The 57457-nt window shown below is 70.0% G+C and carries 52 protein-coding genes and 1 tRNA gene (2 of these 53 running past the window's edge); 28 read left to right on the top strand and 25 right to left on the bottom strand.

Annotated elements, in window-relative coordinates; genetic code table 11:
- Positions 1 to 88, top strand: the 3' end of a protein-coding gene (locus AB0I51_RS03235; RefSeq protein ID WP_362970829.1) for a GNAT family N-acetyltransferase. Its footprint begins 413 nt before the window's first position; 88 of the gene's 501 nt are visible here — the last part of the coding sequence; its start codon lies off the left edge, out of view; its stop codon occupies positions 86 to 88.
- A 308-nt stretch (positions 89 to 396) separates the two neighbouring features.
- On the opposite strand, the gene AB0I51_RS03230 is transcribed toward AB0I51_RS03235, so the two are convergent.
- Entirely contained in the window at positions 397 to 2478 is a 2082-nt protein-coding gene (locus AB0I51_RS03230; protein WP_362970827.1) for an MFS transporter, read from the bottom strand.
- Between the two features lie 157 nt (positions 2479 to 2635).
- Here AB0I51_RS03230 and AB0I51_RS03225 point away from each other — a divergent pair, with 157 nt between their 5' ends.
- Positions 2636 to 3619, top strand: a complete 984-nt coding sequence (locus tag AB0I51_RS03225; protein ID WP_362970825.1) for a peptidoglycan-binding domain-containing protein — start codon at positions 2636 to 2638, stop codon at positions 3617 to 3619.
- A 39-nt stretch (positions 3620 to 3658) separates the two neighbouring features.
- On the opposite strand, the gene AB0I51_RS03220 is transcribed toward AB0I51_RS03225, so the two are convergent.
- Entirely contained in the window at positions 3659 to 4315 is a 657-nt protein-coding gene (locus AB0I51_RS03220) for an HAD-IA family hydrolase (RefSeq protein WP_362970823.1), read from the bottom strand.
- A gap of 186 nt (positions 4316 to 4501) precedes the next feature.
- A complete protein-coding gene (locus AB0I51_RS03215) occupies positions 4502 to 5083 on the bottom strand; it encodes a TMEM165/GDT1 family protein (RefSeq protein WP_362970821.1) in 582 nt (193 codons plus the stop codon).
- A 358-nt stretch (positions 5084 to 5441) separates the two neighbouring features.
- Here AB0I51_RS03215 and AB0I51_RS03210 point away from each other — a divergent pair, with 358 nt between their 5' ends.
- From AB0I51_RS03210 to AB0I51_RS03200, 3 genes are all read left to right on the top strand, one after another.
- Complete coding sequence (locus AB0I51_RS03210; protein ID WP_362970819.1) at positions 5442 to 6086, top strand: HNH endonuclease family protein; 645 nt, start codon at positions 5442 to 5444, stop codon at positions 6084 to 6086.
- Between the two features lie 72 nt (positions 6087 to 6158).
- A complete protein-coding gene (locus AB0I51_RS03205; protein ID WP_362970817.1) occupies positions 6159 to 7799 on the top strand; it encodes an alkaline phosphatase D family protein in 1641 nt (546 codons plus the stop codon).
- Between the two features lie 87 nt (positions 7800 to 7886).
- Complete coding sequence (locus AB0I51_RS03200) at positions 7887 to 9824, top strand: FAD/NAD(P)-binding protein (protein ID WP_362970815.1); 1938 nt, start codon at positions 7887 to 7889, stop codon at positions 9822 to 9824.
- Here the strand turns inward: AB0I51_RS03200 and AB0I51_RS03195 are convergent.
- A complete protein-coding gene (locus tag AB0I51_RS03195; protein WP_362970813.1) occupies positions 9796 to 10332 on the bottom strand; it encodes a superoxide dismutase family protein in 537 nt (178 codons plus the stop codon). The two genes, AB0I51_RS03200 and AB0I51_RS03195, sit on opposite strands and share 29 nt — an antisense overlap.
- Before the next feature lie 219 nt (positions 10333 to 10551).
- Here AB0I51_RS03195 and AB0I51_RS03190 point away from each other — a divergent pair, with 219 nt between their 5' ends.
- A complete protein-coding gene (locus AB0I51_RS03190; protein WP_362970811.1) occupies positions 10552 to 11196 on the top strand; it encodes a VTT domain-containing protein in 645 nt (214 codons plus the stop codon).
- Between the two features lie 46 nt (positions 11197 to 11242).
- On the opposite strand, the gene AB0I51_RS03185 is transcribed toward AB0I51_RS03190, so the two are convergent.
- A complete protein-coding gene (locus AB0I51_RS03185; protein ID WP_093626182.1) occupies positions 11243 to 11461 on the bottom strand; it encodes a DUF2277 domain-containing protein in 219 nt (72 codons plus the stop codon).
- A gap of 119 nt (positions 11462 to 11580) precedes the next feature.
- Between AB0I51_RS03185 and AB0I51_RS03180 the strand changes: the two genes are divergently transcribed.
- On the top strand, positions 11581 to 12486 hold the full coding sequence (locus tag AB0I51_RS03180; protein ID WP_362970808.1) for a 2-dehydropantoate 2-reductase: 906 nt from the start codon (positions 11581 to 11583) through the stop codon (positions 12484 to 12486).
- 8 nt (positions 12487 to 12494) lie between these two features.
- Here AB0I51_RS03180 and AB0I51_RS03175 read toward each other — a convergent pair whose 3' ends face one another.
- Positions 12495 to 12998, bottom strand: a complete 504-nt coding sequence (locus tag AB0I51_RS03175) for a GNAT family N-acetyltransferase (protein WP_362970806.1) — start codon at positions 12996 to 12998, stop codon at positions 12495 to 12497.
- A 128-nt stretch (positions 12999 to 13126) separates the two neighbouring features.
- On the opposite strand from AB0I51_RS03175, the gene AB0I51_RS03170 reads away from it, so the two are divergent.
- On the top strand, positions 13127 to 13483 hold the full coding sequence (locus AB0I51_RS03170; RefSeq protein ID WP_362970804.1) for a hypothetical protein: 357 nt from the start codon (positions 13127 to 13129) through the stop codon (positions 13481 to 13483).
- 45 nt (positions 13484 to 13528) lie between these two features.
- Complete coding sequence (locus tag AB0I51_RS03165; RefSeq protein ID WP_362970802.1) at positions 13529 to 13924, top strand: nuclear transport factor 2 family protein; 396 nt, start codon at positions 13529 to 13531, stop codon at positions 13922 to 13924.
- Positions 13925 to 13946: 22 nt separating this feature from the next.
- Here the strand turns inward: AB0I51_RS03165 and AB0I51_RS03160 are convergent, their stop codons facing one another.
- Positions 13947 to 14348: a hypothetical protein gene (locus AB0I51_RS03160; RefSeq protein WP_362970800.1), complete on the bottom strand. Its 402-nt coding sequence runs from the start codon at positions 14346 to 14348 to the stop codon at positions 13947 to 13949.
- Between the two features lie 69 nt (positions 14349 to 14417).
- On the opposite strand from AB0I51_RS03160, the gene AB0I51_RS03155 reads away from it, so the two are divergent.
- Both AB0I51_RS03155 and AB0I51_RS03150 read left to right on the top strand, forming a co-directional pair.
- Positions 14418 to 14894 (top strand): hypothetical protein, encoded by a 477-nt coding sequence (locus AB0I51_RS03155; RefSeq protein ID WP_362970798.1) that lies wholly within the window; start codon positions 14418 to 14420, stop codon positions 14892 to 14894.
- The gene (locus AB0I51_RS03150) at positions 14876 to 15133 is read left to right on the top strand and encodes an HAD-IA family hydrolase (RefSeq protein ID WP_362971141.1); all 258 of its coding nucleotides are present in this window, start codon (positions 14876 to 14878) and stop codon (positions 15131 to 15133) included. Before AB0I51_RS03155 ends, AB0I51_RS03150 begins: the two co-directional genes overlap by 19 nt.
- Positions 15134 to 15180: 47 nt before the next feature.
- Here AB0I51_RS03150 and AB0I51_RS03145 read toward each other — a convergent pair.
- A tRNA-Val gene (locus AB0I51_RS03145) sits at positions 15181 to 15255 on the bottom strand.
- A gap of 204 nt (positions 15256 to 15459) precedes the next feature.
- Between AB0I51_RS03145 and AB0I51_RS03140 the strand changes: the two genes are divergently transcribed.
- From AB0I51_RS03140 to AB0I51_RS03105, 8 genes are all read left to right on the top strand, one after another.
- Positions 15460 to 16242: a DUF4097 family beta strand repeat-containing protein gene (locus tag AB0I51_RS03140; protein ID WP_362970796.1), complete on the top strand. Its 783-nt coding sequence runs from the start codon at positions 15460 to 15462 to the stop codon at positions 16240 to 16242.
- Positions 16243 to 16313: 71 nt separating this feature from the next.
- Positions 16314 to 17702 carry a hypothetical protein gene (locus AB0I51_RS03135; RefSeq protein ID WP_362970794.1) on the top strand — a complete coding sequence of 463 codons (1389 nt, stop codon included), beginning with the start codon at positions 16314 to 16316 and terminating at the stop codon, positions 17700 to 17702.
- Positions 17703 to 18068: 366 nt separating this feature from the next.
- On the top strand, positions 18069 to 19415 hold the full coding sequence (locus AB0I51_RS03130; protein ID WP_362970792.1) for a hydrolase: 1347 nt from the start codon (positions 18069 to 18071) through the stop codon (positions 19413 to 19415).
- Between the two features lie 284 nt (positions 19416 to 19699).
- A complete protein-coding gene (locus AB0I51_RS03125) occupies positions 19700 to 21964 on the top strand; it encodes a HAMP domain-containing protein (RefSeq protein ID WP_362970790.1) in 2265 nt (754 codons plus the stop codon).
- Between the two features lie 15 nt (positions 21965 to 21979).
- Positions 21980 to 23440 carry a poly-gamma-glutamate synthase PgsB gene (pgsB, locus tag AB0I51_RS03120; protein ID WP_362970788.1) on the top strand — a complete coding sequence of 487 codons (1461 nt, stop codon included), beginning with the start codon at positions 21980 to 21982 and terminating at the stop codon, positions 23438 to 23440.
- Positions 23437 to 23919 carry a poly-gamma-glutamate biosynthesis protein PgsC/CapC gene (locus tag AB0I51_RS03115; RefSeq protein ID WP_093626201.1) on the top strand — a complete coding sequence of 161 codons (483 nt, stop codon included), beginning with the start codon at positions 23437 to 23439 and terminating at the stop codon, positions 23917 to 23919. Before pgsB ends, AB0I51_RS03115 begins: the two co-directional genes overlap by 4 nt.
- 44 nt (positions 23920 to 23963) lie before the next feature.
- Positions 23964 to 25040: an NlpC/P60 family protein gene (locus tag AB0I51_RS03110; RefSeq protein WP_362970786.1), complete on the top strand. Its 1077-nt coding sequence runs from the start codon at positions 23964 to 23966 to the stop codon at positions 25038 to 25040.
- A gap of 56 nt (positions 25041 to 25096) precedes the next feature.
- Positions 25097 to 27193: a glycosyltransferase family 39 protein gene (locus AB0I51_RS03105; RefSeq protein ID WP_362970784.1), complete on the top strand. Its 2097-nt coding sequence runs from the start codon at positions 25097 to 25099 to the stop codon at positions 27191 to 27193.
- 70 nt (positions 27194 to 27263) lie between these two features.
- Here the strand turns inward: AB0I51_RS03105 and AB0I51_RS03100 are convergent, their stop codons facing one another.
- Both AB0I51_RS03100 and AB0I51_RS03095 read right to left on the bottom strand, forming a co-directional pair.
- Positions 27264 to 27446, bottom strand: a complete 183-nt coding sequence (locus AB0I51_RS03100; protein ID WP_362970782.1) for a hypothetical protein — start codon at positions 27444 to 27446, stop codon at positions 27264 to 27266.
- A 1-nt stretch (position 27447) separates the two neighbouring features.
- On the bottom strand, positions 27448 to 33159 hold the full coding sequence (locus AB0I51_RS03095; protein WP_362970780.1) for an RHS repeat-associated core domain-containing protein: 5712 nt from the start codon (positions 33157 to 33159) through the stop codon (positions 27448 to 27450).
- Positions 33160 to 34057: 898 nt separating this feature from the next.
- Here AB0I51_RS03095 and AB0I51_RS03090 point away from each other — a divergent pair.
- Positions 34058 to 34270, top strand: coding sequence for a zinc ribbon domain-containing protein (locus tag AB0I51_RS03090; RefSeq protein WP_362970778.1), 213 nt, complete (start codon positions 34058 to 34060; stop codon positions 34268 to 34270).
- A gap of 88 nt (positions 34271 to 34358) precedes the next feature.
- Here the strand turns inward: AB0I51_RS03090 and AB0I51_RS03085 are convergent, their stop codons facing one another.
- The 3 genes from AB0I51_RS03085 to AB0I51_RS03075 are packed head-to-tail and all read right to left on the bottom strand — an operon-like array spanning position 34359 to position 38898.
- Positions 34359 to 35174: an HAD family hydrolase gene (locus AB0I51_RS03085; protein ID WP_362970776.1), complete on the bottom strand. Its 816-nt coding sequence runs from the start codon at positions 35172 to 35174 to the stop codon at positions 34359 to 34361.
- Positions 35174 to 37717, bottom strand: a complete 2544-nt coding sequence (locus AB0I51_RS03080) for a phosphoribosyltransferase (RefSeq protein ID WP_362970774.1) — start codon at positions 37715 to 37717, stop codon at positions 35174 to 35176. Before AB0I51_RS03080 ends, AB0I51_RS03085 begins: the two co-directional genes overlap by 1 nt.
- Positions 37718 to 37731: 14 nt before the next feature.
- Positions 37732 to 38898, bottom strand: coding sequence for an HpcH/HpaI aldolase/citrate lyase family protein (locus AB0I51_RS03075; RefSeq protein ID WP_362970772.1), 1167 nt, complete (start codon positions 38896 to 38898; stop codon positions 37732 to 37734).
- A gap of 175 nt (positions 38899 to 39073) precedes the next feature.
- Between AB0I51_RS03075 and AB0I51_RS03070 the strand changes: the two genes are divergently transcribed.
- Positions 39074 to 39865 (top strand): TerD family protein, encoded by a 792-nt coding sequence (locus AB0I51_RS03070; RefSeq protein ID WP_362970770.1) that lies wholly within the window; start codon positions 39074 to 39076, stop codon positions 39863 to 39865.
- Positions 39866 to 39936: 71 nt separating this feature from the next.
- Here the strand turns inward: AB0I51_RS03070 and AB0I51_RS03065 are convergent, their stop codons facing one another.
- The 7 genes from AB0I51_RS03065 to AB0I51_RS03035 all read right to left on the bottom strand — a co-directional run bounded on the left by AB0I51_RS03065 (position 39937) and on the right by AB0I51_RS03035 (position 44799).
- Positions 39937 to 40671: a Tellurium resistance gene (locus AB0I51_RS03065; protein ID WP_362971139.1), complete on the bottom strand. Its 735-nt coding sequence runs from the start codon at positions 40669 to 40671 to the stop codon at positions 39937 to 39939.
- 109 nt (positions 40672 to 40780) lie between these two features.
- Positions 40781 to 41926, bottom strand: a complete 1146-nt coding sequence (locus AB0I51_RS03060) for a DUF475 domain-containing protein (RefSeq protein ID WP_362970768.1) — start codon at positions 41924 to 41926, stop codon at positions 40781 to 40783.
- Between the two features lie 149 nt (positions 41927 to 42075).
- Positions 42076 to 42264, bottom strand: coding sequence for a hypothetical protein (locus tag AB0I51_RS03055; RefSeq protein WP_362970766.1), 189 nt, complete (start codon positions 42262 to 42264; stop codon positions 42076 to 42078).
- A gap of 120 nt (positions 42265 to 42384) precedes the next feature.
- Complete coding sequence (locus AB0I51_RS03050; RefSeq protein WP_019067108.1) at positions 42385 to 42960, bottom strand: TerD family protein; 576 nt, start codon at positions 42958 to 42960, stop codon at positions 42385 to 42387.
- A gap of 112 nt (positions 42961 to 43072) precedes the next feature.
- Positions 43073 to 43648: a TerD family protein gene (locus AB0I51_RS03045; protein ID WP_019060360.1), complete on the bottom strand. Its 576-nt coding sequence runs from the start codon at positions 43646 to 43648 to the stop codon at positions 43073 to 43075.
- Between the two features lie 113 nt (positions 43649 to 43761).
- Entirely contained in the window at positions 43762 to 44220 is a 459-nt protein-coding gene (locus AB0I51_RS03040) for a peroxiredoxin (RefSeq protein ID WP_200713458.1), read from the bottom strand.
- Positions 44221 to 44361: 141 nt separating this feature from the next.
- Positions 44362 to 44799, bottom strand: coding sequence for a DUF3052 domain-containing protein (locus AB0I51_RS03035; RefSeq protein ID WP_019067106.1), 438 nt, complete (start codon positions 44797 to 44799; stop codon positions 44362 to 44364).
- 362 nt (positions 44800 to 45161) lie between these two features.
- Between AB0I51_RS03035 and aceE the strand changes: the two genes are divergently transcribed.
- Entirely contained in the window at positions 45162 to 47909 is a 2748-nt protein-coding gene (gene aceE / locus AB0I51_RS03030; protein ID WP_362970763.1) for a pyruvate dehydrogenase (acetyl-transferring), homodimeric type, read from the top strand.
- Between the two features lie 109 nt (positions 47910 to 48018).
- Positions 48019 to 48780 (top strand): potassium channel family protein, encoded by a 762-nt coding sequence (locus AB0I51_RS03025; protein ID WP_362970761.1) that lies wholly within the window; start codon positions 48019 to 48021, stop codon positions 48778 to 48780.
- Between the two features lie 25 nt (positions 48781 to 48805).
- Here the strand turns inward: AB0I51_RS03025 and AB0I51_RS03020 are convergent, their stop codons facing one another.
- The gene (locus AB0I51_RS03020; protein WP_362970759.1) at positions 48806 to 49090 is read right to left on the bottom strand and encodes a DUF4190 domain-containing protein; all 285 of its coding nucleotides are present in this window, start codon (positions 49088 to 49090) and stop codon (positions 48806 to 48808) included.
- A 234-nt stretch (positions 49091 to 49324) separates the two neighbouring features.
- Positions 49325 to 50944, bottom strand: a complete 1620-nt coding sequence (locus AB0I51_RS03015) for an MFS transporter (RefSeq protein ID WP_362970757.1) — start codon at positions 50942 to 50944, stop codon at positions 49325 to 49327.
- 83 nt (positions 50945 to 51027) lie between these two features.
- On the opposite strand from AB0I51_RS03015, the gene AB0I51_RS03010 reads away from it, so the two are divergent.
- The 3 genes from AB0I51_RS03010 to AB0I51_RS03000 all read left to right on the top strand — a co-directional run bounded on the left by AB0I51_RS03010 (position 51028) and on the right by AB0I51_RS03000 (position 53883).
- Complete coding sequence (locus tag AB0I51_RS03010) at positions 51028 to 51663, top strand: TetR family transcriptional regulator (protein ID WP_362970755.1); 636 nt, start codon at positions 51028 to 51030, stop codon at positions 51661 to 51663.
- Positions 51664 to 51746: 83 nt separating this feature from the next.
- Positions 51747 to 52976 (top strand): alpha/beta hydrolase, encoded by a 1230-nt coding sequence (locus AB0I51_RS03005; RefSeq protein WP_362970753.1) that lies wholly within the window; start codon positions 51747 to 51749, stop codon positions 52974 to 52976.
- A 58-nt stretch (positions 52977 to 53034) separates the two neighbouring features.
- Positions 53035 to 53883, top strand: coding sequence for a DUF4429 domain-containing protein (locus tag AB0I51_RS03000; protein WP_362970751.1), 849 nt, complete (start codon positions 53035 to 53037; stop codon positions 53881 to 53883).
- Between the two features lie 6 nt (positions 53884 to 53889).
- Here the strand turns inward: AB0I51_RS03000 and AB0I51_RS02995 are convergent, their stop codons facing one another.
- Positions 53890 to 54906, bottom strand: coding sequence for an aldo/keto reductase (locus AB0I51_RS02995; protein ID WP_362970749.1), 1017 nt, complete (start codon positions 54904 to 54906; stop codon positions 53890 to 53892).
- Complete coding sequence (locus tag AB0I51_RS02990; RefSeq protein WP_019067097.1) at positions 54903 to 55364, bottom strand: MerR family transcriptional regulator; 462 nt, start codon at positions 55362 to 55364, stop codon at positions 54903 to 54905. Before AB0I51_RS02990 ends, AB0I51_RS02995 begins: the two co-directional genes overlap by 4 nt.
- Positions 55365 to 55459: 95 nt before the next feature.
- Here AB0I51_RS02990 and AB0I51_RS02985 point away from each other — a divergent pair, with 95 nt between their 5' ends.
- Complete coding sequence (locus AB0I51_RS02985; RefSeq protein WP_362970746.1) at positions 55460 to 56284, top strand: serine hydrolase domain-containing protein; 825 nt, start codon at positions 55460 to 55462, stop codon at positions 56282 to 56284.
- Here AB0I51_RS02985 and AB0I51_RS02980 read toward each other — a convergent pair.
- On the bottom strand, positions 56281 to 56931 hold the full coding sequence (locus tag AB0I51_RS02980; protein WP_362971137.1) for a pirin family protein: 651 nt from the start codon (positions 56929 to 56931) through the stop codon (positions 56281 to 56283). The two genes, AB0I51_RS02985 and AB0I51_RS02980, sit on opposite strands and share 4 nt — an antisense overlap.
- 73 nt (positions 56932 to 57004) lie before the next feature.
- Between AB0I51_RS02980 and fasR the strand changes: the two genes are divergently transcribed.
- Positions 57005 to 57457, top strand: the 5' portion of a protein-coding gene (gene fasR / locus AB0I51_RS02975) for a fatty acid biosynthesis transcriptional regulator FasR (protein WP_362970744.1). The gene runs 753 nt beyond the window's last position; only the first 453 of its 1206 coding nucleotides appear in the window; the start codon lies at positions 57005 to 57007; its stop codon lies off the right edge, out of view.

Here is a 57457-nt window from a genome sequence, read left to right as displayed (position 1 = left end):
CCGCCTCGGCTACAAGGAGACCGACCGCCACAACAACGACCCGTACGCAGAACACTGGTTCCGCAAAGCCCTCCTCAACCGACGGTGAGGGCCCACCAACTCCCGCTGTCCCCACGCGCCGGCCGAGAGGGAGCCGTAGGGGCGGGCCGGTGTCGAGAGGCCGTGGGGCCCCTCCCGCTCGGGCGAAGCCGAGAGTGGGGGATCGCGGAGGCGCGCAGCGCCGAGCACGGTGGGCCTCTCGACACCGGCTTCAGGCGCCCCGAAGGCGACCGAACCAAAAAAAATGCGCGCACGGCGCCGGCCCAACACCGGCCCGCCCAACCGGTGCCTGTCCAGCACCGGCCCACCCAACCGGCGCCTGTCCAACACCGCCCCAGCCGCCCGCCCGCAAACCCCTCAACCGACCTTGGTCACCGACCCGTTGCGCGGCTGCTCCCGATCCGACCCGCACAACTCCCCGTTGAGCTCCTTCACCAGCTGGATCAGATCAGTGGGCCGGTCCGGCCCCCACCAGTCCCCCAGCGCCTCCGCAAGAGACTCCTCACGGGCCTGAGCCAGCCGTTCGGCCATCTCCCGCCCCTGGTCGGTCAGTTGCAGGTCCAGTCCCTCCCGCACCGCCAGCCGCCGCCCCTCGATCTGCCGGACGGCGGCGAGGATGACGGGCAGTGGCACGGAGCTGCGTTCCGCGAGCACACCGGGTTCCGCCCAGCCGTCCCGCTTGATGCGCAGCAGCAGCCAACTCGCCGCCGGCTGAAGGTCGTAGCCCGCTTTCGCGGTGATCGTCCTGTAGATCTCGCGGCGGCCCTCCCTCGTGCCCAGCACGGACAGCGCGCGGCACACCTCGTCGTACGAAGACCGCTGAACGGGATTGCTGGCAAGCGTTTCCGTGAGGTCGGGTGCCGTGACCGAGCCGCGGAGCTTGTCCTCCTTGAGGAACCACGCCAGGACGAAGCCGGCGAGGGCGACGGGGGCGGCGTAGAGGAAGACGTCGGTGATCGAGGACGCATACGCGTGCAGGGCCTCCGGCCGTACCGCGACCGGCAGTTGGGAGATGCCGCGCGGATCGGACTCGAGGCCGTCAGCCGTGACGCCACCCGGCAGCGAGGCACCCCGAAGAGCGTCCGTGAGCTTGTCGTCCAGCCGGCTCGCGAAGATCGTGCCGAAGATGGCGACACCGAACGAGGCGCCGATGGACCGGAAGAAGGTCGCACCGGAGGTGGCGACGCCAAGGTCCTGATACGACACGGAGTTCTGCACAATCAGCACCAACACCTGCATGACCAGCCCGAGTCCGAGCCCGAAGACGAAGAAGTAGGCACTCATCTCGCCGGTGGAACTGTTCTCGTCGAGCTGATGGAGAAGAAGCAGACCGAGCGCGGTGACACCGGTGCCCGCGATCGGGAACACCTTCCACCGGCCGGTGCGGCTGACGATCTGGCCGGAGGTGGTGGACGAGATCAGCATGCCGAACACCATCGGCAGCATGTGCACGCCGGACATGGTCGGCGAGATGCCCTGCACGACCTGGAGGAAGGTCGGCAGATAGGTCATCGCGCCGAACATGGCGAAGCCGACGATGAAGCTGATGACGGCGGCGAGCGAGAAGGTGCGCACACGAAACAGCTTGAGCGGAAGCACAGGCTCGGCGGCCCGCCGCTCCACCGCCACGAACGCCCCGATGAGAACCGCACCGAGCACCGCCAGCCCGATGATCTGCGGCGAAGCCCAGCCCCAGGTCGTACCACCCAGCGAGGCGACAAGCACCAGGCAGGTCGCGACGGCGGCGATGAGGAAGGTGCCGAGGTAGTCGATGACGTGGTGGGTGGACCTGCGCGGGATGTGCAGCGCGGTCGCGATGACGGCGAGGGCGACGACACCGACCGGGAGGTTGATGTAGAAGACCCAGCGCCAGCTCAGGTGCTCGGTGAACAGGCCGCCGAGCAGCGGCCCGAGGACACTCGACGCGCCGAAGACAGCGCCGAACAGGCCCTGGTAGCGCCCGCGTTCGCGCGGCGAGACGACATCCCCGACGATGGCCATCGACAACACGATCAGCCCGCCGCCGCCCAGACCCTGAAGCGCCCGGAACCCGATCAGCTGAGGCATGTTCTGTGCCGCACCGCACAGCGCGGACCCGACGAGGAAGATCACGATCGCGATCTGGAACAGCCTCTTGCGCCCGTACTGGTCGCCCAGCTTTCCCCACAGCGGGGTCGCGGCGGTCGAGGCCAGCAGATACGCCGTGACCACCCACGACAGATGCTCCAGCCCGCCGAGATCGCTGACGATCGTCGGCAGCGCGGTCGACACGATGGTCTGGTCGAGGGCGGCGAGCAGCAGTCCGAGAAGCAGCGCCCCGATGGAGACGAGGACGTTGCCCGACACGTGTTCCTGGGCGGCGCTGCCCCGCCGCGGGGGTTTCTGCGGTGGCCGCGCGTCGTGCACATTCCCTGTCATACCGTGCGCACCGCCGGCCATGAAGACCTCCCGAGGCTCTCGTTACACATCCATGGTGATCGGTGTGTCCCGTTACGGCCTGTCGAGTCCGAATGGAAGCGGTCATTCCGGGGGTCGGAGGAGACGGCGTGAAGGAGATCCGCATAACCTCGGGAGTCCGATGGGGAGGGACGAACACGTGAACGAGGCGAAGGGCCACATATGCCCGCAGTGCGGGGCACCCCGGGCAGCCGACGGCTCCCCGTCCTGCACCTGCACCCAACGGGCGTCCGACGCGCTGCGCGACGCGCGCACGGCGGAGGCGGCAGCGGCGGAGGACTTCGACCCGCTGCGGATCAGACCGTATGTGGAACTGGACGGCAACGCACAGGAGCAGACGCCCCTGTCCGCACCGCCGGGACCCGAGGGCGAGACGCAACAGCTGCCGGCGGTCGAGCAGACGATGCCACTGCGCGCGGTACCGCCGACGGCCTCGCGCATGAACGACCTGAACCTGTTCGAGGGCGACGGGTATCCAACGGAACCGTCCATGGACGCCGAGGCCGCCGCCGACGCCGACCGCCCGCGCCGCCGCCGTACCGTGCTCCTCGCCGCCACGGGAGCCGTCGTGGCGGTGGTGGCGGCGGCCGGTTTCGCGAGCGGCGTGTTCTCGTACGAGACGCCGTCGCGGGACGAGGCGGCCCCGAAGGACGTCCGCGCGAGTGTCCCCACCGTGTCGAAGAGCGCGGCACCGGCGACACCGTCCACGAGCGCTTCCACGTCCGCGCGGCCGACGTCGGCGTCTCCGTCCCCGACGCTCAGTGCGAGCCCGTCACCGTCGACGTCGAGCAGCCCGTCCGTCACACCGTCACGGTCCCCGGACTCCAGCCCGACCCCGACGACCAGCGCCGCGGCGTCCGGCGCGTCCGCCACCGACCGCCGGGGCGGCAGCAGCACCGCCCCGGTACTGCAACGCGGCGACGAGGGCCCCGAGGTCACCGAACTCCAGCTCCGCCTGGCCCAGTTGAACCTCTACACCGGCCCCGACAACGGCGTCTTCGACGAGCAGGTGCAGGCCTCGGTACACACCTACCAACTGGCTCGCGGCATCCAGTCCGACCCGCCCGGGGTGTACGGGGCGGCGACCCGGGCACAGCTGGAGTCGGAGACGACCGAGCCGTAACACCGACCCCTCACTCGCAGACGCCCGGGCGGCCCGCACCTAGCCCACGTACAACCGAATCTCCCCGCCCACAGTCTCGACCCGCACCTCACGCAGGTCCCGCACCAGCACATGCGGCCGGTGATACGCGGCCTGCGGGCCGACTCCCACCACGCGCATCCCGGCAGCGCGCCCCGCCGCGATCCCCGCACCGGAGTCCTCGAAGACGACACAGTCCGTGGGCGCGATGCCCAGTTCGGCGGCGCCCTTCAGGAAGCCCTCGGGGTCGGGCTTGCTGGCGCCGACCGACTCCGCGGTGATCCGGACGTCCGGCAGTTCCAGCCCGGCCGCACCCATCCGCGCCGCGGAGAGCGCGACGTCCGCGGATGTCACCAGCGCGTGCGGCAGCCCCCGCAGCGAGGCCAGGAACTCCGGCGCGCCCGGGATCGGGACGACGCCCTCGACGTCGGCGGTCTCCTCGGCGAGCATGCGGGCGTTCTCGGCGTGGTTCTGCTCCATGGGCCGGTTGGGCAGCAGCAGCGCCATGGAGGCGTAGCCCTGCCGGCCGTGCACGACCTTCATGACCTCGTCCGCGTTCAGCCCGTGCCGCTCGGACCAGCGCCGCCAGATCCGCTCGACGACGGCGTGCGAGTCGACGAGGGTGCCGTCCATGTCCAGCAGGAGGGCGCGGGCGGTGAGCACGGTGGTGGCCGTCATCGGCAGGCTCCAAGGAACGGAACGGAGAGGGGGTGCGGGGTGGCCCCCGGAGGGACAAGGCGGCCCCGTCCGCCGGTCAGGGAAAACGGACGGGAGCCACTTTGTTCCTCCACGGTACAAAACCGGACCGGCATCGCGCCACCGTCTCCGGAAACAGTTCACTCACCGTTCAGCTCGCGCGCCCGCTCAGCCCGCCACGGCCTCCCACAGACTCCAGGCCCCCAGCGCCAGCATCAGCACCGCCGCGACCTGTGTGATCAGCTTCAGCGGCACCCGCTTCATCAGGGCCTTTCCGCCGACGATACCGAGCCCGGCGACCGCCCACAGCGCCAGCACCGCGCCGAGACCGACGGAGAACGGGTCGTCGTAGCGGGCCGCGAGGTTGGCCGTCATGATCTGGGTCAGATCACCGAACTCGGCGACCAGGATGAGCATGAAACCGGCGCCGGAGACCTTCCAGAAGGACTGGTCCCTGGGCGTCCGGACCTCCTCCTCGCCGTCGCCCTTCTTGAAGAGGAGCACCGCGGCCCCGCCCAGGAAGAGCACACCGGTGACGGCGGCCACGAGTTGCTGCGGGAGCAGGGTCAGCACACTGCCGGCCGCCACCGCCAGCACCACATGCAGCAGGAACGCGGCGGCCACGCCCGCGAAGACGTACGAGGCGCGGTAGCGGGTGCCGAGGACGAGTCCGGCGAGCGCGGTCTTGTCGGGGAGTTCGGCGAGAAAGACGACGCCGAAGACTAGCGCCGTCACGCTGATGCTGATCAAGGTTCCTCAATCGGTCGGGTGCCGCCCCACCGAGAGTGCGATTTCCGTCTGCGGACACCTCGGCACGGCAGCACACACGGATGGTGCGCTGCGTTGCCGAAGGTCTCGCTGGCCGGTCCATCCGCTTGAGCGCGACGGACCTGCCTCCGGGCGCCGGCTCAGACGAGCTGAGCAGTGTGTCGACGGTCCGGCGAAGAGCTACTCCCCTTCTGCGCCATTCATGGTACGCGACCGCCAAGGCATTGCCTTGTCATGCTCGCGTCACTAGTTTCTTACCAAACGCACACCCGGCCGCAACACGGCACCGCAAGCATTCCTTCGCTCGACTCCAACACCCCCACACCACAAGGGAGTTCGTATGCCGAAGTTCTACGCGCGTCGACGGCTGAGCATACTCGCGGCTCTTACCGGATTCATAGCCTCCGTCGCGCTTTTCAACGGCCCGACCGCCTCCGCCGCCCTCCCCACCCCCGTCAGCGCCGCCACCGCCCGCACCTACCTCGCCTCGCTCACCGTGGCCACCGAGGTCCGGACCGGCTACGACCGTGACCTGTTCCCCACCTGGATCACGATCAGCGGCACCTGCAACACCCGTGAGTACATCCTCAAGCGGGACGGTACGAACGTCGTCACCAACTCCGCCTGCACCGCGACCAGCGGCAGCTGGTACTCGGTCTACGACGGCGCCACCTGGACCGCCGCCTCGGACGTCGACATCGACCACCTCGTCCCGCTGGCCGAGGCCTGGGACTCCGGCGCCCGCAACTGGACCACCGCACAGCGCCAGGCCTTCGCCAACGACGTGACCCGTCCGCAGCTCCTGGCCGTGACGGACAACGTCAACCAGTCCAAGAGCGACCAGGACCCGGCCGAGTGGATGCCCCCGCTCACCTCGTACGCCTGCACGTACGTCCGGGCCTGGGTGCAGGTGAAGTACTACTACGACCTCTCGGTCGACACCGCCGAGAAGGCCAAGCTGACCTCGGTCCTCAGCGGCTGCTGATCCTTCTCGAAACCTAGTCGCTGACCTCCGTCGTTCCGTACCGTACGGGGCGACGGAGGAAGGTGATCAACCGTGGCCGGACTGCGCCTGGGACCACTGCTTCGCTACGCCGACGGCTCGTCCGCGACCGTATGGGTCGAGGCGAGCCGTCCGTGCACCGCCGAGGTGCGCTGCGCGGACGGCGCCGCCGGCACGGCCCGCACCTTCCAAGTCGCGGGCCACCACTACGCGTTGGTGCCGGTGGAGGGCCTCACGCCCGGGACCTCGACGCCGTACGACGTCCTCCTGGACGGTACGCAGGTGTGGCCGCTGCCCGACTCTCCGTTCCCGCCGTCCGTGATCCGCGCGCCGGACGCCGACGGAACCGTCCGCGTCGCGTTCGGCTCCTGCCGCTGGGCCGCGCCGCCCGCCGACGCCCACGACCCGGTGGGCCCGGACGCCCTGGACACGCTGGCCTCGCGCATCGCGCGCGACCCGAAGGCCGAACGGCCGGACGTACTCCTCCTGTTGGGCGACCAGGTGTACGCCGACGAGGTCTCCGACGCGACCCGCCGCTGGCTCTCCGCCCGCCGCGACCTGAGCGAGCCGCCCGGCAGCGAGGTCGCGGACTACGAGGAGTACACGCGCCTCTACTACGAGTCGTGGCTGGATCCGGAGATCCGCTGGCTGCTGTCCACCGTGCCGTCGTGCATGATCTTCGACGACCACGACGTCATCGACGACTGGAACACCAGCGCCTCCTGGCTGGCCGACATGCGGGCCACCCCGTGGTGGCGCGAGCGGCTGCTGAGCGGACTGATGTCGTACTGGGTGCACCAGCACCTGGGGAACCTCTCCCCCGCCGAACTGGCCGCCGATCCCCTCTACGCGGCGGTCCGCGACACCCCGGACGGCACCGACGAACTCCGCGCCTTCGCCTGCGGGGCCGACGCCGATCCGGCCTCCGTCCGCTGGAGCTACCGGCGCGACTTCGGCCGGGTGCGCCTGCTGATGGTGGACAGCCGCGCCGCCCGCGTCCTCGACGAGCAGCACCGCGCGATGCTCGATCCCGGCGAGACCCACTGGCTGCGCACCGAGGCACTCGCCGAACCAGGTTCCTACGACCATCTCCTCATCGGGACCTCACTGCCCTGGCTGCTGCCGCATCTCGTCCACGACGCCGAGTCCTGGGACGCGGCCCTGTGCCGGGGTGAACGGGGCGCCCGCTGGGCCGAGTTCGGCGAGAAGCTGCGGCGGGCCGCCGACCTGGAGCACTGGGCGGCGTTCCCGGACTCCTTCGAGGAGCTGGCGGGGCTGATCGCCGAGGTGGGGTCGGGCGAGGCGGCACCGGCGTCGGTGCTGGTGCTGTCGGGGGACGTGCACCATGCGTATGTCGCGGAGCCCAAGTGGCGTACCGGCGGCCCGACTTCGCGGGTCCTGCAGCTGACCTGCTCCCCCGTCCACAACTCCGTCCCCGCCTACATCCGGGTCGGCTTCCGCTTCGGCTGGAGTGCCGTGGCCCGTGGCCTGGGCCGCCGCCTCGCCGGGCACGGCCGTTGCCTCCGCCCCTCGGTCAAGTGGCGGAAAACGGGCGGGCCCTGGTTCGGCAACCAGCTCATGACCCTTACGATGCACGGCCGTTCGGCCCGGTTGCGGCTGGAGCAGGCCCGGGCGGACGGAACGCTGAGGACCGTCGAGGAGTCCCCTCTGACATCCCCGCCGACATCCCCGTGACGCCACGGAGGGCATGATGAGGCGGACCGTCCGCTTCCGGTGGGCGGTCCGCTCCATTGCGCCCCACACGCCCGGGAGTCCCCCCCTTTGTCTGCAGTGAACGCGTCCGACGACGAACCGGTATCCGTCTCCGTCGCCGTGGTCGGCGCCGGTCCGCGCGGCACCAGCGTCCTGGAACGCCTCTGCGCCTCGGCTCCCGAACTCCTCCCGCCCCGCACCAGGCTCACCGTCCACGTCGTCGACCCGGCGCCCCCGGGCGCCGGCCGCGTCTGGCGCTTCGCGCAGTCCCCCGAACTGCTGATGAACACCGTGGCCTCCCAGGTGACCCTCTTCACCGACGACAGCGTCGACTGCTCCGGCCCGATCCGCCCCGGCCCGAGCCTGCACGAGTGGGCGCCCGTCGAACTCGGCCCCGACGACTACCCCACCCGCGCCCACTACGGCCGCTATCTGGAGTGGGTGTTCGCCCGCACGGTCCGCGAGGCGCCGGACTCCGTGGAGGTCGCGGCACACCGGGCGAGCGCGGTACGGCTCGACGACACACCCGACGGCCACCAGTCCCTCACCCTGGACAACGGCCGTATCCTGTCCGCCCTTTCGGCGGTGGTCCTGGCCCAGGGCCACCTCCCGACGCTCGGCAGCGCGGCCCAACAGCGCCTCGCGGCCTACGCCTGCAACCACGGCCTGCGCCACATTCCGCCCGCCAACCCGGCCGACGCCGACCTGTCCGCCGTACAGCCCGGTGAACCAGTGCTGTTGCGCGGCCTCGGCCTCAACTTCTTCGACCACACAGCCCTGTCGACGACGGGCCGGGGCGGCCGTTACGTCCGCGCGCAGGACGGCTCACTGCGCTATCTGCCCTCCGGCAACGAGCCCCGCCTGTACGCCGGTTCACGCCGTGGCATCCCGTACCAGGCCCGCGGCGACAACGCGAAGGGCCCGCACGGCCGCCACACCCCCCTCGTCCTCACCCCGGAGGCCACAGCCGCCTTCCGCAAACGCGCCGACTCCGGCGAGGCCCCCGAATTCCTCACCGAAATATGGCCGTTGGTGGCGAAGGAGGTGGAGACGGTCTACTACGCCACTCTGCTGCGGACGCTACGGCCGTCCCGGCGCTCGGAGCCGGAGTTCACCGGGCGCTTCCTCGCCGTACCGCACCGCGATCCCCAAGAGGCCCTGTTACTCGACGAGTTCGGGATCCCGGCCGCCGGGCGCTGGAGCTGGGACCGGCTGTCCCGCCCTTACCCGGACCGCGCTCTCGCCCACCCTGCGGCCTGGCGGGAGTGGCTGCTGTCGTATCTGCGCGAGGACGCCGGGCAGGCCGCGCTCGGCAATGTGGACGGCCCGCTCAAGGCCGCCCTGGACGTGCTGCGCGATCTGCGCAACGAACTCCGGCTGGTCGTCGACCACCGCGGCCTCGCGGGCGACTCGCGCCGCGACCACCTCGACCGCTGGTACACCCCGCTCAACGCGTTCCTGTCCATCGGTCCGCCCCGGCGCCGTGTCGAGGAGTTGGCCGCGCTGGTGGCGGCGGGCGTGGTGGAGGTGCTCGGGCCGCGGCTGGAGGTGCGGGAGGCGGACGGCGCCTGGGTGGCGCGCTCCCCGGCGATACCGGGCTCGGCGGTGCGGGTGACCACGCTCGTGGAAGCGCGTCTCCCCGAACCGGACCTGCGCCGCACCGCCGACCCGCTGCTCGGCCGGCTGCTGAGGACGGGCGGGTGCCGGCCGCACACCGTGGACGGTTACGAGACGGGCGGGCTGGATGTGACAGCGCGCCCGTACCGTCTGATAGACCGTCAGGGACGGGCGCACGCACGGCGGTTCGCGTTCGGAGTGCCCACGGAGGGCGTGCACTGGGTGACCGCGGCGGGCGCCCGCCCCGGCGTCGACTCGGTCACACTGTCGGACGCCGACGCGGTGGCCAGAGCGGTTCTCCGTGTCGCGACGACGGAGCGGACGTCACGGGCCGACGCCCACCCCTGGACGTACGGGCAGCTCAGGGAGCCCAGCCGAACGGCACGGTGAAGCAGGCGGCGCGGACACGACTGCCGGGCATGTCGTGGATCACCACGGAAGACGCCTCGCCCTGCCGGAAGTTCCAGTCGTGCCTGGCGCTCGCCCCACCGGCGCCGTGCTCGTCGGCCGTGAAGTCCAGCCAGACCTCGTTGTCGGCGGTGACGTCGGCCGGGTCGGTGGACGGCTTGTGCTGGAAGTGCCCGCCCGCGGCGGCGGGGTCGGCGCCGCACGGCTTCTGGTGCACATGGACGGCGTACGCGTGCCCCGGCACCATCCCCTCGACCCGCAGCCGTACGGTCGTGGCACCGCTCGCCGTCGTCCGCTGGCCGACCTCGATCCACGCGGCGGCGGGGACGAGCTTCGTGTCGTACGTGACCGCCGCCGACGGCACGAAGGCGCCGACCGGCGCGAACCGCGCGTCCGTCCGCATCGAGTAGCCGTCCGGGGTGCCGGCGCCGGTGCCGCCGCTCGCCAGTAGGGCCGCGACGACGGCGCCCGCGCATATGCCTGCCACCATGATGTGTACCGTTCCTCACGTTCAGGTGTGCTTGGAGCCCCTTTACGTTGCTACGGGATGCGGGCCCGCCCCGCCCCTCGGGACGGGGCAGCCGAGTGAACAAGCTGTGCCGATCACACGTGCCCCCCGTGAATCTCCTGTCCCCACCCAGGCGTACGCTGTATGGCTGTCACTGGCCGTCCTTGCCGCGGCCCACGGGGGAGTTCACGGGGAGCCGCGTTGTTCGAGAGTGTGGGGTCGCTGACCGGCAGCCCATGGATCTACGCCATGATCGCCCTGTCCGTGCTGCTCGATGTGTTCCTGCCGGTACTGCCGAGCGGTGTCCTCGTCATCGCGGCGGCCACGGCGGCGGCAGCGGGCACCGGCGCGGCGACCGACGCCGTGCCCGTCCCGCACGAGGTCCCCAGCATCCTGGCCCTGATCGCGTCGGCCGCCACCGCGTCCGTCCTGGGCGACCTGGTGGCGTACCGGCTGGCCTGGCTGGGCGGCGAACGCCTCGACCGCGCCATCTCCCGCTCCCGTCGGCTCACCACCGCGCAGGAACGTCTCGGCCACGCCCTGGCCCGCGGCGGCGGCGCCCTGGTCATCCTGGCCCGTTTCGCCCCCGCCGGCCGCTCGGTGGTCTCCCTGGGCGCGGGCGCCGCCCACCGCCGGGCCCGCGACTTCCTCCCCTGGTCGGCCCTGGCGGGCCTGTCCTGGGCGGCGTACAGCGTGGCCCTCGGCTACTACGGCGCCCAGTGGCTGGGGACGACGTGGCTGGCGACGGGGGTGTCGCTGGCGGCGCTGTTCGGGGCGGGGGCGGGGGCGGCGTATGTCATGCGACGGCAGCCGGGGGCGGGGACGGCGGAGCCGTCGGCCCCCTAGGGGCGCGGGGAACTGCGCGACCAGCCCCCACCGGCTCGCACGTCGATCACCGCGAAACCCCTCTCACCTCAAGCCCGGCAAGCAGCTCAGCCGTAGCGTCGGCAATCAGATCAACCGCGCGGTCGAAGACCTCGCGGTTGTGCGCGGCGGGCGCCCGGAACCCGGAGACCTTGCGCACGTACTGCAGCGCGGCGGCGCGAATCTCCTCCTCCGTGGCCTCGTCGGGCAGGGCGGGCGGTCGAAGAGTCTTGATACTGCGGCACATACGTCCAGTCTCGCGCCCCGAAAGCGATACCGCCGCCACTCCCCCGAACACACCTGCGATGATCCTGCCGAGGCGGCCACCGTCACCACACGGGGCCGACCGACGAGAGGACCGACAACATGGCGAACAACGAACTCACCGTGGCCGTACTGGGCCCGGGCGGCGTGGGCGGCCTGCTCGCGGCGCTGCTGTCCCGGGCCGGCCACCGGGTGATCTGCCTGGCCGGAGAAGAGACGGCCGGCGCCCTCCGCAGCAACGGAATCCGGGTCCGCAGTGCCCCCTTCGGGGACTTCACGGCGCCGGTGGAGGCCGACACGGAACTGCGCGAACCGGTGGACGCCTGCCTGATCACGGTGAAGGCGACGGCGCTCGACCCGGCACTGGCCCGCGTCCCCGCGACCGCACTGGGCGACGGCCTCCTCGTCCCGTTCCTGAACGGCGTGGAACACCCTGCCCGCCTGCGCGCCCACTACCCGCCCGCCCAGGTCGCCCCCGCGATCATCCGCGTCGAGTCGACTCGCGTCGCCCCCGGGGTGATTGAGCACGGCAGCCCGTTCGCGGAGATCGACCTCACGGGCGACCCCGTCCCACGCGAACGCCTGGAGGCACTGGCAGCCGCACTGCGCGCGGCCGGCCCCACGACCCGGGTCCTGCCCGACGAGACCGCGGCACTCTGGGCGAAGATGACGTTCCTGGCCCCGCTGGCCCTCCTCACCACCCGCTACGGCCTCCCCCTCGGCGACCTCCGCACGCGCCACCGCGAGGAGTTGACGGCCCTGCTGGAGGAGACGGCGGCGGTGAGCCGTTCCTGCGGCGGCCCGTCCGACCCGGCGGGAGCCCTGGCCCGCTACGACACGTTCCCTCCGGGCACCAAGTCGTCGATGCAGCGCGACGCGGAGGCACACCGCCCGCTCGAACTGGACGCGATCGGCGGGGCGTTGCTGCGGGCGGCGGAGCGGAAGGGAATCTCGGTGCCGGTGGCGGCAGGGCTGGTAAGGGAGTTGGAGGTAACGCACACCAACTGACCGGCGACTCACGCCTCGTCGAGGTCGAGCCGCCAGTCGTTCGAGGTGAGCCAGTGCCCCTTGGGGTACTCGAACTCCGCCTCGCCGAGCAGGGTGAACCCGGCTTTCCGGCAGACCGAGTTGGACGCGCGATGGTCGACGCTCGGAAAGGCGTGCAGATACCGGTACCGATCGGCGGCCCGTGCCTCCTCGACGAGGGCGCGGGCCGCACGGGCGGCGAATCCGCGCCCCTGGAACTCAGGCAGTACGCCCCACCCGGTCTCCCACACCGGTTCACCCCGCCACTCCCGCTCCCAGAACCCGATCGAGCCGACGGTCTCCCCGCTCCCCTCCGACTCGACCCGGTACATGCATCCCAGCTCCAGCCCGACGTACCGCCGGTGCCGGGCCTCGATCTGCGCCTCGGTCTCGGGACCCCCCAAGTGCTCGGTCATCTCAGGGCTGTTGAGCCGCCCCAACAACCAGAAGTCACTGTCCGCCCACGGCCGGAGCCGCACCCGTTCCACGTCCATGCCGACCACAGTAGGCGGCCCCACTGACACCGCCGGGCTCCTCGGCCGCCATGGCCACCCCACACCCGTTCGTATGAAGTCGCCGGAGGAACTCGCGACCCAAATTCGAACAGGCGTAGCATTAGCGCGTGGCAACGACCTACGACTTCCCGAGTGACCTCCTCGCCGGTCAGGAGGAGCTGCATCAGGTCCGGGCAGAGCTGGCGACCCTGCTGAAGCGGCTGCCCTGGTCGGTCGAGCCCCTGGACGGGTTCAGCGACACGGGCGGCTGGCGCAAGGTGGAGCGCCCCGCCTCCCCGGGCTGGACGCCGGACGAACAGGCCGAGGTGGAGAAGCTCCGGCAGCGCGAGCACGAACTCGCGGTCTTCGTCAGTGGCCACCGCTTCTGGACGGAGGTCACCGCGGCGGAGCGGGTGGAATCACGGATGAAGCTGAAACACGCGCACGAGGCGCCACTGTTGGACGAAAAGGCAGACAATGGGTGAGTTAAGCCCTATATCGCCGAAGCAACCGAGAGGCGGCGATCGATCATGGCCGACCACCCGCACGCACTCCTCGTCCGCAAGGGCTACGACGCCTTCGTCCGCGGTGACATGGACACCCTGCGCTCGCTGATGTCCTCGGACGTCACGCACCACGTTCCCGGCACCCACCCGCTGTCCGGCGACTTCAAGGGCCTGGACGCGACCATCGACATGTACGGGCAGCTCTTCGCGCAGACGAACGGCACCCTGCGCGTCGAACTGCGCAACGTCCTCGTCGACGGCCGGGGCCACGCGGTCACACTCCACCGCCTCACGGCCGAGCGCGACGGCAAGCGCATCGACGAGACCGGCGGCATCGTCTTCCGCATCCTCGGCGACAAGATCACGGATCTGAACGAGTGCGTCGAGGACATCGACAAGGCGAACGAGTTCTGGTCCTGAGTCCTGACCCCGCCGCCCCGAACTACGGCCTGCGCAGCGCCCGTTGGGCCAGCGCCAGGGCACCCACAGCCCCGACGGCCCCTACGGCCCCCACGACCGGCACCCCGCCGAAGCGGACCCCGGTGCCGGTCCCCGCCCCGGCCCCGACCGCCCGGAAGCCGCGCGTCGCACGCCACGACAGCACCGACCACCGCGACTGCGCGGACAGCACGGAACCCGTGCTGAGCCACGAGCCCGCCGAGACCAACGACAGCGCCGAGCCGATCGAACCGACCGACAGCGAACTGCCGATCGAACCGACGGACAACACCGACCCGACGGACCCGACGGACAGCACCGAGCCCACCGAACCGATCGACAACACCGAGTCGTGCGACCAAAGAGACAACACGGAACCCGAGGGCGTGGCGCCAGGTTGAGTCATGGGGCCCATCCTGCCCATCGCCCCCGAAATCCGCGAGCGCCTTCCGGCACCTTCCGTGGAATCCCGCGCGTGACCGGAAGCGTCGCGCTGTGGGACTTCGACGGAACCCTCACGTTCAGGGACGGCAGGTGGCGCGGTTCCCTGGTGGAGGCGTCGACCGAGGTCGCACCCGGTCACGGCATCGCCCGCGCCGATCCGGCACCCGGGCTGCAGGACGGATTCCCCCGGCATCGGCCCGAGACCGGGCATCCCGCCCCCCAACACCCCGGACGCCCGGTGGGACGCCCTCCATCCGCTCTTCGTGAAGGCCTACGTCGGCGCGGGCGTCGACGCCGAACGGCCGCCCGCGCCGCGCGGGGCGTACTGGCGCACTACACCGACGCGACCCGCCGGACCGTCTTCCCCGACACCGCCGCCGCACTGACGGAACCGACCGCGGTCGGCCGGCGCCACGTCGTCGTCAGCAACCATGTCCCGGAACTCGACGGCCTGCTACGGGATCTCGTCCTCGCCGGACACTTCGCGACCTGGTCAACTCCTCGCTGATCGGCCGGGAGAAGCCGCACCGCCGGATCTTCGAGACGGCCCTGGACCTGGCCGGGCGTCCCGAGCGGGTCTGGATGGTCGGCGACAACCCGGTGGCCGACATCGCCGGGGCAGAAGGCCCTCGGATCCCCGGCATCCTCGTCGACCCGCCCCGGGAGGGGTTGCGAGCGGCTGTGCGGCGCATCCTCGACGGGGATGTGGCCTCCATGCGGACTCCATCGCCCCCGACCACGGGATGAGGCCTCCCGGAGAACTCCCCGGAAGGCCTCTGACCTGCTACTGATCCTGGTGGGCGCGGACGGTTTCGAACCGCCGACATTCGCCTTGTAAGGGCGACGCTCTACCCCTGAGCTACGCGCCCAGGACGAGTCGACAGCCTACATTGCCGGGGGGCCCGTCCTGCAAACCCGTATCCCCACCCGTATCTCCACGGAGATGTGCCGGGGGTTTTCCCCACCCCCGGTCCGGGAGCGCGCCGGATGCCCCTCGGGACCGTCGCTCCCTACGGTCGAGGGGAGCCGTAGGAGTCACCGGGACTCCGCGACCGTCCCAGGGGGAAATCATCGTGACCCGCACCCGCAGCACCCGCCGTGTCATCACCGCTACCGCCGGCGTCGCCCTGCTCCTCGCGGGTGCCACCGCGTGCGCCGGTGCCTCCGCCGGTGACGACAAGCACCCCGATCAGCGGACCTTCGCGCTGTCCGGCCGTACCCTCACCATCGACTCGGACGACTCGGCGCTCGAAGTCGTCGCCGCGGACTCCAACCCGGCGGGGAAGATCGAGGTCACCCGGTGGTGGCAGGGCAGCGTGGCGATCGGTTCGGATCCCAAGGTGACCTGGGCCATGAAGGGTGACCGGCTGGTGCTGCGGCTGAAGTGTTCCGGGGTGATCGCCGACTGTTCGGCCAAGCACCGGATCGAGGTGCCGCGCGGGGTCTCCGTGAAGGTGGAGGACGGGGACGGGAGTGTGCGGGCGCGGGGGTTCGAGGACGCGCTGAGTGTGCGGACCGGCGACGGCTCCGTGCATGTGACCGACTCCACCGGGCCGCTGACGCTGCACACCGGGGACGGGTCCGTGCACGCCGAGGTGTCGTCCCGGGAGGTGCGCACCACCACCGGTGACGGGTCGGTGCACCTGGAACTCGGGGCCGTACCGGACCTGGTGGAGTCCCACAGCGGCGACGGGTCGGTGACGATCGCGCTGCCGAAGGGGGCCGTCAAGTACCGGGTGACGACCAGGACCGGGGACGGCGGAGTGGATGTGTCGGTGCCCCGGGACTCGTCGAGTTCCCATCTGGTGAGCGCCCGTACGAGCGACGGGAAAGTCACGGTGCGGAACGCGAACTGACCGGCCCGTGTGTTCGTCCTCTACCGGTGGGAGAATGACAACGGTCAGGACGCACAACACGGGAGAGGGATGTGACGGCGACACCTGCGCAGCCGTATTCGCCGCTCACACGGTCCCGGCGCGGTTCCACCGCCGCCCGTGCCGCCTTCGACACCCTCACGCTGATCAGCCTGCCGCTGCTCGCCGCGCCGGCGCTGGCCGCCGCGTTCGCGGGCGGTGGCACCCGGCGCTGGTTCGGCGGGCGGGCGGAGAGCCAGCGGGCCGAGGCACAGGCGGCGAAGGACGCCGCGGCCGCCGCGTTCTACGAGCTGGACACCGCCCAGCGGGATCTGCGGATCTCGATAGAGACCATCACCGCGGTCGACGACTCGCCGGCCGCGCGCCGCGCGGTGACCGACTTCGAGGCACTGGGCCAGCGGATCGACGAGGCGAGCGGCCGGTACATCAACGCGGTCGACGCGCACGACCTCGACCGCGACGATCTGGAGGCCGCCGCCGCGAACCGCGCCCGCTCCGAACTGACCGCCGCCAAGGACCAACTCAGCCAGGTCAAGCAGGAGTTGGACCGGTTCGAGAGCGGGCTCGGGCCGCTGCTCGGCAAGGCGGAGACCCAGCTCGCGCGGCTGGCGCCGGCCGTGGAGCGGGCCCGGCAGGCGCTGCTGGCCGCGAGCAACGCGCTGGACGCCGTACGGGCGTCGGGGCTGCGGGCCGACGATCTCGCCGGGCGGCTCGCGAAGCTCGGGCCGGAGCTGACCAAGCTGAACCAGGGCGCCGGGCAGCACGGGGTGCCGCAGACCCTGGAGCGGGCGACGCAGGTCGCTCGGGAGGCGGAGGCCATCACGGCCGAGGCCGGTCAACTGCCCGAGCGGGCCGCCGAGATCGACCACCGGCTGGTGTCGCTGCGGACCCGCGCACAGGCGCTGACGACCCGCGCGGGGCAGGTCGACCCGGTGCTGAGCGAGCTGCGGCGGCGGTTCTCGGCAGCCTGCTGGCAGGACCTCCAGCACGTTCCGGACCAGGCCGGTGAGAACGTACGGCAGGCAGAGCTGAAGCTGAAGGAGGCGCAGGCCGCGCGGGACGCGCAGCGCTGGCCGGACGCCACGTCACTGCTGTCGACGGTACGGGCGCTGCTGAACACCACCGACGAGGCCGTGTCGGCGGCCGGTGACCGGCTGCGGCGGCTGAACGCCGTACAGAAGGACCCCCAGCAGGAGATCGACCGCACCCGCTTCGCGATCCGCGACGCCCAGCGCCTGGCCATGTCTGGACGGACCACGCCCGACCCGCGGCACGCCCGTCCGCTCGACGACGCCGTGGGCCGCCTCGACCGCGCGATCACCACGCTGGAGGGCCGCCACCCCGACTACTGGCACTTCCTGACCGAGACGGAGGCCGTACGGCAGACGGTCGCGCGGGTGGTCGGCCAGATCCGCGAGGAGCGCGGGACGCCCGGGCACTGAGGTCGTCCCCACGCGGCTGCGGGTACGTCTCGCAGCGGTCTCGGCGGCCTCCCGGTCGGCTCCCCCACCTCCGTGAACTCCCCTTTCCTGCTTGCCTGGAAGAGACCCACGAGCAGGTCCGGCAGGTGGTCGTCACGATCGGAGTGGTGGTCGCTGTGACCTGGACCTCGGTGCCGGTGGCCCTGCTCCCGGTCCGGGTCAATACGGCGGTCAACCACGCCTTTCCTGTCAACTCGGCTTCTTTGGGGGCCGCTTGGGGTTGGTCCGGCAGTCGTCCGGGGCGCGCGGATTGGTCGACCGCCGTCACGGTACGGTGTGCGGCAGTCGATCGCCCGTTCTGTGATCGCTGACCCACGAGGGGGTTTCATGAATCACCGCCGCCTGCGCCACCGTCGCAGATTGATCGCCGTAGCGGTCGGCTCTGCGGGTGCGCTGGCCGTTGCACTGGGTGTGGGGCTGACCTCGGCGATGGCCACCGGGTCGTCGTCCGCCACGCCCGCGCCCACCGCGTCCTCGTCCGCCACGAGCGCGCCCTGGGCGCCCGAGAACGACGAGAAGCCGCTGGGCCAGAAGAAGGCCGCCGTACACCCGCAGACTCTGTCGGCCGGCCGCAAGGCCGCGTCCGCTCTGCAGCTCAAGATTCCCGCACCGAGCGGGAAGTACAGCGTGGGCATGGTCGGCCTGCACCTCGTCGACAAGACCCGTACGGATCCGTACGTGTCGGGCAGCACGTCCCGTGAGCTGATGGTGTCGCTCTGGTATCCGGCCACCTCGACGTCCGGGCACTACCAGGCGCCGTGGATGCCGTCGATCTCCGGCGCCCACTTCCTCGCCACGCGCGGACTGTCGCCGCAGCTGGTGACCCTGCCGACCACGGCGGGTCATGTTCTCGCGCCGGTGAACACCGCGCTCGGCAAGCTGCCGGTCCTGCTGTACTCGACCGGGCTGCACTCGGACCGTGCGATGGGCACCGCCCTCGTCCAGGATCTCGCCAGCCGCGGCTACCTCGTCGTCACCGTCGACCACACCCACGACGCCAACGAGGTGCAGTTCCCCGGCAACCGGCTCGAGGTCAACAAGATGCCGGCGGGCACCCACTCCTCCGACACGCTCAAGGTGCGCGCGGCCGACATCAAGTTCGTCATCAACCAGCTCAAGACGCTCAGCACGGGCGGCAACCCGGACGCCGGCCACGCCACGCTCCCCACCGGGCTGACGAAGTCGGTCGACATGACGAAGATCGGGATGTTCGGCTGGTCGCTGGGCGGCGGGGCGGTCGCCACCTCCATGCAGCTCGACAGCCGTATCGCCGCCGGTGCCAACCTGGACGGCCAGTTCTTCGGGTCGGCTCAGAACAAAGACCTGAAGCGCCCCTTCATGCTCTTCAGCTCCGGCAGCCACAACCGCAACAACGACTCGTCGTGGCGCAATATGTGGTCGCACCTGAAGGGATACAAGGTCGACATCAAGCTCAAGGGCGCGGCGCACCTGTCCTTCAGCGACAACGAGTGGATGTTGGCCCAGGAGGCGCGCCTGCTCGGGCTCTCCCAGGCGCAGCTCCAGCAGCAGTACGGCACGATCGACCCGACCCGCGCGATCGCGGTCCAGCGTGTCTATCTGGCGGCCTTCTTCGACCAGGAGCTGCTCAAGAAGCACAGCACCCTGCTCGACGGGACCAGCAGCAAGTACCCGGAGATCTCCTTCGTCCCCTGATCGAGCAGCCGTCCGGACGGCCGACCGGACATCCGAAGGGCGGGTCCTGCTCGTGGGCCCGCCCTTCGGCTCGCCGTTGACTCGTATACGTCGTACCGCCCCTCAGTGGTGTGGTTCACACGTACGAAACAGGCGTGAAAGTGTGATGGTTATGTAATCGCGTGGCGCTAGAGTGTTCGTTCTGTAGAACATTCGGGCGCTCGGCGCCAATTGACAAAGGATCATCCGCCCTGCCCTCCGCCCCCCGGGCGCCGCGCCGACACCGCACTCGCCGCCGCGCCGATATGCCGATACTCGGCGGGGTCCGCCCGCCGATCGCCGCCCTCGTCGTACTCCTGCTTGTGGTCGCCGCCCTGACCATGATCGGCCTCGACGGCATCCATTCCGCAGGTGTGCCGCAGGCGGTGTCGGACGGAGAGCAGCGGATCGCCGCCGACACCGCGCTGTCGATGCGCACCGCGATCGACGCCGAGGCGAGCACGGTACGCCGTGCGGCCAAGGCGTACCCGGCGACGGGTGCATCGACCCCCGCGACCACGCTCAGAGCACTGACTTCCGCCAGGAAGGGGATCCTCGGCAGTGCGCTGCTCGACCCGAAGAACGGCAAACTGCTGGCGGTCGGCGGCAAGACGGTGCAGCTGGCCGGGGTGAACGTGGCCAAGGCGGCCTCCGGGCACGGAGCAATCCCGCCCCGGCTGGTGACGTCGGACGGCACGCGGCAGCTGCTGTATTTCGCCAAGGTCACGCTGCCCGCGCAGCAGGAGGACGCCAACCAGGACCAGAACCAGGTCAGCGGGCCCGACCGGCAGTGGCTGCTGGTGGTCTCCGAGGCGTTCCCCGCCCCCAGGGCGTACGGCGACGGACGCACCGCCGAGGTGCTGGACGCGAGCGGCACCGCGCTCGCCACCGCGTCCCACGGCACGGCGACGCCTGCCGCCGACAGCGGTCTGCCCTCGGCGGCGGCCCGCGCGGCGAAGGGGTCGGGGCAGGACACCGACGCCTCGGGAAGCCTGCGGGGCTCCGCCTCGGGCGACCGGCGCACGGTGGCCGGCTGGGCCCAGGTCGCTTCGACGACCGGTCCGGGCGACACCGACAAACTCGGTCTGGTGGTACTCACCTTCCGCGCGGTGCCCGCCACGACCACCGCCGTCGACTACTCGGGCTTCGCGCTCCGGGCCGCGGGGGCACTGGTCGTGCTCGCGCTGCTGTTCGGGCTGGCGCTGCACTTCTTCCTGCAACGGCCGTTGCTGTGGCTCTACCTGTCCGCCGGCCGCCTGGCCCGGGGCGCGACCGAGGACGGGCCGGCCGCGTGGGAGGAGCTGTCCCGGCCGGTGCCGGTGAACGGCTTGGGGGAACTGTCCCGGACCGGGCGTGCACTGGAGTCGCTGCGCAGGCAGCTGCTCGGCGAGATCGGCCCGCAGGAGTTCCCGGTCCGGCGCGGACCGGGCTACCGGGCGCTGGCCGCGGTCGGCGCGCTGGTGATGGTCTGCTGGGCGGTGCCGATGATCTTCGTGCTGAACCGGGCGGACGCCGCGACCGCGGTGTCGGCTCCGGTCCTCTCCGTCCAGCAGACACGCACCGAGATCGCGTCGAACCGGGTCCGGCAGTCCCTCGACCAGCTGTACGCCGACCTGACCGACGCGGCGGCGAGTCTGCCGGGCAGCGACCGGGCCGCCCAGAAAAAGGTGCTGCGGCGCGCCCTCGCCGACCACAAGCAGTTCCGCTCGCTGTATCTCCTGGACAGCTCGGGCGGCATCACGCTGCGCGTGGGCGGATCACCGCTGCGCACCATCGTCCATGTGCCCGACGGCGGCGGGATCACCACCGTCAACACCTCGGGCCGGATCCCGGCGATCGCCGCCTACGCCCAGGTCCGGACCGTCAAGGGCAGGACCCCGGCAGCAGGCGTGGTCCTGTTCGGCGAGATCGACGTGAAGGCACTCAACTCCATTCTGTCCAGACCGAAACTGGGCAGCGTCTGGGTGACGGACGGCGACGACAAGGTGCTGGCGGCGAACGTGGGCTATCGCGCCTTCCAGTCGCTGCCCGACTCCGGTCTGAGCCGTCTCGCCCGCGCCACCCAGGGCGCCCCGGGGACCGCGGGCACCGCGACCTCGCGGGTGCTCCGTACGTCCTCCGGACCGTCGGTCGACGCTGCCGCGCCGCTGGCACAGAGCGGCCCGACGACCCGCCTCGGCTGGCACGTGGTGACCGCGGAACCCGCGGCCGCGCTCCAGATTCCCGCGGTGCAGGCCGAACAGCGCACCATGCTCGCGGGGATCCTTGGCCTTACCCTGGGCCTGGCCTGTCTGGGCTGGCTGTATGTCGTGGTGATCCGGCCGCTGCGCTCGGTCGCGGTGCTCGTCGAGCGGCTCGCCGGCGGAGACCGCCGTACCGTGCTGCACCCGGTCAACCACGACGAGGTCGGCTCGGTCACCCGCAGCCTGGAGCTGGTGCGCCAGGCCCTGGCGGAACGCGACCGGGCGGCCAGATCCGGCCACGTCGCCGAGCCCTTCCCGTCCCTGCGTCAGACCACCCTCCACCGGTAGAAGGAAGGAATCGGCGTGCTCTTCCTCTACGTCATAGTCGTGCTGTGCTGCGCCGGGCTGTGGATCGCCGGAATCGTCGAACAGCGGCGGCACTTCGCCTCGCTGGCTCAGATACCGACGCGGGTGCTGGTCAACGGCATCCGCGGCAAGAGTTCGATCACCCGGCTGTGCGCGGGCGCGTTGCGCGGCGGCGGCCTGGTCACGGTGGCCAAGACCACCGGCACCGCAGCCCGGTTCATCCATCCGGATGCCACCGAGGAGCCGGTGTACCGCAAGTTCGGGCTGGCCAACGTCGTCGAGCAGATCGGCATCGTGCGGCGGGCCGCGACCTACCGGCCGGACGCGCTGGTGATCGAGTGCATGGCGGTGATGCCCGCGCTGCAGGAGATCAACCAGGAGAAGCTGATCCGTTCCACGATCGGCGTGCTGTGCAATGTCCGCGAGGACCATCTGGAGGAGATGGGGCCGACGTTGGACGATGTCGCCCGCTCGCTCTCCCGCTCGATGCCGGTGGGCGGAGTGTGCGTGACGGCGGAGAAGGACCGGCTGCACATCCTCCAGGAGGAGGCGGACAAGCGGAACTGCCGTCTGATCGCGGTCGATCCGGAGTCGGTGACCGACGCCGAGCTGCGCGGCTTCAGCTGGTTCACCTTCAAGGAGAACGTGGCGATCGCGCTCGCCGTGGCCGAACTGCTCGGCGTGGAACGGCAGACCGCGATGCAGGGCATGTGGGACGCGCCGCCCGACCCGGGCGTGCTGTCGGTGGAACGCTATGTCACGCCCGAGGGCAAGCAGCTGCGGTTCGCCAACATCTTCGCGGCCAACGACCCCGAGTCGACGCTGATGAACGTCCAGCAGCTGGAGGACCTTGGCGCGATCCGGCGGCCGCTGAACGTCGTCATCAACTGCCGCCCGGACCGGGTGGAACGCAATGGCCAGATGGGCGCGATCGTGCCCGACCTCGCCGCCGAGACGGTGTTCCTGATCGGCCACCCGACCAAGAGCGCCCGCGACGCGATCCCGGCCGGCTTCACCGGGCGGGTGGTGGATCTCGGCGGCGACCGCCGGGACCCCGAGGAGGTGACCGAGGCGATCCTCGCGGAACTCGGCCCGTCCTCCTCGCTGGTGGCGATCGGCAACATCCACGGCCAGGGCGAGCTGTTCCTGGAATGCCTCGCCGGGCTGCCGCTGGACGACTCCGAGGAGCCGCTCGACGCCGTTCCCCAGGGCGACGGCCTGGACCAGGAGACGATGCAGATCGCGCTGTTCCGGCCGCAGGTCGCGATGGGCCGGCCGCCCGAGCCGGAGCCGTACAGCTGGGTGGCGCCGCTGGAGACGACCCAGAGCATCCACATCCCGGACCAGCGCGAACTCGCCCGCCGGTTCGCCGCCCGCCACAGCCGGCCCGACGGCCAGAACGCCGAAGGCGACCCGCAGAACTCCTACGATCCGTCCCAGCTCACGAGGAACCCGTGATCCCCGCCGACCTCACCGCACAGACCTCCGCACTCGGGATCGCCCTCGGGCTGGTCTTCTCGCTCGTCTGCTATCTGACGACCAACCTCTCCCCAGGAGGGATGATCACCCCGGGCTGGATCGCCCTCATGCTCCTCACCGACGTACAGATGGCCGGGCTGATGGTCGGTGTGGCGGTGCTCACGTTCTTCACGACGAAGCTGCTGCAGCGCACGGTGATCCTCTACGGCAAGCGGCTGTTCGCCGCCGTGGTGCTGAGCGCGGTGCTGATACAGACGACCGTGATGCTCGCCCTCAGTCACGAGTTCCCGCTGCTGTACACGTCGCAGACCCTTGGCTTCATCGTCCCCGGTCTGGTCTCCTACCAGATGGTCCGTCAACCGATGGCGGCCACACTCATCTCGACCACGGCGGTGACGCTGATCACCTACGTGGTGCTGGTCTCCGGTCTCCTGATCGGCGCCCTGCCCACTGGCTGACCTGCCCACCGCCCTCTCACCCCGTACCTCCAGGAGGATCGGCCATGCACTCCCACTCCGCCGGCAGAGGCAGCCGCCCGACTCGCCGCGCTCTGCTCGGGACGATCGCGGGCGTGGCGGCCGTCGGGGCGACGGGCGGGTACGCCTGGAACCGGTTCGGGCACGACAGCGGTGACGACGAGGGCACGGCCGCCGACGGCACGGGCACCGGTTCGAACACCGGGAAGCAGACCTTCGAGCGGCTGTCCGCCCCCGACCGCACCGTGGTGCGCGGCTCCGACGGCGGCACGCTCGCCACGTTCACCGACGGAGCCCGTACGGCCGTGCTCACCGGGCGCACCCGCACCTTCAGCGAGCGGCGGACCACCGAGGCCAAGGTGACCACGGACGCCTGGGTGCGGCTGCTGCCGCACACATGGCAGCAGGGCATGGAGAAGTCCGCCTGGTTCGCAAGCTGGTTCAGCAAGACGCTCGGCGACACCAGCCCGGACGTCTTCGCGGTGGCGTTCCAGTACAGCAGCGCCGGGGCGCCCGACAAGCACAACGCCGACGACGTGCGCTACGCGGGCACCGCGCACTTCGGCCCGCGCAATTCCAAGGTCACCAACCCGCTGGACTTCGCCTACTACGACGAACAGTCCGACTTCTACGACTATCTGGGCGTTCCCTGGGACTTCCCGGACGGCACACGCGTGCAGCCGGAGCAGGCCCGCTACGGCTGCGTCGACTGCTCCGGCTTCCAGCGTCTGGTGTGGGGCTACCGCATGGGCCTCCCCATGCACAACACCAATACCAAGGGCACCGGTCTGCCCCGCCGCGCCTACGCCATCGCCGCCTACGGTCCCGGCCGCCTGGTGATCCCGCACACCGGCACGAAGCAGGCCACCGACCTGAGCATCCTGCAACCCGGCGATCTGGTCTTCTTCGCCATCATCAAGGACCGGCCGGACTTCATCGACCACGTGGGCATCTACATGGGCCTCGACGACAACGGTCGTCACCGCTTCTACTCCAGCCGCTCCGCCGCCAACGGCCCGACCATGGGCGACCTGTCGGGCCACGCGCTGCTGGACGGCACCGACTTCTACGCCCGCGGCTTCCGGTCGGCCCGCCGCCTGTGATCCCGCCGCCGGTGCACCGCCGCTCCACCTGACCTGCCGATCCGAGGACCACTGCCATGACCGCCATCTCCGCCGCCCGGCCCACCGGAGCGCACCGAGGCCGCCGGGCGGCGAACCGCCGATCCGGCCTGCCGGACGACGCCCCGCGCTGGGAGCGCCCGGCGCTCGCCGCGGTGCTGGCCGTCGCCACGGTGCTGTACTCCTGGGGCATGGGGAACGCCGCGCTCCACCCCTTCTACGGTGCCGCGATACGTTCGATGACCGGCGGCTGGCGTGCCTTCTTCTTCGGCGGGCTCGACACCAGCGGTTCGATCAGCATCGACAAGCTCCCCGGCGCCTTCTGGCCCGACGCCGTCTCCGTCTGGATCTTCGGCCCGCACACCTGGGCGGCCGCTCTTCCGCAGGTCGTCGAGGGCGTGCTGACGGTATGGCTGCTGCACCGGATCGTCCGGGCCTGGGCCGGGCCGTTCGCCGCGCTGGTCGCCGCGCTGACGCTCACCCTCACCCCGGTCGCCGTGGTCCTCAACCGGGCCACCATCCCGGACACCGCGCTCACCCTGCTCCTGGTGGCGGCCGCCGGAGCACTGCAGAAGGCGGTGCGCACCGAGCGGCTGCTGCCGCTGATCACCTGCGGGATCTGGATCGGGCTCGCCTTCCAGGCGAAGATGCTGCAGGCGTGGCTGGTGCTGCCGGTCTTCGCCGTCGTGTACCAAATCGTCGCGCCCGGCACGCCGTTGAAGCGGGCTCTGCGGTTTCTGCTGGGTGGTGCGGTCGCGCTGGCGGTCTCCTGCTTCTGGGTGCTGATCGCCTGGGCGACACCGGTCGCCGACCGCCCGTACCTCGACGGTACGTCCGACAACAATCCGTTCGCCCTGGTCTTCGGCTACAACGGCCTGAGCCGCTTCAGCAGCGATTCCACCGCGTTCGGCGCCGTCGCCGGCACCGCCAACAGCCGCACCACCGGCAACACCGGCTGGAACATGCTGATCAACGACACGGTCGGCCCGCAGGTCGCCTGGTTCCTGCCGCTCGCCGTGCTCGCCGCGGTCCTGGGAGTCGTCTGGCGCACCGGGCAACCGCGAACGGACATGCTGCGCGCGGGATTTCTGCTGTGGGGCGGCTGGCTGGCCGTGCACGCCCTGGTGTTCAGCGCCTCCAACGGCAACCACGCCTACTACATGGCCGTCATCGCCCCGGCGCTCGCCGCGCTGACCGGCGGCGGCCTCGCGCTCTTCCGATCGGAGTACGACTCGGCGTACGACCCGGAAGCCAAACCTGAAGCCGAACCGGAGGCCGAACCGGAGTACGAGCCGGAGTACGAGCCGGAACACGAGTCGCAGCCCTGGTCGCCGTACATGTCGGCGCACGAAGCGGAGCCCTGGTCGGCGCAGGTGCCGGCGCACGAGGCGGAGCACGGGTCGCAGGACAGGTCGGAGGACAGGTCGGGCGGCCGGCGGCACCTGGTGCTGCCGGGTGCGATCGTGCTGACGGTGGTGTGGGCGCTGGTGCTCGACTGGCCGACCCGATTCGTCTCCTGGCTGCTGCCGATCGCCGTGATGCTCGCGCTGTGCGGGGTGGTGGGCCTGTGGAGCCGCGGGCCGCGCACCTCTCCGAGGAAGGTCCACGGCGCCCTCGCCGCCGGGATCGCGGCCACCCTGGTCGTACCGGCCGGCTGGGCCCTCTCCAGCCTCGACCCGCTCTACGCGGGCGCCTCCACCGCGCCGATAGCCGGTCCGGTCGGCAACGCGTACTACAACAGCGTCCGTGAACACCACGCTCCCCGGCGGATAGGGCTCGACCGGCCCACCGCCCGCGACACCGCCCTGCTCGACTTCCTGACCACGCACCGCCACGGCGAGAAGTACCTGCTCGCCACCCAGACCGCCTACGGCGCCGAGCCTCTGCTGCGTGCGAAGTCCGAACCGATCCTCGTCATGGGCGGCTTCACCGGCAACACCCCCTTCCCCACCACCCAACAGCTCGGCAGCCTCGTCACCACCCACCAGCTGCGCTATGCGCTGCTCACCACCCAGCGCCCCACCACCGCCACCACCACCTGGGTGAAGTCCCACTGCACCCGCATCCCGCCCGCCTCCTACGGCCGCCGCACGGGCGGCAGTTTCACGCTCTACGACTGCAGGCCCCAAGGGTGAGGCGACGCCCCCGGACGGGGCGTGCAACGAGGACGGCCCGGGAAGACGAGATCTTCCCGGGCCGTCCCGGTCAACTACGCAGGTGACGGATCAGCTCCGCCAGGCCGCCGGCCACCGCGCCGCCGCAGAGGCACACGAGGAGCGACCGCGTCGACGGCAGTCCCCTGTGGGTGACGAAGCCCTCGATCAAAGCGCCACAGACGCCGGCGAGTACGAACAGCAGGATGCGTCCGGCGCTGGATGCCATCGTCACCTCACCAGTATCCGTAGTAGGCGAGGAAGATGTAGGGCCAGGAAATGCCCCACTTCCGGTGAGTGCCGTACTTGAAGATGAACACCTTCTGCCGGGGCGACCAGTTGTCACCGATGTACGAGCTGAGGACGCCCGCGACGATGCCCGCGATGATGGCGCCGAAGAGCCCGGTTCTGGATGCCACCCCTCCGGCGATGCCCCAGACCGCGCCCTGTGCGATCGCACGCTGGTCGGCCTTGTTCAGGACCACCGCGATGTACGGCTTGTTCTTGTAGATCTTGAACAAGCCGTTCAGGTCAAGGGCGTTGACCGGATCCTGGCTCGCATAGTCGTAGGCGTTGGCACTGCCTCCGAAGACCGGGTCGGTGGAAAGGAACCGTCCTGTGGTCGGTGCGTAGAGGCGGGCGCCCATGAGGATGTCCCCGGTGGGCGTCTCGCTGGAGCGCTGCTTGCCGCCCAGCCAGCCGTAACGCGAGGTGCTGGTACCGGCGAGCGGGTTGCCGTACTCGTCGGCCGCCATCACCAGGACCGGGGTGGTGCTGTCGTTGATGGGCAGCACCATGTTGATGTCGCCGTGCAGATTGGTGAGTTGCAGCTGGAAGTGCCCCGTCGCTGAGGAGTAGACGGCGCTGAGGTCTCCGGCCATGTCGTTGATGTTGCGCGTGTAGGCGCTCGTGCTCTCACGAATCCAGGCGGGCGAGTCCGAGGTTCCGTCGTAGTGGTTGGTGCGGGCCGCGCTCTGGGTCCAGCTGCCGGACGTATTGGTCTCCGACGTGTAGGACCGGATGCGACCTGCGGGGTCCAGCTGCCAGGTGACGCGGCTGGTGCCGGAGGTCTGCTGGTAGGCCAGGTCGTTGGCGTAGTACGCGGTCGTCGTCCCACTCGGCTCGGCGGTCGTGCGGCCGAGGGCGTCGTAGGTGTAGCCGCTGTCGACCAGACGGTCGGCGCTGTCGTAGCTGTGGCTGACCGTGGTTCCGCCACTGCTGGGGCAGGCCGCCTTGGCGGCGCCGACGGCCGTGGTCAGACCCGTGCGGTCGGAGTCCTTGTCGAAGGCGTAGTGCCGCGTGGTGCAGGTACTGGTCGCGCTGGTGGTGAGAACGGTCTGGCTGACGTCCGAGAGGCGACTCGCGGCGTCGTAGGCGTACGTGTTGTTGACGCCGAGGCCTCCGGTGGTGGACTGGGCCCGGCTGACCTCCAGCCCGCTTCCGGAGTAGCCCGCCTGGTCGGAGAGCAGCACGTTCCCGTTCGCGTCGGTGTAGACCCGGGAGGTGGCCTGTCCGGTCTCGTCCGTGGTGACCTTGAGGGTGATCGAGCCCGGCAGGGACTCCGTGGTCAGGTTGCCGTCGGCGTCATAAGTGGCGCCGAAGGCCCCGGCGTTGGAGTCGGTCTGCGTCGTCGGCACACCGCGCGGGTCCTTGCTGGTGTCGTAGGTGTAGGTGGTGGTCGACGGTGCCGTGTCGGTGGTCTGCGTGGGGCGGTCCAGTGCGTCGTACTGGATCGCGACGGTGTTCCCGTCCGCGTCGGTCGACGACATCCCACGGCCGAGTTGGTCGTAACTCCAGGTGTTCGAGGTGCCGTCCGGCGTCGAGACCTTGGACTGCTGACCGTTGCTCGCGTTGTATGCCGTGGTCGTCGTCTGCACGGCCTGGCCGACGCCGCCGGAGACCGCGACCGTGCTCTTGCGGCCCGCCGCGTCGTAGGTGCTGGTCGTGGTACGGGTGACACCGTTGGCGGTCTGGGTCACCGTGCTCGGCGAGCCGTACAGGTTGTACGTGGTCGTCGTGGTGGTCCGCTGGCTCGGGTTGGAGCCACCACCGGTGATGACGCCGGCGGGAGCGGTCTGGCAGACGAGGTCGGCCCACTCAGGGTGGCCTCCGCAGGGACTGCTTCCGGTGGCGGTGTAGTAGGTGGTCGTGGTGGTGCCGGCGTCGGAACCGGTGGACGACGGCTGGGAGTTGGAGATCACCCTGCCGGCGGAGTTGTACCCCGTCGCGGTGGTGATCGCCAGGCCCGACGGGTCGACCGTGGTCCTGGTCGCCTGTCCCAGCGTCCAGTCGTAGGTGGTCCTGGTGGTGCGCGTGTCCGCGTCCGTCGCGTAGCCCGAGACGGTGCTGCCGGTGACGGCCGTGGTCACCAGGCCGGACGCGTTCGCGGAGCCGTCGGTGGGACGGCCTTCGTCGTAGGTGTTGTGGACGTGTGTCCGGGCCGCGACGACGGAGCCGGCCGCGCGGGCGGCGCTGGAACCCGAGGCGGCCAACGCGTGCTCCAGAGTGACCTGGTGCAGGGGGCCGTACATGTCGGTCAGGAACTGACCGCTGCTGTCGCGGATGGTCACCGTGGACAGCAGGTTGGCACGCTGCGCGGTGGTCATCGCCGCCAGTCCGAGCACGTTGAGCTCGGTGTTGGTGCCCGCGGCCAGGGCAAGTTCGCGGTTGGCGGCGCTGAGTTGGCGAGCGGCGTTCCCGAGAGCGTCGTAGTCGGTGGTGGTGATGTGCCCACCGGGAGTGGCGGTGTTGGTCTCACGCCCGTTGACATCCAGGTAGTGGATGTCGGCGCGGGTGTAGGAGCCGGAGGTGAGGTTCCCGGACCCGGTGTTGGAGGCGGGAACCTGATCGGGAGGGAAGATCGCCGTGGCGTCGGTCGGCGCATCGGCCTGAGCCAGCGAGGCCACGTCCGAAGCGCCCATCGCGTAGGGGCCGCCCGCCGCGGTGGTGCGGGGCACGTCGTAGACGACGGTGGTGGTCGCCGTGCCGTTGGTCGTCGACGCGGAGCCCGGGGTGAGGGTCGGACGGGAGACGCTCAGCAGACGTCCCGCGTTGGTGTCGCCGTTGGTGCCGGCGGTGCCGTAGGTGAACGTCCAGGGGAGCTGGCCCGGAGGCGTGAGGGTGGCCACCCGGCCGGCCGAGGTGTAGGTGTACGCGGTCACGAGGTTGGGCGTGATCTGCGGGTTCCACTCCTGGCGGAGGGCGCCGGTGGAGTCGTACGCGTACTGGGCGACGACCTTGGACGTCTCCGTGCCCGTGGCCGGGTCGGTGGCCCACATGCTGATCATGCCGACCTGGCCGGCGTAGTCGCCGAAGGTACCGCTGGTCGTGCCCGTCGCGGTGGTCGCGGTGGCATAGCTCAGTTGCAGGACCCGGCAGCCCACGGCCGGCGTCGTCGGGGTGAGGCAGGACGCGTTGGTGTCGGAGATCGCGGACACCGGAGCGGCCATCCGGGTCAGGCGCATCGTGGTGGTGCTGCCGCTGGTCACGGAGTCGAAGCGGTAGCGCACCGTGGTGCCGCTGCCCGGCGGGCTCGTCGAGGCGACGGCCCACACTCCCGCCGTGGTGGCGGACTTGGCGAAGACGGTCGTCGTTCCCGAGGTGTCGGTCAGCGTGTAGGTGTCCGCGGAGCTGCTGTAGCTGAGCGTGTACGCCTCGGCGCCGGGCTCCGGAGTCCATCCGCTGCTGGTCTTGGTGAACGAGACCTGAGTGCCGGCCGCCCCGACGAGTTGCACGGCGGTGGAGGTCACCGGACGGATCTCGGTGAAGTCCGTCAGCGCCGTCGCGGAGGCGCCCGCCAGTTGCCAGCCGGGCCCGAAGGGCGCGGTCTGACCGGCCGGCGGGGTCGCCTGGGGGCTGCGGGAATCGAGTGTCTGGCCGACCGACAGTCCGAGGACGGTGGTCGCCGGGCCGGACAGGGTGTAGTTGCCGGTCGACAGGTTGAGCGTGCCCGGTCCGACCGCGGCGCTGGCGGTCTGGGTGGCCGCGCGGTCCAGGGTGGCGGTGACGGCGGAGGTGTCGTGGCTCGCCGAGGAAGTGTCCGTGAACTCGGCACGGACCTGGACCGAGCCGTCGTCGCCCAAGGTGCTGGAAACGTCCCAGACGAGCGGGGAGTTGGCACCGCTGGTGACGGCCACCGGCCAGCTGCTCACCGCGTTGCCGCCGGACGTCACGTCGGCGACCGGGACGGTCGTCCAGCTGTCCGTCGCGGATCGCCGGTACTGGAACTTCACCGACTGCCACGTCGACGACGCGGCGGCGGCGGTCAGCGTGACACGCCGCGCGGTCCTGGTGCCGTCGGTGGGCGAGGTGACGGCGCCGTTGCCCGCGTTGAAGCTGTAGACCGTGGACGCGGACAGGTTGCCGGCGTTGTCGCGGGTGGACACGGTCAGGGTGTGTGGGCCGTCCGCGGCCGGGGTGACGCTGATGCTCACCGCGCTGCCGGTGGTCGCCACGGAGTTCTGGGCCCCGGAGTCGAGCTGCCAGACGACGCCGGATGTGTCCGTGCCGCCGGAGGGCGGGGTGATGGTGAACGCGCCGCTCTGTCCGGCGCCCTTGGCCCAGCCGCCGGAGGGGTAGTCCGTGGAGGCGACCGTCGACGCGCCGGGCTTGGTGGTGTCGATCGTGAAGACGAGTCCGTTGGGGACGGTCTGACGCGACCACAGGGAACCGTCGTACCCGTAGGGCCACGCGGTGTAGGTGTGGCCGTTCACCAGTGTTCCGGACGGGACGGAGGCGCTGGAGATGCCTCCGGAGGCGGTCCAGCTGCCGTTGAGGTTGGAGATGACCTTGGTGTTGGCGCCACCGGTGGTGTCGTAGACGTTCCACTGGGTCATGACGTTGCCGCCGTCGGCGTCGGTGACGGTCGACTGGAGCTGCGGGGTGGTCGTGTTGGTGTAGAGAGTCGTGGTGGAGCCGGAGACCGAGGAGACACCGGGCGCCACGGTGGGGGCGGACGGCATCGGGTACGAGTTGTAGGTCGCCGACAGGTAGGGCACGTTGGCGGAGGCGTTGGCGGAGTAGAAACGCTTCCAGCTGTTGCTGTCCGTCTCGTCGGACGCCCTCAGGCCCAGGTAGGCGACGTCGTAGCCGTTGTCACCGGCGTACTGGAGGAAGGTCGAGGGGTCGATGGAGACCCAGCCCTCCGCGCTGGAGGTGGCGCAGTCGCTGGAGTAGCCCTTGGTCTGGGAGGTCGTGGCGTACTTCGCCTTCCAGACCGGCTGGTTCGACCAGACCGTGTCCGTGGAGGACTCTCCGGACTCCCACAGTTCCCACGGCGACTGGACGCAGCCACCGGCCCAGTACTCGTACAGGTTCAGCGACGAGGACAGGATCTGCGTGTTGTCGAGCGGGAGGACCGGGAACTCCAGGAACGAGCGGGCGATGTCCGTACCGCTGTCGTAGGTGCCCACTTTCAGGTCGGTGGACGTGTACTCGGGGGCCGTGTCGGTGTTCTCCACGAACGTGTCCAGCAGGGGAGAGAGACTCGTGGAGGGGTCCACCGTGACCGGGTACTGCGTGTTCGGGTCGGCCAGGAACTTCACGTCCGGGGTCAGGGTGAGATTCACCGTGTCACCGGCCTGGGACATCGTCATCCTCACCCGGGCACGGTGCGGGTGCTCCAGGGATCTGACGTCGACCTGCGCGTCCCACATCACCGGCGCCGGTATGGTGCCCACGACCTCGTGGTGGGCATCGGTGAAGGTGATCGAGCCGTTCTTGCGCTGCTTGGCCGTCAGCCCCTTCGCGGAGACGGGAATGGTCACCGAGTAACCGGCCTCGGGGCGCGACTTGAGGATCACGTTCTCCTCGAAGCCGGTCCGGGTCGCCTGTACGGTCACATCCGCGCCCGGGGTGACGTTCGCGTAGGTGGCGGTGGTGCCCTTGAGGGACGGCTTGGGAAGCGTACCCTTCCAGCCAACCGCTACCCGATGCTTGCCCGATCCCATGTCGGCAAGCACCGCATTCTTGCCACCGGGCGCGAGAACCAGGCCATTCGGCTGGGCCTTGGGCGCCACCGCACCATCGGAATTCAAATGCAGAGTTGTATCGACATCAACCCATTTCCCGGCGCGCTTGAAACGGATCGGCGCCGCATATGACCGGGTGGTCACCGTGCCATTCGGATTTGCCCAAGTGGTGGTTTTGGCGGTGAGCTGGTCGAGAATCTCGACCTTGCGTTTACGCAGTCGGGCCGTGGCGAATGCCGACGCCGCGTCAGGAGCCGAGAGCGGCCCGGCAGAGGCGGGGCGGGACTTCACCACCGAGGTGGTGCGCGTCTTGTGAGCGGAGACGGCGAAGGCTTGTCCAGTGGTCGAGAGCGTTACGGCCGCTTCGGTGACGAGTAGCAGCGCCAGCGTCGTTGCCGTTGCCGCCTGCCGAGGCGAGATGGGTAAAAGTCTGCCGTTGGGTCTTCTCCGGAAATTGCCTATGCGACTGGTTCTCACGGGACTCCTCTGATGCGTCAGGGCACAGGTAGCGCCCAAAATCACACAAGAAGTATCAGCCGCGATCTTCACAGTCTAGACACAGATCAGGCCGCCAAAGCCGAGCAATGACGACGGAAAATGATCGCCGAGCCCATATGCGCACCCGGGTGGAAATTGAATCCAAAGCATTTGGCTGCACGGGGTCAAAAAATGCACGCCCACAACCAAGGGAGGATCGCCATCAGGTCATGGCTGGGCAAAGATGCCCCCTTGAAGCGGTGGTGAGGATGCGTCAGAACATCCCGTGGCCTGGATGCCCCGGCGCTACGGGCCCTGGCCGCTTGACGGATCGCCCACGCCCGGCGTCCTGGCGACAGCTGCCGCACACCGTGTCCATCACGCCCGTTAGCCTGTCCTCATGCCTCGCTACGAGTACCGCTGCCGCACCTGTGGATCCACGTTCGAAGTCAGCCGGCCGATGGCGGAGTCGTCCGCGCCGGCGGACTGCCCTGCGGGGCATGACGACACGGTGAAGTTGCTGTCGGCTGTGGCGGTGGGCGGTACGTCGTCCGCCCCCTCGCCCGCGGCGGGCGGAGGGGGCGGTTGTTGTGGCGGGGGCTGCTGCAGCTAGGGAGCCCCTGTGCGCTGTCGGGTGCGGGTGCGTTGTGGCTGGTCGCGCCCACGCGGCGGAGCCGCACATCGATGCAGCCCCGCGCCCCTCAAGGCGTTGCCCTGAGGAACTCCTGGAGGATCCGCTCGCCTGCCAGGACGCCCCGCTCCGGGAGGGCCGTGATGTTGGGGGCCGTCCAGGCCTCGTCCGCCAGTTCTCCGTGGCCGGGGCGCCAGCCCTTGTCCGCTGCCAGGAGGAGGTCGGCGTCCAGTAGGGAGTCGCCGGCCGCGAGGGTCAGGTCTGCGCCTGTGCGGTGGGCCACCTCTCGCACGGCCGCGCTCTTGGTGAGGGGCTTCGGTACGGCGTAGATCTTGCGGCCCTGGAGGGAGACCGTCCAGCCGCGGTTCTCCGCCCACACCGCGAGTTCCTTCACCCACTCCTCGGGGAGCAGCTCGCGCTCGACCACGAGGTAGGCGAAGAGGTCCTCGGCGACGCGGTGCTTGCGTACCCAGGCCGGGTCGGCGGAGTCGGCCAGGTACTGGCGGACCTCCTCCAGCGGCGCGCACTCGGCGGCGAGCTTCGCCTGCACCCCGGCGTGCCAGTCCTCGTCGGTCGCGCCGTCCACGAGGAGGTGGCCGCCGTTGGCGCAGATCGCGTACGTCGGTGCCGGGCCGGGCAGGCTGATGCGCTGGTACTGCTTGCGGGTGCGGGTGGTGGTCGGCACGAACACGGCCGCGTCGGCGCCGAGTCCGCCGAGCTCGGTGAGGAGTCCGGCCGCCGTCTCCGTCATGAAGGACAGCGGCCTGCTCTCGTGCACCTCTACGCAGAGCAGCCGGGGCGCCCGCGCGTCCGGCATGGTCAGGGCGAGGGCGGCCGAGGAGTAGATGAGCGTGCGGTCGAGGTCGCTCGCGACGAGTACCGGCATCAGACCGCCACCGCCCTGCCGTCGGCCCCGGTCGCACCGCGCGTGTACTTGGGGTGGATCAACCCCACGCAGGTGTACGGAAGTTCGGCCACCTCCTCGACGGGCACGCCTCTCTGCTCGGCGAGCAGCCTGACGTGGTCGAGGTCGGCACCGGCACCGGCCCGCGCGAGGATCTTCCAGGGCACCCGGCGCAGCAGCACCCGGGTGGTCTCGCCGACGCCGGGCTTGACGAGGTTCACGTCGTGGATGCCGTACTCCTCACTGATCCGCTCGACCGCCGTCCAGCCCTCCCAGGTCGGGGTGCGGTCGGCGGCCAGCAGCTCCTTGGCGAGGGTCGCCACGGCGTCCGTGACGTCCGGGAAGCGGGCGGCCACTGCGTCCAGGAACTCCACCGAGACGTCCGCGCCGGCGAGTTCGCGGTAGAACTTCGCGCCGTGGAAGTCGTGTGGGCCGACGAGGTCGGAGCGCAGCACCGTGCGTGAAATGAGCCCCGACACGGTCGAGTTGAGGCAGGCGGAGGGGATGAGGAAGTCCTCGCGGGTGCCGTACGTCTTCACGCACGAGCCGGGGTCGGCCAGTACCGCGATCTCCGGGTCGAAGCCGGTGATGCCGTCGGACTCCTCGAACTCCCTGATCGCGTCGGCGAGTTCGCGGGTGATGGCGCCCTTGCCGGTCCAGCCGTCGACGAACACGACGTCGGCGGGGTCGTGGTGGGCGGCGAGATAGCGCAGCGCGTTGGCGTCGATACCTCGGCCGCGCACGATCGACACGGCGTAGTGCGGCAGGTCGAGACCGTGCCGGTACTGGGCCCAGCGGCGCATCAGGACGCCGACGGGGGTGCCGGCGCGGGCGAGGGAGACGAGCACGGGGTGCGGCGAGCGCTCGGCGAGGACCAGTTCGGTGACCGCCCCCACGGCCAGCGCGATGCGTCCGGCGGCCTCGTCCAGTGCGGAGTGGAACAGCTCCTGGTACTGCTCGCTCGGCTGGTACTCCACCGGCAGCGACTCCGCGTAGTGCGCCCCGCCGCTCTGGATCGCTTCTTCCCGCTCCTCGGTCGGCGCCTCCAGCGTCACGTCCGAGAGATCCTGCAGCAGCCAGCCGACCTCTTCCGGCGCGTACGAGGAGAAGGCGGGGCCGCGGAGGGGCTCGGGCAGCATGGGGGGCCTTTCGGGGACGTACGAGGGAACCACCGCGAGGACGACGTGCGGGGTGTGTGCGGCCAACTCGGCCAGCAGGCCGTGCAGTTCGGGAGTGTCCCCGCGGGAGTCGACGACCGCGACGACCGCGTCGAAGCCGGCGCCGGCGATGTTGTAGGCGTAGCGGTCGCCGGGGCCGTCGGCGGGGGTGTCGTGGGCGGGGAAGGTGAGGCGGGTGCGGATCGCGTAGCCGGGGTCGTCGACCGCGAGGACGGGGGAACGGGTGGTCGTGGAGTAGGCGACGTCGGCGCCGACTATCTGCTCCAGCTCGCGGGCGAGTCTGAGGGGGGCGTACATCAGCTCTTCGAAGCCGAGGATGTGTACGCGGTTGGCTTCTTCCGGCAGTGCCTCCGCGAGGCGGGCGGCCATGGCGGGGAGGGCCGCCTCCAGTCGTATTCGGTGGGCGGGGGTGAAGCCGTGCCTTCCGCCGTCCGGGAGGTTTCGGGGCCAGCGGAGATCGACTCGGCGGGTGCGGTTGTCGGCCGGGTGCCAGCCTGTTGTGGCCGGTCGCGCAGTTCCCCTCGCCCCCGGGGAGTCGGCGTCCAGGTGGGTCTTTGGGGGCGCGGGGAACTGCGCGGTCAGCCGAGACGGCGCCGCAGACGACGAATCACCTGTCCCGGCACCCCCTGCCTCGTACCGCGCCACCAACTCCTGCCCCTTTTCCAGCACCCCCGCCGGCAGGCGAACCGTGCCCGAAGCCGCTGCCACCAGGTCCACCCTCGCGCCTATCTCCGCCGCGAACTCGTCCAACCGCCCCGCGTCCGCCGCCGACCGCATGTCGACCAGGGCCACCACCACGTACCGGTCTCGCGGGTACCGCTCGTGCAGGTCGCGGATCGTGTTGAGGACCGTGTTGCCGGTGGAGAACTCGTCGTCCACCAGGACCAGGGGGCCCTCGCCGGCCAGCAGCGCGGGGTTCTCCGGCAGCAGGAGGTGGGAGGTCGCGTGGGAGTGGGACTCCTCGAAGCCGCCTGCCGTGGCCACGCCGGGGACCGGGCGGCGGGTGGAGTGGAGGTAGGGGGCGACGGCGATGCCGTCGGCCACCGCGTGGCCCAGGCCCGTCGCGGTTTCCGCGTAGCCGAGGACCACCGCTCGGCGGGACTCCCCGGGGCCCAGGAGGTCGCGTACGCGGTGGCCCAGGGTGAAGCCGTAGCCGTAGACGATCGACGGGGACTGCGGGACGTGTTTGCCGAGCACGTTCGAGACGAGGAGGTGGGCCCTTTTGGGGTTGCGGCGGAGGGCCAGACCCAGGAGGTCGGTCAGTTCGGGGTCGCCGAGGAGTTCGACGCCGAGCCGCTCCGCGACCCAACTGCCGGACCAGACCCCGTTGTTCACTGCCTTGTTCATGCGTCCCTTGCGATTCAGCCGGGGATTCCGGCGGCGAGCAGCTCCACGAAGCCGACGTCCTCGCGTGCGACGCCGAAGATCTCGGCGCGCAGCATGGTCCGCTCGGCCCAGGCGCGGTGCGGCTTCACCTCGTTCATCTTGTTCGTGTACGCCGAGCGCAGCACGCCCCCGCCGCCCCGCTCCGGCCGCAGGATGTCCTGTGCGTCGCAGAACTCCTCGTGGCTGACCACGGACAGCGCGTGCACGGGCAGCACGTGCGAGGGGTGGATGCAGGTCTTGCCCATCAGCCCGTTGGCCTGGTCGAGGGCGATCTCCCGCAGCAGCCCGTCCATGGCGTGCTCGATCAGCGCCTCGCGCAGCTCCTCGGCCTGCCCCTCCAGGAAGGGGCTGCGGCGCAGCTGCGGCTTGAACATGCGTTCCTGGACCCGGAAGTACTCCCACACCGGGCCGGTCACCGTGAAGCCGGTGCCGTCGGCGCGCCCCAGCATGTTCACCACGTCGGCGATCACGGAGGCGACGATCTGGACGTCGTAGGCCGTCATGTCGGAGGCCCTGCGCAGGCCGTAGGAGGAGCAGAAGTCGGTGACGCCCAGGCGCAGGGCGAGGACACGGTCGCGGTACTTGTCGACCGCGCGGGAGATGCCCTCCAGGGTCTCCACGCGCGACTCGCGGTAGAGCAGCTCGGGCGACTCCAGGACCGGCATGCCGAAGAGGCGCCGGCCGCTCTCCGTCTCGGCGTCGGACAGCGCCTCCAGGAAGGGCACGCCGCGTTCCTCGGTGAACTTCGGCATCACGAAGCCGGAGAGGAGTCTGACGGCCGGGCCCATGCGCCGTACCAGGTCAGGGATCTGTTCGGGCACGCGAACCCGGACGAACAGCAGCGGGAGTTCCGCGCCGGGGCGGGCGGCCAGCTCGGTGAACTGCCGGACCAGGTTCTCCTCGGCGGCCGGGACGTCCTCGTCGCCGATCGAGTCCTCCAGGCACAGCACCATCGACACGACACCGCGTCCGGCCAGCTTGACGATGTCGTCGGCGAGCCGGGGCCGGGTGGCCGGGCTGTAGAGCGTGGCGCCGAGAGCGGCGGCGAGCAGCCGGGCCGGGGAGTCCGCGTCGAACTCGCACGGCTCCTGGAAGAAGAGACGCTGCCGTACCTCAGGGGCAATGTGCCCGAAATGACGCATAAAGCTCCCCCGTGGTGACGATGTGAACCGTGAGTGTTTTCGATAGGTGGCCGGTAATAGTACGTACAAACCCATGTCAGGGGTTCCCACCGGGCATGAACTTCAGGTAACTCGGCCGTGTCGGAGTCCGCACCCCACGTTGTCGTGACCAGGACCGAGAGGGCAGGATGACCGCATGACGCACGCGATGCTGAAGGGGTCGAACATCCCGCTGGAGGCCACCACGGTACGTGCCGTGCTGCGCTGGACGCCCGGGCCGGAAGTCCCGGACGTGGATGCTTCGGCGCTGCTCCTCGGCCCCGCCGGTCAGGTGCGTTCCGACGAGGACTTCGTCTTCTACAACCAGCCCCGGCACCCCTCCGGGAAGGTCTGGTGGCTCGGCAAGAAGCGCGTCACCGAGGGCCCCACCGACACGATCCAGACAGATCTGGCCGGTGTCGAGCCCGAAGTCAGCCGGATTCTGGTCGTTGCATCGGCGGAGGACAAGACCTTCGACCGCGTACAGGGTCTGCGCATCATGCTGTACGACGCGGCCGTCGCCGAGGGCGATCCGCTGCTGTATTTCGACATCAAGCCGGAGACCGGCGAGGAGACCGCGCTGATCTGCGGAGAGCTGTACCGGCGGGGCGAGGGGTGGAAGTTCCGGGCGCTCGGCGAGGGGTATTCGAACGGGCTGCGCGGGCTGGCCATGGACTTCGGCATCACGGTCGACGAGTCGGAGGCCGGTGCTCCTGAGGTTTCGCAGCCGTTGCCTCCGGCGGTTCCGGTGCAGGTGCCTCCGGCGGTTCCGGTGCAGTCCGGGTACGGGTATCCGCCGGCGCAGGAGCCGGTGACTCAGCCTGCGTACGGGTATCCGCAGACGGCTCCTGCGGGTGCCGGGACGTATGGGTATCCGCAGCCGGTGCCTGCGGCGAGTGCGGTGGATCCGGATTTTCGGTTGCCTCCGCAGGGGCCGCAGTTCATTTGAGGGTGCGTGCGTAGTTTTTTTGCGTGCGGCCGGTGGGGGCTTGTCGCGCAGTTCCCCGCGCCCCTGAAGACCTAGCGCTCGACCTTGGTTTTGTAGCCCCGCCCCCACTGCAGTCCCCACCCGTACAAGCGGTCCAGTTCCGCCTGGAAGCCGTAGACGAACTTCACCTCGCGGCGGACGACCAGCTCGCCCTTGACGTTCTCGATCATCACTACCGCGCAGGAGCGGGCCTGGGGGTGACGTTCGTCGAGGCCTATCTCGATGCGGGGGCCGTTGCTGGGGTAGAGGGTGACGATCGCGTGGGTGCGGTCGAAGGCCGGGGTCTGGTCGTAGATGTAGACGAAGACCAGGAGGCGCTTGATCTGGTCGCGGTGGTCGAGGTTGACGTACATCGTCTCGCCGGACGCGGAGCCGAAGCGGTCGTCGCCGCTGAGCTTGACGTACGGAGGCGAGTTGACGTCGCCGAGGAGGCCGCCCAAGGGCTGGACGACGCCCTTGGTGCCGTCCATCAGCTCGTAGAGGCAGCCCAGGTCGAGGTCGACGTTGACCATGCTCTGGCTGTGGCCCATGACCTCCGGCGGCTTCAGCGCCTTGAAGGGGTGCCGCAGCAGGCTGTCCCGCTGGGGGCCGCCGACGTCCGAGGTCCGCATCCGCCAGGTGAGGTTGACGCGCAGGTTGCCGGAGTCCGCGCCCTGCTTCTTGAGCGAGACCTGATGGTGCCGTTTGGTCAGTTCGATCGCGTTGCTGGCCGCGCTGCCCGAGTCGAAGTCGGCCTCACGCCGCCAGATCCCGTCGAAGAAGCCCATTCCCGCCCCCACGTCCACATCACTCACGACAAAGCTGTCGGGGCGGCGGACCGAGGGCATGTCCTCTGTCTGCCGCCCCGAACAGAGCGTTCCCTTACCAGGGAGCTTGTCACACCCCGGACGAGACCTCAGTCCTCTCGTCCGAGCCGGCTTTTCCCTCGGCTTCCGCGATCGCGTTGTTGCGGCGCACCGACGACCAGAACGACCAGCCGATCAGAATGACGCCGACCAGGCCGGTGATGACCTCGTTGATCTGGTACTGGATGGTGACCATGAGGATCACGGCCAGAGCGCCGATCGCGTAGTGCGCGCCGTGCTCCAGGTAGACGTAGTCGTCCAACGTGCCCTGGCGGACCAGGTAGACCGTCAGCGAGCGGACGTACATCGCCCCGATGCCGAGACCCAGCGCCATGAGCACGATGTCGTTGGTGATCGCGAAGGCGCCGATCACGCCGTCGAAGGAGAACGACGCGTCCAGGACTTCGAGGTACAGGAACATGAAGAACGCGGCCTGGCCGGCGAGGACCACCGCCGAGCGCTGCTTGCCGGTGCGCGCGGCCTCTTCCTCCGCCTCGTGCTCCCGCTCCTCCTCCTCTTCGAGCTTGTCCTCGAAGTAGCCGGAGAGTCCGCCGACGATCATGTACGTGATCAGACCGGAGATACCGGCGATGAGGACCGTCTGTGCCTTGTCGGCGTGCGCGCCACCGTGCTGGTGGGCGTGGGCCGCGAAGGTGAAGGACGTGATCAGCAGGACGATCAGCGCGATGCAGACCGACAGCATGTCGACCTTGCCGAGCTTGGCGAGCGGGCGCTCGATCCAGCGCAGCCACTGGATGTCCCGGTCCTCGAAGATGAAGTCGAGGAAGATCATCAGCAGGAACATGCCGCCGAAGGCCGCGATCGCCGGGTGGGCGTCGGTGACCAGCTGCTGGTAGTGGTCCTTGTTGTTGAGCGCGAGGTCGACCGCGTCGATCGGGCCGATCTTCGCGGTGACGGCGACGATCACGACGGGGAACACCAGCCGCATGCCGAAGACGGCGATCAGGACGCCGACCGTGAGGAAGATCTTCTGCCAGAAGGCGGACATCTTCTTCAGGATCCCGGCGTTGACCACCGCGTTGTCGAAGGACAGCGAGATCTCCAGGACGGCCAGGATCGCCACGATTCCGAAGGCTTCCCACCCCCCGTAGAACGCCGCCGCGACCAGGCCGAGCGCGGTGACCGCGAACGACCAGCCGAAGGTTTTCAGAAGCACTGGCTACCCAATCCCTGTGTGTACGGGTCTCCCCCGCGCCGCACTCGGCTTTACTTAAAATTTGACGTTGCGGACAGAGTCTAGGGGAGACTGCGCCGTTCGGGGCATGTGGCCCGTCCCAGCCGCAAACCCGCAGGTCTCGGGGCCCGTCAACGCGAACGCGGCTTCACTCCTTCGAAGATCACGAGGAACGGGGAGACGTAGCCGGACGCTTCGACGGGCGTGGCACGGCCGGCCACGACCAGGACGACACCGGCGATCAGGGCGGCGCAGTACATGAAGGCGTTGATCAGCTGGGTGGGCTGTTGTGGGGGCGGCTGCTGCGATTCGCTGGGCACAATGAACGGACTCCCGTCCTTCCGAGGGCGGCGAGCTCCCAGAGAGCCACCTGCCTCGTTACCAGGCGCAGCAGGTGGCTCTCTCTCGTCGACGCCGGGCCACCCTGCGTGCGTGGCCCCTTACGAAACGTTGACCCCGAAGTCCAGGGCGATGCCCCGCAGACCGGACGCGTACCCCTGGCCGACCGCCCTGAACTTCCACTCGCCCTGGTAGCGGTAGAGCTCGCCGAAGATCATGGCGGTCTCGGTGGAGGCGTCCTCGGAGAGGTCGTAGCGGGCGAGCTCCTGGCCGTCGGCCTGGTTGACGACCCGGATGAAGGCGTTGCTGACCTGGCCGAAGGTCTGGCCGCGGTTGTCGGCGTCGTGGATGGAGACCGGGAAGACGACCTTGTCGACGTTGGCCGGGACCTTGGAGAGGTCGACCAGGATCGACTCGTCGTCGCCCTCGCCCTCACCGGTGAGGTTGTCGCCGGTGTGCTCCACCGAGCCGTCGGGGCTCTTGAGCTGGTTGTAGAAGATGAACCACTCGTCCCCGAGCACCCGGCCGCCGTTGCACAGCAGCGCGCTGGCGTCGAGGTCGAAGTCGGCTCCGGTGGTGGAACGCGCGTCCCAGCCGAGCCCGATCAGTACGTTCGTGAGGTTCGGTGCGGCCTTGGACAGGGAGACGTTGCCCCCCTTGGCGAGTGTGACGCCCATAGTGCTGGTCCTCCCCGAGGCGATGCTGTGTGTGGTGTCCTGCGGTCCCCCGGAGGGGACCCCCGGGCGCCGCACGCGAACCGTGCGGCGCCCGGGGTGAAGCCCGGGGACGTCAGACGTTGACGCCGAAGTCCTGGGCGATACCGCGCAGGCCCGAGGCATAGCCCTGACCGATGGCGCGGAACTTCCACTCCGCGCCGTTGCGGTACAGCTCGCCGAAGACCATGGCCGTCTCGGTCGAGGCGTCCTCGGAGAGGTCGTAGCGGGCGATCTCGGCGCCGCCGGCCTGGTTCACCACGCGGATGAACGCGTTGCGGACCTGACCGAAGGACTGCTGGCGGTTCTCGGCGTCGTAGATCGAGACCGGGAAGGTGATCTTGTCGACGTCTGCCGGGACCGCCGCCAGGTTGACCTTGATCGCCTCGTCGTCGCCCTCGCCCTCACCGGTGGTGTTGTCACCGGTGTGCTCGACGGAGCCGTCGGGGCTCTTGAGGTTGTTGAAGAAGACGAAGTTGGCGTCGCTCGCGACCTTGCCCGCGCTGTTCAGCAGCAGTGCGCTGGCGTCGAGGTCGAAGTCGGTACCGGTGGTGGTGCGGACGTCCCACCCCAGACCGACGATGACCGCGGTCAGGCCCGGGGCCTCCTTGGTCAGTGAAACGTTGCCGCCCTTGCTGAGGCTGACTCCCACGAGTCCTCCATTGGTGTCCAGGGGCGGGGATGCCCCGTAGTGCGTCGGTATCGGATCAACGTCTCGATCCTAGTGACGGGTTCCCGACCCTCGCAGGCCCTGGAACCTAACAATCACAGGGTGTCGAGCGCCTTCACGTACTCGCCCAGGTCCCGCGCGTCCGGGAGACCGTTGACGACCGTCCAGCGCACGACACCCTCCTTGTCGATGATGAAGGTGCCGCGCAGCGCGCACCCCTTGTCCTCGTCGAAGACGCCGTACGCGCGCGAAGTGTTGCCGTGCGGCCAGAAGTCGGAGAGCAGCGGGTACTCCAGACCCTCCTGCTCGGCGAAGACGCGCAGGGTGTGGATGGAGTCGTTGGAGACCGCGAGGAGTTGGGTGTCGCGGTCGGTGAACTGCGGGAGGTTGTCGCGCAGGGAGCACAGTTCGCCGGTGCAGACACCGGTGAAGGCGAAGGGGTAGAAGAGCAGCACCACGTTCTTGTCGCCGCGGAAGTCGGAGAGCTTCACGGTGGCGCCGTGGTTGTCCTTGAGCTCGAAATCGGGGGCCTTGTCGCCGACCTGGATCGCCATCTCGTCCTGCATCCCTTCAGTGGGGCTGTTCGGGTGAGACCACCCTGGGCCCACCACCCTACGCAGCGATCACGGCATGCGGACGGACGGGCCGGCGTGGCCGGCCCGTCCGGGGTTCGACGATCGAGGTACCTCTGTGGACTACCTCTTGGACTTGGCCGCCTTGGGCGTCACCAGCCGGCTGCCACTCCAGTCCTTGCCCACGCTGACACTCTTGGCGGCGGAAAGGCCCGCGGTCGTGGCGGCTTCCGAGATGTCGCTCGGCTCGACGTAGCCGTCCCGGCCGGTCTTCGGCGTCAACAGCAGGATGGAGCCGCCCTCCTCGACGTACGAGATGGCGTCCACCAGCACGTCGGTCAGGTCGCCGTCCTCGTCGCGGAACCACAGCACCACGGCATCGGCGACGTCGTCGTAGTCCTCGTCCACCAGGTCGCTGCCGATGACTTCTTCAATGGCCTCGCGGAGTTCCTGGTCTACGTCGTCGTCGTAGCCGATCTCCTGGACCACCTGCTCGGGCTGGAACCCCAGCCTTGCGGCAGGGTTCGTCCGCTCCTCCGCGTGGTCCGCGGTCGCGCTCACGGGTTGCCTCCTGATCATGTCTTGATGAATGTCCAGCATCGCGCGTGCGCGAAGCATTGGCCGTAGTCCACACGGACGGGCCGGATCGCGCAAGTACCCGGCGATTCGGAACGCCGAAACGGTGACGATCCTGGCCGTGTCGCCGCAACTCCAGGCACGCTATCGCGGCTGCCGGTGACGTACACCACAGCGTTCTGCCCGGTTTGCACGTTTGAGAACCCTCCGAGGGTACGCGACTCGAATGACTTTGCTAAACGAGTCACGGTTACCTCACGGTAGAGATGACGATTGCCGCCCCGCGGTAGACCATGGGGAACGGTGCAGCCCCCTCACCCAGCTCCCTCTGACAGGTAAGGAACAGCGTGGCTTCCGGATCCGATCGCAATCCGATCATCATTGGCGGCCTTCCGAGTCAGGTTCCTGACTTCGATCCCGAAGAGACCCAGGAGTGGCTCGACTCGCTCGACGCCGCCGTGGACCAGCGCGGCCGTGAGCGGGCCCGCTATCTGATGCTCCGGCTGATCGAGCGGGCCCGCGAGAAGCGCGTGGCCGTGCCCGAGATGCGCAGCACGGACTACGTCAACACCATCGCCACCAAGGACGAGCCGTTCTTCCCCGGCAACGAGGAGATCGAGCGCAGGATCCTGAACGCCACCCGCTGGAACGCGGCCGTGATGGTGTCCAGGGCCCAGCGTCCCGGTATCGGGGTCGGCGGCCACATCGCCACCTTCGCCTCCTCCGCCTCGCTCTACGACGTGGGCTTCAACCACTTCTTCCGGGGCAAGGACCAGGGCGACGGCGGCGACCAGATCTTCTTCCAGGGCCACGCCTCGCCGGGCATCTACGCCCGCGCGTTCCTCCTGGACCGGCTCAGCGAGCAGCAGCTGGACGCCTTCCGCCAGGAGAAGTCGAAGGCGCCGTACGGGCTGTCCTCGTACCCGCACCCGCGGTCGATGCCGGACTTCTGGGAGTTCCCGACCGTGTCGATGGGCCTCGGCCCGCTCGGTGCGATCTTCCAGGCCCGGATGAACCGCTACATGGAGGCGCGCGGGATCGCGGACACCTCCAGGTCACACGTGTGGGCGTTCCTCGGTGACGGCGAGATGGACGAGCCGGAGTCGCTCGGCCAGCTGTCGATCGCCGCCCGCGAGGGCCTGGACAACCTGACCTTCGTCGTCAACTGCAACCTCCAGCGGCTCGACGGCCCGGTGCGCGGCAACGGCAAGATCATCCAGGAGCTGGAGTCGCAGTTCCGGGGCGCCGGCTGGAACGTCATCAAGCTGGTCTGGGACCGCACCTGGGACCCGCTGCTCGCCCAGGACCGCGACGGTGTGCTGGTCAACCAGCTCAACACCACGCCGGACGGCCAGTTCCAGACGTACGCCACGGAGACCGGCGCGTACATCCGCGAGCACTTCTTCGGGCACGACCACCGGCTGCGCGCGATGGTCGAGAACATGACCGACGACCAGATCCTGCACCTGGGGCGCGGCGGCCACGACCACCGCAAGGTGTTCGCCGCCTTCGAGGCGGCCAAGGAGCACAAGGGCCAGCCGACCGTCGTGCTCGCCCAGACGGTCAAGGGCTGGACGCTCGGCCCCAACTTCGAGGGCCGCAACGCCACGCACCAGATGAAGAAGCTGACGGTCGCCGACCTCAAGGGCTTCCGCGACCGGCTGCACCTCCCGATCACCGACCAGGAGCTGGAGTCCGGCGCGCCGCCGTACTACCACCCGGGCCGGAACTCGGAGGAGATCCAGTACATGCACGACCGGCGCAAGGCGCTGGGCGGCTACGTCCCGACCCGTGTCGTCCGCTCGAAGCCGCTGGCGCTGCCCGAGGACAAGACGTACGCGAGCGTGAAGAAGGGTTCCGGTCAGCAGTCGATCGCCACCACCATGGCGTTCGTACGGCTGCTCAAGGACCTCATGCGGGACAAGGAGATCGGCAAGCGGTTCGTGCTGATCGCGCCGGACGAGTACCGCACGTTCGGCATGGACTCCTTCTTCCCGAGCGCGAAGATCTACAACCCGCTGGGCCAGCAGTACGAGTCGGTGGACCGCGATCTGCTGCTCGCGTACAAGGAGTCGCCGACCGGTCAGATGCTGCACGACGGCATCTCGGAGGCGGGCTGTACCGCGTCGCTGATCGCGGCGGGTTCGGCGTACGCCACGCACGGCGAGCCGCTCATCCCGGTCTACGTCTTCTACTCGATGTTCGGTTTCCAGCGCACCGGTGACCAGTTCTGGCAGATGGCCGACCAGCTGGCGCGCGGTTTCGTACTGGGCGCGACCGCCGGGCGTACGACTCTGACCGGTGAGGGTCTGCAACACGCGGACGGACACTCGCAGTTGCTGGCCTCCAGCAACCCTGGCTGTGTCGCCTACGACCCGGCGTACTCGTACGAGATCGCGTACATCGTGCAGGACGGGCTGCGGCGGATGTACGGCTCGGACGCGGAACACCCGCACGGGGAGGACGTCTTCTACTACCTCACCGTCTACAACGAGCCGATCCAGCACCCGGCCGAGCCGGCGGACGTCGACGTGGAGGGCATCCTCAAGGGCGTCCACCGGATCAGCCAGGGCGCCTCGGGCACGGTTCCGGCGCAGATCATGGCGTCGGGTGTGGCAGTGCCTTGGGCTGTCGAGGCGCAGCGGATTCTCGCCGAGGACTGGAACGTACGGGCCGACGTCTGGTCGGCGACCTCCTGGAACGAGCTGCGGCGCGAGGCGGTCGAGGTGGAGCGGCACAACCTGCTGCATCCCGAGGAGGAGCAGCAGGTTCCTTATGTCACGCGGAAGTTGAGCGGGGCGGAGGGGCCGTTCGTGGCGGTTTCCGACTGGATGCGGTCGGTTCCTGACCAGATCGCTCGGTGGGTGCCGGGGACGTACCAGTCCCTGGGGGCCGACGGGTTCGGGTTCGCCGACACTCGGGGCGCTGCTCGGCGGTTCTTCCACATCGACGCCGAGTCGATCGTGGTGGCTGTGCTGACGGAGTTGGCCCGGGAGGGGAAGGTCGATCGGTCTGTGTTGAAGCAGGCGATCGATCGGTACCAGTTGCTGGACGTTGCTTCGGCCGATCCGGGTGTGGCTGGAGGGGACGCGTAGTTTTTTGCCTGCGGGTGCGTGGGGGCTGGTGGCGCAGTTCCCCGCGCCCCTGGAGGGCGGCCCCTTCGGGGCGCCCATAAGCCGTCTCTCCTCCACCTAACATGCGGGCATGAAGCAACAATCGGCGCAAGCCCGTTGGGAGCAGCGGACTCAGCGGCCGTTGCTGGCGCTCGCCGTTGCGTTTGCCGTGGCCTATGCCGTGCCGATCGTGGACACCACCGCCGGTCATTCGCTGACGGCGGTGTGCACGGCGGTCGAGTGGGTGGTGTGGGCGGCGTTCGCCGCCGACTACCTGATGCGGCTCGCGATGTCCCGGGACCGGCGGCGGTTCGTGCGGACGCACTGGATGGACCTGTGCGCGGTCGTGCTGCCGATACTCCAGCCGCTGCGGCTGCTGCGGATGGTGTCGACGCTCATACTCGTGGGGCGGCGGGCCCGGATGGCCTCGCAGATCCAGCTGGCGACGTATGTCGCCGGCGCGGTGGTCGGGCTGCTGATGTTCGGCTCGCTCGCGGTGCTGTCCGTGGAGCGGGACTCGCCCAACGGGAACATCCGGACGCTGGGTGACGCCGTGTGGTGGTCGTTCACGACCATGACGACGGTGGGGTACGGGGATCACGCGCCGACCACGGGGCTGGGGCGGATGATCGCCGTCGGGCTGATGCTGTCCGGGATCGCGCTGCTCGGTGTCGTCACCGCGAACATCGCCACCTGGTTCATCGCCCGGTTCGAGAAGGACGACGTGGAGGAGCGCCGGCAGACCGAGGCCATCGAGGCGCTGACGGCGGAGGTGCGGGCGCTGCGGGCGGAGGTGGCGGCCCTGTCGGGGGCGGGGGTCGCCCAGCCGGTCGGGGACGAGCTGTCCCGTTAGCCGAAGATCCGGCTACGGCTCCGGCTCAGAAGAACGTCCACAGGATCGCCGCCACCGTGTCTATCGCGCCCAGGACCAGGGCCACCAGGGCCATCGCCCGGCGCGAGCCCGCCCACCTGCGGCCCATGGCCAGCCAGCCGCAGACCACCGCGATCGGGCCGAGGACGATGCCCAGGTTCCCCGCCAGGAAGAAGCCCGCGATCGCGCAGACCAGCCCGACGATGGCGAGGGTCGCGCGGTCCTGCCCGGTCCCTGACCCCATACGGCCACGTGAGCGGGGGGTCCTGCGCGTTCCGTTGCCGAATGTCATCGTCAACTCCCTGGGCGTCCATGCCGGTTCGGCCCGTAACTCCTACGGTGACCGGATACCCCCGTACGCATGAAGAAAGCCTGCCTGCGCGCTGCCCCCCTCCGGCAGCGCGCCGCAGACCACCCGTCCCCCTGCCCTGCGGAGGACTTGACTTACTGTGACCTGCGGCGCGTACCGAACGCCAGGAATCTTTAGCGCAGTCACCCTGATAGGCGAACTCGCCCTGGAAAAGGGTTAGATGTGGGCCGCTCCCGCGCCCGCCTCCGCGTTCTCGCCGCGCTTGGTCAGCAGCGCGACGAACACCGCGACCACCGCCACGCCGGCAGCGACCAGACAGGCCAGGCTCATGCCGGAGATGAACGTGTCGTGGGCGACCGTCGTGATCTTCGCGGCGATCGCCTCCGGGGTGCCCTTGGCGACCGGGGCGACACCGACCTGGACCGCTTCGGAGGCCGCGTCCAGCTGGGGCCGGGTGAGCTTGGGCAGGCCCGCGCCGGTCCAGTTGCCGGGCAGGTCGCTGTCGACGCGGGAGGCCATCACGGCGCCGAGGACGGCCGTACCGAGGCTGCCGCCGATCTGCATCGCGGCCTGCTGGAGACCGCCGGCGACACCGGAGAGCTCCATGGGCGCGTTGCCCACGATGACCTCGGTGGCGCCGACCATCACCGGGGCGAGGCCGAGGCCCAGCAGGGCGAACCAGATCGACATGACGGGGCTGCTGGTGTCCGACTCCAGGGTGGACATGCCGTACATGGCGATCGCGGTGGCCGCCATGCCGCCGGCCAGCGGGATGCGCGGGCCGAGCTTGGTGATCGCCGCGCCGGCCAGCGGGGAGCCGACGATCATCATCCCGGTGAGCGGGAGGAGGTGGAGACCGGCGTCGATGGGGCTCATACCGTGCACGTTCTGCAGATAGAACGTCACGAAGAACAGGCCGCCCATGAAGGCGATCGCCATCAGGACCATGAGGACCACGCCTGCGGACAGCGGGACCGAGCGGAACAGGCCCAGCGGGATGAGGGGTTCCGCGACGCGCTGCTCCCAGAAGGCGAACAGGGCGAAGCCCAGCACGGACGCGGCGAGGAACGCCCAGGTCGTGCCGGCGCCCCAGCCCCAGGTGGGAGCCTTGATGAGGGCCCAGACGAGGCAGAACATCGCGCCGGAGAGCAGCACGATGCCGAGGATGTCGAAGGAGCGCGGGGCGTTCTCCGCGCGGTGGTCGCGCAGGATCAGCAGGCCGAGGACGAGCGCGATGGCGCCGACCGGCACGTTGATGAAGAACACCGACTGCCAGTCGACGTGCTCGACGAGGACGCCGCCGAGGATCGGGCCGCCCGCGGTGGAGGCGCCGATGACCATGCCCCACAGGCCGATGGCCATGTTGAGCTTCTCGGCCGGGAAGGTGGCCCGCAGCAGGCCGAGCGCGGCCGGCATCAGCAGCGCGCCGAAGAGGCCCTGGAGCACGCGGAAGGTGACGACGAACGCGATGCTGTGGGAGAGCCCGATGGCGCCTGACGCGGCGGCGAAGCCGGTGACGCCGATCAGGAAGGTCTGGCGGTGGCCGAAGCGGTCGCCGAGCTTGCCGGCGGTGATCAGGGAGACCGCGAGGGCGAGGAAGTAGCCGTTGGTGATCCACTGGACGTCGGCGAAGCTGGCGCCGAGGTCCTTCTGGATGGCCGGGTTGGCGATGGCGACGATGGTGCCGTCGAGGGCCACCATCATGACGCCGACGGCGACGGTTATCAGGGTGAACCACGGGTGGCCGCGCAGCCCCGCGGTGGGCGCCGGGTCGGACGGGGCGGCCGGCGCCTTGTCCCCCGGCCCCGTCGCACTGATGGTGGTCTGACTAGTCATGCGTTCGAGGCTAGTGTCAGCCGCTGACAGTTGACAAACAGATGCAGATGTCGGCGGCTGTCAACAATCGCGAGGAGAACGGCATGGAGACATTGCGCGAGCGCAAGAAGGCCCGCACGCGGGACGCGCTGCTGCGTGCCGCCCTCGAACTGTTCACGGCCAAGGGCTACGAACAGACCACCGTCGACGAGATCGCCGAGGCCGTCGACGTCTCTCAGCGCACCTTCTTCCGCCACTTCGCGAGCAAGGAGGAGGCCGCCTTCTTCGTGCCCCGGCTCACCGAGACGCACTTCGTCGAGGCCGTCCGCGCCCGCCCGCCGCACGAGGCCCCCCTGGAGGCGCTGCGCCGGGCCGTGCTGGAGAGCTGGGACACCATCAACGAGGCGATCCAGCAGGTCGTACCGCTGGAACTGCACATGCGCACCTACCGGGTCATCGAGTCGACGCCCGCGCTGCTCGCCGCGCATCTGCGGCGCTCGATGGAGCTGGAGACCGAACTCGCGCAGATCATCGCCGTACGCGAGGGGCTCGACGTGGACACGGACCACCGGCCCCGGCTGGTGGTCGCCGTGTTCGGCGGGGTGATGCGGGTGGTGGAGCGGATGTGGATCGCGGGGGACGATCTGAGCATCGAGGCGATGCGGGAGCTGACGGCCGCCCACCTCGACGGAGTGGGACCGGCACTCGCGGGGAACTGGCGCGCGAGCGAGTCGTACTGAGTTCCTCATCACGTACCGCTGAAACGTGATCCCCATCACTCGGTTAACGCGAGACCCGCTCGTTCTCCTAGTGTGTCCTTACAGTGACTTCCTTCGAATCCTCCCCCACGCTGAACGCCTGGCGGGCGCTGCTCGCGCTGGCCGTGGTGTTCGTGATGCTGGCGACCACCGGCTGGACCGCGGTGCGCAGCCATCCCGGGAAAACGGCGCTCCAGGCCTCCCTCTCCGCATGGGAGCACGGCCACCTGAACGGGCGCGAGCTGCCCGACCCGGACGCCTCCCCGACCCGGCTGGCCCGCTTCTTCGCCTCGCTCACCGCACAGCAGCGCACGCGTCTCGCGCACCGCTATCCCCTCGCGGTCGGCAACATGAACGGCGCCCCGGTCCAGCTGCGCTACCGCGCCAACCACATCGCCCTCGACCAGGCCCGCAAGGTCGAGAAGAAGCGCATGCACGACAGCCGGCTCACGCCCTACGGCAAGCAGGAGGCGGGCCGCCTCATGCACCGCTTCGAGGCGCTGATGAGCGGGGACCGCCACATCCTGGCCTTCGACCCCGAGGGTTCGGGGCGGATCGCCGAGGTCTTCGGCGACCTGGACACCGCGCAGCGCGTGTCGGTCATCGTCCCCGGTGTCGACACCGACCTGCTGACCTTCCAGAAGACCAACAAGAGCTACTCGGCGCCGGTCGGCATGGCGCAGAACCTGTACGCCGCCGAGAACACGGCGAAGTCCGCGGCCGACACCGGCACGCGCACGGCCGTCATCGCCTGGGCCGACTACACCGCGCCCGGCGGCCTCGGCATCGACTCGGCCACCGCGGGGCGCGCCGAAGCCGGTGCCGTACGGCTGAACGCGCTGGTGCGCGCGCTGCCCGGCTCCTCGCAGATCGCCCTGTTCTGCCACAGCTACGGCTCGGTGGTGTGCGGGGTCGCCGCGCACGAACTTCCGCCCCGGGTGACCGACATCGCGGTGGCCGGCAGCCCCGGTATGCGCGCCTCGACCGCCGCCCACCTGCGCACCCTCGCCCGGGTGTGGGCGATGCGGGACGCCAACGACTGGATCCAGGACGTGCCGTACATGGAGGTCGGCGGTCTGGGGCACGGCGAGGACCCGGTGTCCAGGGCGTTCGGCGCGCGGGTGCTGGCCGCGAAGGACGCCCAGGGTCACACCGGTTACTTCGCATCGGGTACCGACAGCCTCGCCAATTTCGCCGACATCGGTGTGGGCGCGTACGACGCGGTGTCCTGCGCGCACGACACCGACATCTGCCGACAGGGTCTGTCCGACGCCCCGGCGGCCGGACGCGCGTAGAAACAGCAGGAACTGCGGTCTGCGCGGGGATGGGACGGAGGAGTGTGTGCCGCCTACGATGAGCCGCATGGGTGACGTACTGGCCGGATTTCATGCCGCTTGGGAGTTCGAGTCCGACTTCGTGCGTATCCGCTACGAGCGGGGCATTCGGACACCCAAGCTGTTCCAGACGCTCGGTGAACGCCGGATCCCCTTCGAGGCGATCGAGACGGTGACGCTCGCCCCCGGCAGACGCGGCACCGTCGTCCTGCGCATGGTGCCGCGCCCGGGCGCCGACCCGCTCGTGGAGGTGGCGGCGGGCCAGCTGAAGGAGGGCAGCGACCCCTATCAACTGGTGCTGCCCGCCGAGCGCGAGACCCTCGCCGAGTACTACGCCGACGAGTTGAGCGCCCAGCTGAAGCAGGACCGAGGGCCGGCCGAAAGGTTTCTGGTGGCCGCGCCCGAAGTGCCGCTGCGCTTCAAGGCGTACGACGGAAAGGCGACCTTCGACGGAAAGACGGTGTCTTTCCGCTGGTTCTGGACGGGCGCCTCGTCGGCGAAGTGGAAGGCCGGCGACCAGAGCTTCCCGATCGCCGACCTCAACGGCGTCGAATGGCGCTCCCCCGAGGTCTTCGAGGGTCATCTACGGCTGCTGCGGGGGGCTGCGCCGCCTGTGCCGGTGGATCAGGATCCGGCGGCTGTGGTGTTCGGGCTCGGGTACGGGCCGGTGCACGAGTCCCTGCCGTTCGCGGCGGCGGTCCTCTCCGCTGTGCGCTCCGCCCGGCCTACGGCCGTGATACCGGCTGCTCGGCGCGACCCCGCCGACATTGCCGAGCGGATTCGGCATCTTGGGGAGCTGCATGCGGCGGGGCTGGTGACGGACGAGGAGTTCACCGTGAAGAAGGCCGAACTCCTCGCGGAACTGTAAGAACCCCTACTCCCTGCTGGTGGAGGCGAAGGTCATGTCCGCGTAGCGGTCGCCCGAGACCTTGCCGGCGATCGGCTCCAGCAGGCTCAGCTCGTCGCCCGTGAGGACGATCCGCGTCGCCGCCGTGTTCTCCTCCACCCGCGTGCGCTTGGTGGTGCCGGGGATCGGGATCACCGGGAGGCCGTGGACCTGGGCGCGCTGCTGGACCCAGGCCAGGGCGATCTGGCCGAGGGAGGCGCCGTGGGCGTCGGCGACCGTGCGGATCGGTTCCAGGAGTCCGGCGTTGGCCGCCGCGTTCTCGCCGGTGAAGCGGGGCTGCGAACGGCGGAAGTCGCCCTCCGTCAGGTCCTGTTCGGCGTTGGCGAAGGAGCCGGTGAGGAAGCCGCGGCCGAGCGGCGAGTACGGCACGACGGCCGAGCCCAGCTCGACGGCCGCACCGACCAGGCTGATCTCGACGTCCCGGCTGAACAGCGACCACTCCGACTGCACGGCGGCGATCGGGTGCACGGTGTGCGCGGCGCGCAGCTCCGCTCCCGTGACCTCGCTCAGCCCGAGGTGCCCGACCTTGCCCTCGCGGACCAGTTCCGCCATCGCGCCGACGGTCTCCTCGATGGGGACGGCCGGGTCGCGGCGGTGCATGTAGTAGAGGTCGATGACGTCGATGCCGAGGCGTCGCAGGCTGGCCTCGACGGCCTGGCGGATGTAGGGCCGGTCGTTGCGGACGATCCGCCGGGTCGGTTCGCCGGGCGGGATCGACATGGCGAACTTGGTGGCAACGACGACCTCGTCGCGGTGCGCCTTGAAGAACGGCGAGAGGAACCGCTCGTTCTCCCCGGCCCCGTACACGTCCGCCGTGTCGTAGAAGGTCACGCCGAGCTCCAGCGCCCGGTCCAGGGTGGCCAGCGACTCCTTCGCGTCGGAGGGACCGTAGGCGAAGCTCATGCCCATGCAGCCGAGGCCCTGGACGCCGACCTCGGGGCCGTCCGCGCCGAGCCGCGCGGTCGGGATCGTGGCGCCGGTCATCCTGCCTTCTCCTTCTCGTAGGCGTGGGCCTCGCCGTAGAAGGCGATCTTCCGGTCGAGTACGGCGAGGGTGTCGTGCAGTTCGGCGATCCTGGCCAGGACGTCCCGGCGGGTGGCCTCGAGGAGTTCGAAGCGGTCGCCGTAGGTGTGGTCGCCCTCGCGCACCAGCTCGGCGTAGCGGACCATGTCGGCCACCGGCATGCCGGTCAGGCGGAGCTTGCCGACGAGGTCGAGCCAGTCGAGGTCGCGGTTGCTGTAGCGGCGCTGGCCGGTGTGCGAGCGGTCGATGTGCTGCATCAGCCCGATGCGCTCGTACCAGCGCAGGGTGTGTGCCGTCAGGCCGGTGAAGGCGACGACCTCGCTGATCGTGTAGCTGTCCGCGCCGTCCGGACGCCGCTCGGCCTGCGGCGGGCCTCCGCAGCTGTCGGTCCTGGTACCCGTGGTCTCCATCACCGTCATGACCACCACGCTATGGCCTTGGAGTGCACTCGAAGCAAGCGGAACGGGTAAGAAATCGGCGGGACGGCCGGGACCGAGCGCTTAGGCTCAAGGCCATGTCCCTGCACAACCTCGCGCTGATCGACAACTGGCCGGTACCGACCGCGGCGACAGGCGTCGTACGAGCCGACGGAACCGTCCTCGGAACCCGCGGCCCGACCGCCCACCGCTTCCCGCTCGCCTCGGTCACCAAGCCCCTTGCGGCCTACGCGGCCCTCGTCGCGTACGAGGAGGGCGCGATCGAGCTGGACGAACCGGCGGGCCCGCCCGGTTCCACGGTCCGCCACCTCCTCGCCCACACCTCGGGCCTGGCCTTCGACGAACACCGCGTGACGGCACCCCCCGGACAGCGCCGCCTGTACTCGAACGCGGGCTTCGAGCAGCTCGGCGACCACATCGCGAAGGCGACGGAGATCCCGTTCGCGGAGTACCTGCACCAGGCGGTCCTCGACCCCCTGGGAATGAGCTCGACAGCCCTCGACGGCTCCCCGGCGAAGGACGGCGTCTCGACGGTCGAGGACCTGCTCCTCTTCGCCGCCGAAGTCCAGGCACCGCGCCTGCTCGACCCCCGTACGGTCGCCGAGGCGATGACGGTCCAGTACCCCGGCACCAAGGGCGTCCTGCCGGGCTACGGCCACCAGAACCCCAACGACTGGGGCCTCGGCTTCGAGATCCGCGACTCCAAGTCCCCGCACTGGACAGGCAGTTCGTCCTCCCCGCGCACCTTCGGCCACTTCGGCCAGTCGGGTACGTTCCTGTGGGTGGACCCGGCGGCGGGCGCGGCCTGCGTGGCACTGACGGACCGCGCGTTCGGCCCGTGGGCGGTGGAGGCCTGGCCGGCGTTCACGGACGCGGTGCTGGCCGAACTCCCCACCCCCTAAAGCATCTCCCACATCAGCAGCTCGGCCCCGGTGGCCGCCTCCGCCTCCAGATCCCGCGCGTCCGTGATCCGGGCCGCGTCCCCGGGCGCCAACTCCGCTCCGGCCAGCCGCACTTCACCGCGCACCACATGGACGTAGACATGCGGCGCGTCCGGTACGGCCGTGCGCTCGCCCGGGACCAGCCGCCGCACATGCAGCATCGCGCCGGCCTCCGGTACCGCGTACGGCGTGGAGTCGGCGATGCCGTGGACGATCCCGTACGACGGTTCGCCGCCGGGTTCCAGGGGGGCGAGCCACATCTGCACGAAGGTCAGGGGCGCGTCGGTGTCGTTGCGTTCCACGTGCCGCATGCCCGCCCCCGAGCTGAGCCGCTGGACGTCACCGGGGCGGACGCGGGTCAGCCGACCCGTGGAGTCGCGGTGGCTCAGCTCCCCCTCGACGACCCAGGTGACGATCTCGGTGTGGCTGTGCGGGTGCTCGTCGAACCCGGCGCCCGGGGCGAGCCGCTCCTCGTTGCAGGCGATGACCGCGCCGAAGCGGAGGTTGTCGGGGTCGTAGTGCGGCCCGAAGGAGAAGGCGTGCCATGACTGGATCCCGGCCTGCGGGTCACCCCCTGGGTAGCGCTCGGCGGAGCGCCGTACGTCCATCACGGGCACCACGGTAGACCCCGCCCGCCACCCACCACCGCACGTGCCCGCCCGGATAAGGCAGTCTTGTCCCGTGCCCGAACCCGAAACCACCAGACCCGCAGCCCCCGCCCCCCGCGCCCACTCGCACCCGGCGACCCTCAAGCGGCTGGAGCAGTCGTCCGGGAGTCTCGCCGCCCAGGCCATCGCGCGCATGGACGAGTCGCTGCCGTGGTACCGGGCGATGCCCCCGGAGAACCGTTCCTGGATCGGGCTGGTCGCGCAGGCCGGTATCGCCGCGTTCACCGAGTGGTTCCGGCATCCCGACGCGCCCCAGGCCATCTCCACCGACGTCTTCGGTACGGCGCCCCGCGAGCTGACCCGGGCCATCACCCTCCGTCAGACCGTGGAGATGGTGCGCACGACGATCGAGGTCATGGAGTCCGCGATCGACGAGGTGGCCGCGCCCGGCGACGAATCCGTCCTCCGCGAGGCGCTGCTCGTGTACGCCCGTGAGATCGCGTTCGCGACCGCCCAGGTGTACGCG

This window comes from Streptomyces sp. NPDC050549 (genome assembly GCF_040655035.1).
In the GTDB taxonomy this organism is placed as follows: Bacteria; Actinomycetota; Actinomycetes; order Streptomycetales; family Streptomycetaceae; genus Streptomyces.
Note: the sequence above shows the minus strand (reverse complement) of the source record. Positions and strands in the feature narration are given on the sequence as shown.

Bases quoted from the DNA above. Each gene is read 5' to 3' on its own strand.
- AB0I51_RS03000 (WP_362970751.1), top strand. From the start codon at position 53,035: ATGAGCCGCATGGGTGACGTACTGGCCGGATTTCATGCCGCTTGGGAG.
- AB0I51_RS03160 (WP_362970800.1), bottom strand. From the start codon at position 14,348: ATGACTCAACCTGGCGCCACGCCCTCGGGTTCCGTGTTGTCTCTTTGG.
- AB0I51_RS03050 (WP_019067108.1), bottom strand. From the start codon at position 42,960: ATGGGCGTCACACTCGCCAAGGGGGGCAACGTCTCCCTGTCCAAGGCC.
- AB0I51_RS03080 (WP_362970774.1), bottom strand. From the start codon at position 37,717: ATGAACAAGGCAGTGAACAACGGGGTCTGGTCCGGCAGTTGGGTCGCG.
- AB0I51_RS03165 (WP_362970802.1), top strand. From the start codon at position 13,529: ATGGCCGACCACCCGCACGCACTCCTCGTCCGCAAGGGCTACGACGCC.
- AB0I51_RS03125 (WP_362970790.1), top strand. From the start codon at position 19,700: ATGCCGATACTCGGCGGGGTCCGCCCGCCGATCGCCGCCCTCGTCGTA.
- AB0I51_RS03095 (WP_362970780.1), bottom strand. From the start codon at position 33,159: ATGGGATCGGGCAAGCATCGGGTAGCGGTTGGCTGGAAGGGTACGCTT.
- AB0I51_RS02980 (WP_362971137.1), bottom strand. From the start codon at position 56,931: ATGGACGTACGGCGCTCCGCCGAGCGCTACCCAGGGGGTGACCCGCAG.
- AB0I51_RS03065 (WP_362971139.1), bottom strand. From the start codon at position 40,671: ATGGGCTTCTTCGACGGGATCTGGCGGCGTGAGGCCGACTTCGACTCG.
- AB0I51_RS03180 (WP_362970808.1), top strand. From the start codon at position 11,581: ATGGCGAACAACGAACTCACCGTGGCCGTACTGGGCCCGGGCGGCGTG.
- AB0I51_RS03175 (WP_362970806.1), bottom strand. From the start codon at position 12,998: ATGGACGTGGAACGGGTGCGGCTCCGGCCGTGGGCGGACAGTGACTTC.
- AB0I51_RS02995 (WP_362970749.1), bottom strand. From the start codon at position 54,906: ATGACCGGCGCCACGATCCCGACCGCGCGGCTCGGCGCGGACGGCCCC.
- AB0I51_RS03075 (WP_362970772.1), bottom strand. From the start codon at position 38,898: ATGCGTCATTTCGGGCACATTGCCCCTGAGGTACGGCAGCGTCTCTTC.
- AB0I51_RS03040 (WP_200713458.1), bottom strand. From the start codon at position 44,220: ATGGCGATCCAGGTCGGCGACAAGGCCCCCGATTTCGAGCTCAAGGAC.
- AB0I51_RS02985 (WP_362970746.1), top strand. From the start codon at position 55,460: ATGTCCCTGCACAACCTCGCGCTGATCGACAACTGGCCGGTACCGACC.
- AB0I51_RS03070 (WP_362970770.1), top strand. From the start codon at position 39,074: ATGACGCACGCGATGCTGAAGGGGTCGAACATCCCGCTGGAGGCCACC.
- AB0I51_RS03230 (WP_362970827.1), bottom strand. From the start codon at position 2,478: ATGGCCGGCGGTGCGCACGGTATGACAGGGAATGTGCACGACGCGCGG.
- AB0I51_RS02990 (WP_019067097.1), bottom strand. From the start codon at position 55,364: ATGACGGTGATGGAGACCACGGGTACCAGGACCGACAGCTGCGGAGGC.
- AB0I51_RS03020 (WP_362970759.1), bottom strand. From the start codon at position 49,090: ATGACATTCGGCAACGGAACGCGCAGGACCCCCCGCTCACGTGGCCGT.
- AB0I51_RS03220 (WP_362970823.1), bottom strand. From the start codon at position 4,315: ATGACGGCCACCACCGTGCTCACCGCCCGCGCCCTCCTGCTGGACATG.
- AB0I51_RS03010 (WP_362970755.1), top strand. From the start codon at position 51,028: ATGGAGACATTGCGCGAGCGCAAGAAGGCCCGCACGCGGGACGCGCTG.
- AB0I51_RS03210 (WP_362970819.1), top strand. From the start codon at position 5,442: ATGCCGAAGTTCTACGCGCGTCGACGGCTGAGCATACTCGCGGCTCTT.
- AB0I51_RS03085 (WP_362970776.1), bottom strand. From the start codon at position 35,174: ATGCCGGTACTCGTCGCGAGCGACCTCGACCGCACGCTCATCTACTCC.
- AB0I51_RS03105 (WP_362970784.1), top strand. From the start codon at position 25,097: ATGACCGCCATCTCCGCCGCCCGGCCCACCGGAGCGCACCGAGGCCGC.
- AB0I51_RS03130 (WP_362970792.1), top strand. From the start codon at position 18,069: ATGAATCACCGCCGCCTGCGCCACCGTCGCAGATTGATCGCCGTAGCG.
- AB0I51_RS03185 (WP_093626182.1), bottom strand. From the start codon at position 11,461: ATGTGCCGCAGTATCAAGACTCTTCGACCGCCCGCCCTGCCCGACGAG.
- AB0I51_RS03025 (WP_362970761.1), top strand. From the start codon at position 48,019: ATGAAGCAACAATCGGCGCAAGCCCGTTGGGAGCAGCGGACTCAGCGG.
- AB0I51_RS03195 (WP_362970813.1), bottom strand. From the start codon at position 10,332: ATGGTGGCAGGCATATGCGCGGGCGCCGTCGTCGCGGCCCTACTGGCG.
- AB0I51_RS03015 (WP_362970757.1), bottom strand. From the start codon at position 50,944: ATGACTAGTCAGACCACCATCAGTGCGACGGGGCCGGGGGACAAGGCG.
- AB0I51_RS03090 (WP_362970778.1), top strand. From the start codon at position 34,058: ATGCCTCGCTACGAGTACCGCTGCCGCACCTGTGGATCCACGTTCGAA.
- AB0I51_RS03110 (WP_362970786.1), top strand. From the start codon at position 23,964: ATGCACTCCCACTCCGCCGGCAGAGGCAGCCGCCCGACTCGCCGCGCT.